This is a genomic window from Xenorhabdus eapokensis (genome assembly GCF_001908105.1).
Window position 1 is genome coordinate 1 of sequence record NZ_MKGQ01000017.1, and the last position, 50113, is coordinate 50113.

At 42.5% G+C, this 50113-nt stretch carries 39 protein-coding genes, 3 tRNA genes, 1 pseudogene and 1 riboswitch; of the genes and pseudogenes, 33 read left to right on the forward strand and 10 right to left on the reverse strand.

The features are described from left to right. Positions 1-75: 75 nt before the first annotated feature. Positions 76-3375, forward strand: coding sequence for a DUF637 domain-containing protein (locus tag Xedl_RS12095; protein WP_244149709.1), 3300 nt, complete (start codon positions 76-78; stop codon positions 3373-3375). Continuing rightward, entirely contained in the window at positions 3372-3704 is a 333-nt protein-coding gene (locus tag Xedl_RS12100) for a hypothetical protein (protein WP_074023996.1), read from the forward strand. The genes Xedl_RS12095 and Xedl_RS12100 overlap by 4 nt, the downstream gene beginning before the upstream one ends. 40 nt (positions 3705-3744) lie before the next feature. On the opposite strand, the pseudogene Xedl_RS12105 reads toward Xedl_RS12100, so the two are convergent. Further along, positions 3745-4206, reverse strand: a pseudogene (locus Xedl_RS12105) (ATP-binding cassette domain-containing protein); the annotation flags it as partial. Positions 4207-4296: 90 nt separating this feature from the next. Between Xedl_RS12105 and Xedl_RS12110 the strand changes: the two are divergent. Together Xedl_RS12110 and Xedl_RS12115 are read left to right on the forward strand one after the other, a co-directional pair. Continuing rightward, entirely contained in the window at positions 4297-4506 is a 210-nt protein-coding gene (locus tag Xedl_RS12110; RefSeq protein WP_279625360.1) for a DNA/RNA non-specific endonuclease, read from the forward strand. Then, positions 4506-4841 carry a hypothetical protein gene (locus Xedl_RS12115; protein ID WP_074023998.1) on the forward strand — a complete coding sequence of 112 codons (336 nt, stop codon included), beginning with the start codon at positions 4506-4508 and terminating at the stop codon, positions 4839-4841. The genes Xedl_RS12110 and Xedl_RS12115 overlap by 1 nt, the downstream gene beginning before the upstream one ends. 100 nt (positions 4842-4941) lie before the next feature. On the opposite strand, the gene thiQ is transcribed toward Xedl_RS12115, so the two are convergent. The 3 genes from thiQ to thiB are packed head-to-tail and all read right to left on the reverse strand — an operon-like array spanning position 4942 to position 8184. Next, positions 4942-5637 carry a thiamine ABC transporter ATP-binding protein ThiQ gene (gene thiQ, locus Xedl_RS12120; protein ID WP_074024000.1) on the reverse strand — a complete coding sequence of 232 codons (696 nt, stop codon included), beginning with the start codon at positions 5635-5637 and terminating at the stop codon, positions 4942-4944. Beyond that, positions 5630-7234 (reverse strand): thiamine/thiamine pyrophosphate ABC transporter permease ThiP, encoded by a 1605-nt coding sequence (thiP, locus tag Xedl_RS12125; protein WP_074024002.1) that lies wholly within the window; start codon positions 7232-7234, stop codon positions 5630-5632. Before thiP ends, thiQ begins: the two co-directional genes overlap by 8 nt. Continuing rightward, a complete protein-coding gene (gene thiB / locus Xedl_RS12130; protein WP_208605049.1) occupies positions 7210-8184 on the reverse strand; it encodes a thiamine ABC transporter substrate binding subunit in 975 nt (324 codons plus the stop codon). The genes thiP and thiB overlap by 25 nt, the downstream gene beginning before the upstream one ends. A gap of 172 nt (positions 8185-8356) precedes the next feature. Then, positions 8357-8461, reverse strand: a riboswitch (TPP riboswitch). A gap of 122 nt (positions 8462-8583) precedes the next feature. Here thiB and rppH point away from each other — a divergent pair. The 17 genes from rppH to recD all read left to right on the forward strand — a co-directional run bounded on the left by rppH (position 8584) and on the right by recD (position 31814). Next, complete coding sequence (gene rppH / locus Xedl_RS12135; protein WP_074024006.1) at positions 8584-9114, forward strand: RNA pyrophosphohydrolase; 531 nt, start codon at positions 8584-8586, stop codon at positions 9112-9114. A 9-nt stretch (positions 9115-9123) separates the two neighbouring features. Beyond that, a complete protein-coding gene (gene ptsP / locus Xedl_RS12140; protein ID WP_074024008.1) occupies positions 9124-11370 on the forward strand; it encodes a phosphoenolpyruvate--protein phosphotransferase in 2247 nt (748 codons plus the stop codon). 120 nt (positions 11371-11490) lie between these two features. After that, a complete protein-coding gene (locus Xedl_RS12145) occupies positions 11491-11769 on the forward strand; it encodes a type II toxin-antitoxin system TacA family antitoxin (protein WP_074020356.1) in 279 nt (92 codons plus the stop codon). Next, complete coding sequence (locus Xedl_RS12150; protein WP_074024010.1) at positions 11769-12296, forward strand: GNAT family N-acetyltransferase; 528 nt, start codon at positions 11769-11771, stop codon at positions 12294-12296. Before Xedl_RS12145 ends, Xedl_RS12150 begins: the two co-directional genes overlap by 1 nt. Positions 12297-12458: 162 nt before the next feature. Further along, entirely contained in the window at positions 12459-13349 is an 891-nt protein-coding gene (gene lgt, locus Xedl_RS12155) for a prolipoprotein diacylglyceryl transferase (RefSeq protein WP_074024012.1), read from the forward strand. Then, positions 13346-14140, forward strand: a complete 795-nt coding sequence (thyA, locus tag Xedl_RS12160; protein WP_074024013.1) for a thymidylate synthase — start codon at positions 13346-13348, stop codon at positions 14138-14140. The genes lgt and thyA overlap by 4 nt, the downstream gene beginning before the upstream one ends. Before the next feature lie 174 nt (positions 14141-14314). Next, positions 14315-15208: an alanyl-tRNA editing protein gene (locus Xedl_RS12165; RefSeq protein ID WP_074024015.1), complete on the forward strand. Its 894-nt coding sequence runs from the start codon at positions 14315-14317 to the stop codon at positions 15206-15208. 2 nt (positions 15209-15210) lie between these two features. Further along, the gene (locus Xedl_RS12170; RefSeq protein ID WP_074024016.1) at positions 15211-15852 is read left to right on the forward strand and encodes a LysE family translocator; all 642 of its coding nucleotides are present in this window, start codon (positions 15211-15213) and stop codon (positions 15850-15852) included. A 112-nt stretch (positions 15853-15964) separates the two neighbouring features. Then, positions 15965-17644: a TauD/TfdA family dioxygenase gene (locus tag Xedl_RS12175; protein WP_074024018.1), complete on the forward strand. Its 1680-nt coding sequence runs from the start codon at positions 15965-15967 to the stop codon at positions 17642-17644. A gap of 306 nt (positions 17645-17950) precedes the next feature. Beyond that, the gene (locus Xedl_RS12180; protein WP_244149710.1) at positions 17951-18457 is read left to right on the forward strand and encodes a prepilin peptidase-dependent protein; all 507 of its coding nucleotides are present in this window, start codon (positions 17951-17953) and stop codon (positions 18455-18457) included. Further along, entirely contained in the window at positions 18454-19065 is a 612-nt protein-coding gene (locus tag Xedl_RS12185) for a prepilin peptidase-dependent protein (protein WP_074024022.1), read from the forward strand. The genes Xedl_RS12180 and Xedl_RS12185 overlap by 4 nt, the downstream gene beginning before the upstream one ends. A gap of 21 nt (positions 19066-19086) precedes the next feature. Next, positions 19087-19545 (forward strand): YgdB family protein, encoded by a 459-nt coding sequence (locus tag Xedl_RS12190; RefSeq protein ID WP_074024024.1) that lies wholly within the window; start codon positions 19087-19089, stop codon positions 19543-19545. Beyond that, entirely contained in the window at positions 19542-19913 is a 372-nt protein-coding gene (locus tag Xedl_RS12195; RefSeq protein WP_074024025.1) for a prepilin-type N-terminal cleavage/methylation domain-containing protein, read from the forward strand. The genes Xedl_RS12190 and Xedl_RS12195 overlap by 4 nt, the downstream gene beginning before the upstream one ends. Next, positions 19906-23334: an exodeoxyribonuclease V subunit gamma gene (gene recC / locus Xedl_RS12200; protein WP_074024027.1), complete on the forward strand. Its 3429-nt coding sequence runs from the start codon at positions 19906-19908 to the stop codon at positions 23332-23334. Before Xedl_RS12195 ends, recC begins: the two co-directional genes overlap by 8 nt. Positions 23335-23353: 19 nt before the next feature. Beyond that, complete coding sequence (gene ptrA / locus Xedl_RS12205; RefSeq protein ID WP_074024029.1) at positions 23354-26239, forward strand: pitrilysin; 2886 nt, start codon at positions 23354-23356, stop codon at positions 26237-26239. Beyond that, entirely contained in the window at positions 26236-29886 is a 3651-nt protein-coding gene (gene recB, locus Xedl_RS12210; protein WP_074024031.1) for an exodeoxyribonuclease V subunit beta, read from the forward strand. The genes ptrA and recB overlap by 4 nt, the downstream gene beginning before the upstream one ends. A gap of 5 nt (positions 29887-29891) precedes the next feature. Next, positions 29892-31814, forward strand: coding sequence for an exodeoxyribonuclease V subunit alpha (gene recD, locus Xedl_RS12215; protein ID WP_208605050.1), 1923 nt, complete (start codon positions 29892-29894; stop codon positions 31812-31814). A 34-nt stretch (positions 31815-31848) separates the two neighbouring features. Here recD and argA read toward each other — a convergent pair whose 3' ends face one another. Then, complete coding sequence (gene argA, locus Xedl_RS12220) at positions 31849-33183, reverse strand: amino-acid N-acetyltransferase (protein ID WP_074024034.1); 1335 nt, start codon at positions 33181-33183, stop codon at positions 31849-31851. Between the two features lie 240 nt (positions 33184-33423). On the opposite strand from argA, the gene amiC reads away from it, so the two are divergent. After that, a complete protein-coding gene (amiC, locus tag Xedl_RS12225) occupies positions 33424-34671 on the forward strand; it encodes an N-acetylmuramoyl-L-alanine amidase AmiC (RefSeq protein WP_074024035.1) in 1248 nt (415 codons plus the stop codon). A 170-nt stretch (positions 34672-34841) separates the two neighbouring features. On the opposite strand, the gene Xedl_RS12230 is transcribed toward amiC, so the two are convergent. The 3 genes from Xedl_RS12230 to Xedl_RS12240 form a co-directional block, all read right to left on the reverse strand. Next, positions 34842-34918, reverse strand: a tRNA-Met gene (locus tag Xedl_RS12230). A gap of 68 nt (positions 34919-34986) precedes the next feature. Further along, positions 34987-35063: transfer RNA gene (locus Xedl_RS12235), tRNA-Met, on the reverse strand. 133 nt (positions 35064-35196) lie between these two features. Continuing rightward, a tRNA-Met gene (locus Xedl_RS12240) sits at positions 35197-35273 on the reverse strand. Between the two features lie 226 nt (positions 35274-35499). On the opposite strand from Xedl_RS12240, the gene mltA reads away from it, so the two are divergent. Beyond that, entirely contained in the window at positions 35500-36597 is a 1098-nt protein-coding gene (mltA, locus tag Xedl_RS12245) for a murein transglycosylase A (RefSeq protein ID WP_074024037.1), read from the forward strand. Between the two features lie 75 nt (positions 36598-36672). Continuing rightward, positions 36673-37485 carry a tRNA cyclic N6-threonylcarbamoyladenosine(37) synthase TcdA gene (gene tcdA / locus Xedl_RS12250; protein ID WP_074024038.1) on the forward strand — a complete coding sequence of 271 codons (813 nt, stop codon included), beginning with the start codon at positions 36673-36675 and terminating at the stop codon, positions 37483-37485. Between the two features lie 22 nt (positions 37486-37507). On the opposite strand, the gene csdE is transcribed toward tcdA, so the two are convergent. Continuing rightward, positions 37508-37966: a cysteine desulfurase sulfur acceptor subunit CsdE gene (gene csdE, locus Xedl_RS12255; RefSeq protein ID WP_074024040.1), complete on the reverse strand. Its 459-nt coding sequence runs from the start codon at positions 37964-37966 to the stop codon at positions 37508-37510. A gap of 61 nt (positions 37967-38027) precedes the next feature. Then, positions 38028-39233 (reverse strand): cysteine desulfurase CsdA, encoded by a 1206-nt coding sequence (csdA, locus tag Xedl_RS12260; RefSeq protein WP_074024090.1) that lies wholly within the window; start codon positions 39231-39233, stop codon positions 38028-38030. Positions 39234-39639: 406 nt separating this feature from the next. Between csdA and Xedl_RS12265 the strand changes: the two genes are divergently transcribed. The 9 genes from Xedl_RS12265 (at position 39640) to Xedl_RS12305 (ending at position 50004) form a co-directional block, all read left to right on the forward strand. Then, entirely contained in the window at positions 39640-40563 is a 924-nt protein-coding gene (locus Xedl_RS12265) for a transcriptional regulator GcvA (protein ID WP_074024041.1), read from the forward strand. Positions 40564-40606: 43 nt separating this feature from the next. Continuing rightward, positions 40607-41002: a DUF423 domain-containing protein gene (locus tag Xedl_RS12270; RefSeq protein ID WP_074024043.1), complete on the forward strand. Its 396-nt coding sequence runs from the start codon at positions 40607-40609 to the stop codon at positions 41000-41002. Beyond that, positions 40995-42092: a 23S rRNA (cytidine(2498)-2'-O)-methyltransferase RlmM gene (rlmM, locus tag Xedl_RS12275; RefSeq protein ID WP_074024044.1), complete on the forward strand. Its 1098-nt coding sequence runs from the start codon at positions 40995-40997 to the stop codon at positions 42090-42092. Before Xedl_RS12270 ends, rlmM begins: the two co-directional genes overlap by 8 nt. 564 nt (positions 42093-42656) lie before the next feature. Next, positions 42657-44090: a serralysin family metalloprotease gene (locus Xedl_RS12280; protein WP_074024046.1), complete on the forward strand. Its 1434-nt coding sequence runs from the start codon at positions 42657-42659 to the stop codon at positions 44088-44090. Positions 44091-44260: 170 nt separating this feature from the next. Continuing rightward, complete coding sequence (locus tag Xedl_RS12285; RefSeq protein ID WP_074024047.1) at positions 44261-44590, forward strand: protease inhibitor Inh/omp19 family protein; 330 nt, start codon at positions 44261-44263, stop codon at positions 44588-44590. Between the two features lie 179 nt (positions 44591-44769). After that, positions 44770-46098, forward strand: coding sequence for a hypothetical protein (locus Xedl_RS12290; RefSeq protein WP_074024049.1), 1329 nt, complete (start codon positions 44770-44772; stop codon positions 46096-46098). Beyond that, positions 46095-46679, forward strand: coding sequence for a tetratricopeptide repeat protein (locus Xedl_RS12295; RefSeq protein ID WP_074024050.1), 585 nt, complete (start codon positions 46095-46097; stop codon positions 46677-46679). Before Xedl_RS12290 ends, Xedl_RS12295 begins: the two co-directional genes overlap by 4 nt. A 175-nt stretch (positions 46680-46854) precedes the next feature. Then, entirely contained in the window at positions 46855-48615 is a 1761-nt protein-coding gene (locus Xedl_RS12300) for a type I secretion system permease/ATPase (RefSeq protein ID WP_074024052.1), read from the forward strand. A 51-nt stretch (positions 48616-48666) separates the two neighbouring features. Then, the gene (locus Xedl_RS12305; RefSeq protein ID WP_074024053.1) at positions 48667-50004 is read left to right on the forward strand and encodes an HlyD family type I secretion periplasmic adaptor subunit; all 1338 of its coding nucleotides are present in this window, start codon (positions 48667-48669) and stop codon (positions 50002-50004) included. Positions 50005-50113: the final 109 nt, after the last annotated feature.

Sequence of the window (50113 nt, forward strand, 5' to 3'; positions counted from 1 at the left end):
CACATTAGGTATTTTTGCCAACTTTAAACAAGGTAAAAAACAACGCGACTGGCTTCAACAAACTCTCGTTATTGGGTGTTAAAGTCGAGCATCGCGTTAAACTATGATGATTCTATCCTAAAAAATAATAAAAGAATGTCGGAGCTATTTAATAAAAATAAGGAATTAAAATCATTTGAAGAAGCATTATCAATTGAAAAGTTAAACACAAAAGGTTCTGTATATCTAAATTCTGCAAATCAATCTCTTAATTTACGAGGGATCAGTATTGAAGCTGGAAAAGATATTACCTTACTTTCCGCAAAAGATATAGATTTAGGCCCTAGGATTATTTCAAAAGACTTTGGGTATAGATATTGGATAGGTTCTCAAGGTATTAGTTGGACAGAGAATAAAGATACTCTTTGGATGTATAACTCTCCTAATTTTGCTGCAATAGATGATGCATATAAAGGTGGTCATAAAAATACTTCCGCAGAAATAACTTCAGCTATAGATCCATTTGAATTTTGGATTTCTACAGAGTTGATTGATAAAATTTCAAGTAAAGTTAAAGCAGGAGGAGAGCTTTTAGTTCAATCAGGAAGAGATCTCAGTGGACAAAGTGCTACATTATCTTCGAATGGTCATACATTATTATTTTCTGGTCGAGATATAACTTTTAATTCATTTCCATATTCGACAGCACCTAATCCTATAGGTTATGACTGGGAACAGAGAGGGTATCAGTTAGGTTCCAACTTGATTGGCAAAAAAAAATTAACTTTAATTGCTAATAATACTTTAACCACTCAAGGAAGTTCTCTTCAATCTAAGGGAGATATAAATATTACTAGTGGTGGAAACATACGTTTTGAATCTAGTCGAAATGGCATTCATAAAATAACCAGAAACAGTAGCTTAACCAATATAACTCATAAAAGCACAGCAATAGATAGTGTTGGTGATTTAAATATTGTAACTAACGGTAGTCTTTTATTTCAAGCTACTAAATTAAACTCTGGGGGTAAATTAAATGTAGCTGCCAAAGGTGGATATTTATATGCTCAAGCTCAAGAAGAAGTTCTTGATGAAACAAATACAAATTCAAAAACTAGTTGGGGTGGATTTGGTAAAACAAAAACTTCTACACAGAATCGCCATGATGTGACAAATAAAGTAACTGAGTTTAAATCTATTGGAGATATCAATTTACTTAGTCGAGATGATAGTACTTACGAAGCAAGTAAAATTGAAACCAATAAAAATGCCAAGTTAACGAGCACCCACGGAAAAGTAAATTTTAAGGCCGTTAAAAATACATCCTTTGAACAAACTATTACCCAATCTAAAGGATTTTTCATTAAGAATGGCAATAGTGGTCATCGTGCAGAAGCATGGGTACTGCCTTCTGTTCACATTGGTGAAAAGTTAACAATTGATGCAGCAAATGGAATCAATGCTGACATTAAAACACAGAAAGGCCAATCCTTACAGGCTGTACTCACTGTTCTTGGTAATACCCCTGAAACAGCGTGGTTAAAAGGATTAAGCCAGCGCCGGGATGTACATTGGAATGAAGTTCAGGATGCTTATAAGAGTTGGAATTATGAGAGCCAGCATTTAAACCCTGCCGTTTCTGCTGTTATCGCTATCGCTGTCGCTGCCGTCACAGCTGGTGCGGGGGTAACTATCGCCGCCGCCAATGCTGCCGCAGGTACAGCTAGTGGCGCAGCTGCCGCAGCTGGAGCTAGTGCTGCAACAGCAGCAACAGTAAGCACTGCTACATATGGCGCAGTTTCTGCTGGTATCGCATCTTTGGCGTCTACTGCGGCGGTCAGCCTTATTAATAACCAAGGCAATGTATCCAAAACTCTCAAAGAGATGGGTAGCAGTCAAACGGTAAAATCAATCGTCACTTCAATGGCAGTCGGTGGTGCGTTGGCCGGGTTTGACAAATTTATGGGCGTGGAAAAAGCGGCTAACGGTGCAACTAAAGCACCTTTATTAAGTAATCAAGAATGGAGCAAAGTTGCTCAACGTGTTGCAGGGCAATCTGTTATTAGCTCGAGTTTAAATACTGCAATCAACGGTGGCAGCTTTAAAGATAATTTCACTACGGCATTGCTTGCAAATGCTGGTAATCAAATTAATGCGGAAGGCGCAAACCTTGTTGGGGATTACGGGGTAGAATTAGGCTTACCCGGTAAAGCTATTAGTCATGCTGCCATATCAGCCCTTTCCGCTCACATTGGTGGTGGAGATGCAAGAGGTGCAGCCGCAGGCGCACTTGCAGCTGAGCTTGGTAAGATGACACTGTATAAGACTTTTGATGACCCCGCACAGATTCTGGCAGGCGGCAAAATTATCGGTGGGATTGCTGGGGCATTTGCTACCAATAGTGCTGAAGGGGTTAACAGTGGCGCAAATGCGAGTGAAATCGTTCTTGAGCATAATTTCTTTCAGCATGAACTGATAGAGCTGGATAAAAAAATCACAGCAGCGAAGAAGAAAGGTGAAGATATCGCACCTATCATTGCAGAAGAGCGCAATAAATTGGCAACAGAGAGAGAATCTCTCAAAAACGAGTGTCAGGCTAAACCAACACTTTGTGCTCATAATCTTCGTTATTATGCTAACGATGCACTAGAACCTGTAGATTCCTTCATCGGTAGGCTTTATTTTGAACCTGAAGTTATTGCATTCACCTTTGATGAATCGGCGAAAGATCATGCCGTCATTGATAAGTATACCAATGGGTTAGGCCAAGCGCTGGAATATGGGCTAGTCGCAGCAAAATCTCTGGGTGGTGAAGACACACGGTTTTCAATAACAGGGAAAAGTATCAGAACTGGGATCCACAATTCACAAGAAAAGCAGCCGGGTTTTTCGCCTACAAAGCCAACAGTTGTTGTTATAAACTCTGGTAAAACAGGTGCTTGGGAAAAGCAATTGAATAAGCCGCAACCAAATACAATTTATCATGTAGACGGAAATAAAACGTTCCAAACTGATTCATTAAGCCGTACCATCATTGCTGAAGGTTCTCTGTCTTTGTCTAAAAACGACCGTAATACTTATCAACAGAGCAAGACAGGGAAAAGTGGCAATCCAGGTGATGAAGGGGGTCATTTATTTGCCAGTATCTTTAATGGGCCAGGTGAGAAAATAAATATTCTCCCAATGAATGGAAATCTGAATAAAAGTGAATGGAAAAAGATGGAGAATTCTTGGGCCAAGGATTTGAAAGACGGTAAGCAAATTGATGTTAAAATTGTACCTGTTTACAAAGGTGAGAGTAAACGCCCTGAAAGCTTTAACGTAACATATTCTATTGATGGTGGTAGACCAATAGTGAAAGATTTTAGCAATGCTCCTGGAAGTGGTGAAAAATGAAGGAATTAGATATGCTTCATAATAAAATTGGCCAATTACTTGTTGATGCAGGGCCGGAAGATGCGCAGAAAATACTAGTACGTGCAACATTATCCCCAGAAGGTGATGCTTGTGAATATGAATACGATTATATAGATAACGAAGGGCATGAAGACTGGTTTCTCCCTGATGCTCACGCCAGTTATGACCTTAGGTTACTATTAGTAGAATTAAGGAAGTATTACGTGGAAAACAATTTGACTAACGCTCGTCCCGCATGGAATGGCTGTTTGCTCATTGTTGACCTTAAAAAGATGAAAATTAATATAGAATTCAAGTACGAAGACTAACCAGAAGATGATCCCAGCCACAAGCGCTGGGATCTTCCCTTTATCTATAAATCCCCAAAACCACCGCCTCAGCAGCTTCTCCTCTCACCAATTTCTCCGTCGCCCCATCGTAATGAATTTTGCCATCCACAATCAGCAAAGAACGTGGCGCGATTTTGGCTGCATCATCAAGATTATGGGACACCATGAGTAAAGTCATTTGCTGTTCGGTGCATATTTGATCCAGTAATTCCAGCATTTCATTGCGTAAAGCTGGATCAAGTGCCGAAAAGGGTTCATCCAGCAATAAAATCGGTTGATGGCGGACTAAACAACGTGCCAATGCTGCCCGTTGACGCTGTTCACCAGAAAGTTGAGCGTGCAGGCGAGACAACCATGCCTCCAATGACACTTGGAAGGCTATTTGTTGGAGGATATTTTTTTGCTCAGTGTTTAAATGGGAAAACAGGTTATTTTTCTGAAACAGCATCGAAACAAGCCGTCTGGAAGGTGAAGTTTTTGTCTGATGACAAAATCGACACTTAACTTCCACCGTTGCCATTTAATTTCTCTCATAAAAAAGAAATATTATTTCTTAAGAACAATACCTTGAATACATGATCCTAATTTAAACCGTGGAGCTTGGAAGAAAATGGAGAATAAGTGGACTGGTGCTTTAAAAAATGGTCATCAAGTTCAGGTAAAGATAGATGTTTCTTACAAAGATAATGGTGCCAGACCAAACCGTTTTTCGGTAACTTATCAGGTAGGCAATGAAAGGCCGGTAATAGAAAGATTTGAGAATGCACCAGGAGGTAAATAATGGTGAGTGATGATGAATTTTATTCAGAAATTGGTCGCATATTGTATGAATCTGCGCCTGATAATGCACAGAAGATTTTATTGGATGTAGAATTATCTCCTGAAAATGATCATGCTAAGTTTTTATATGACTATATTGATGAAGACGGAAGAAAAAAATGGTTTTTACCCTCATCTCCAAAAACAGATGATGATGTTATAGAAAATTTAGTCATGCTGCGTAAATACTATGTAGAAAATAATCTGACCAATGGTTGTCCTGTATGGTATGGGTGCCTGATCACTGTTGACCTTGAAAAGATGAAAATTAATATAGACTTCAAATACGAAGACTAGCCAGAAGATGATCCCAGCACAGGGCTGGGATCTTCCTTTTATCCATAAGACACATTCAGCATTTTTCGGAGGAGAATAGTTGATAATTTATCCGCCAACATCAACCAATCCCCAAAACCACCGCCTCCGCAGCCTCGCCACTCACCAATTTCTCCGTCGCCCCATCGTAATGAATCTTGCCATCCACAATCAGCAAAGATCGTGGCGCGATTTTGGCTGCATCATCAAGATTATGGGACACCATCAATAATGTCATTTGCTGTTCGGTACATATTTTATCCAGTAATTCCAACATTTCATTGCGTAAAGCCGGATCAAGTGCCGAAAAGGGTTCATCCAGCAATAAAATCGGTTGATGGCGGACTAAACAACGTGCCAATGCTGCCCGCTGGCGTTGTCCGCCAGAAAGTTGAGCGGGCAGGCGCGATAAACACTCCTCCAGTGACACTTGAGAGGCAATCTGTTGCAGCATTTGCTTTTGTTCAGCACTTAACCGTAATCCCGGATGCAATCCCAAACCAATATTTTGCTCAATGGTTAAATGGGAAAACAGGTTATTTTCCTGAAACAACATCGAAACAGGCCGTCTGGAAGGTGGCGTGTTTGTATGCTTTTCGCCATCCAGCCAGATAGTACCGTGTTCTGGAAACTGAAACCCCGCGATTAAGCTTAACAATGTACTTTTACCTGCCCCGCTAGGGCCGAGGATCGCAATGCGTTCCCCAGCTTTTACGCTCACATTAAAATGCATGGCAAAGTGTTCATAAGTATAAATGACATTTTCAAGTTTAATCATGGCGTCGGCTCGGTAAGCGTTCAATTACAGTGAATAAAACAAAACACAGCAGGAGCAGCAGAAATGCGGTCACTGCACCATCCTGACTGCGATATGCCCCAATTTGTTGGGAAAGGTAATAAGGCAAAGTGCGGAAATTTTCATTGCCAAATAAGGCGATCACACCAAAATCGCCAATAGATAATACACACGCGAAAGCCAACGCTTGTGCCAATGGAATTTTTAATGCCTTAAGCTCGATCCAATACAGGCGGTGCATTCCCTGAATATTGAGAGAGCGGCATAAGGGATTGTAACGTTCTGCCAGATCACGCATTGGATTTTCCAATACTTTGAGTGCGTAGGGGATCGCCATCAATGCGTTGGTCAGGATAATCAGTCCGTAAGGCGATTGAGGCAGACCAATCGTTGTGTTTAGCAGGAGAAAAAAACCGGTGGCAAGGACGATCCCCGGCATAGCAAGGATCAACAATCCACTGGTTTCCATTGCTTGTCCCCATCGAGAGAAATGACGTAAGCGTAATTCTCGGCTGCTCCATAACAACATCATGGTGAGAATAACACACAGTAAACCTGCGCCCAGTGCAATGATAATGGAGGTTGTAAGGGCTTGCCATAAAGCTGTTTGGCTTAAAACATTAAAAATATCACGGTTCAAGCCATCAACGATGACCGCCAATAAAGGAGGAATTAATAGCAGTAACGCGATGCCAATCAGTAAACCATCAGATAATTTTTGCAGCCATGAATCCTGTGGATTACGCCATTGTTGTTGATGCCCATAACCAACGGAAAGCGCGCCTTTAAGTTTTTGGCTAAGGAGTACCAAACCGAGACAACAAAAAAGTTGTATCAAGGCAAGCAGGGCGGCATGACCAAGATCGTAGTCATAGCTGAGAGCCTGATAAATGGCAAGTTCAATGGTCGTTGCGGCTGGGCCACCGCCAAGAGCAAGAACCGTCGCGAAACTGGCAAAGCACAGCATAAAAATCAGTGCTCCCGTCGGTAAAATTTGGCGGCGCAGGTAAGGCCACTCAATAAAACGAAAATGTTGCCATTCACTCATACCGAGCTGGGCAGCAAGTTGGCGCTGCTCAATGGCAATACTCTCCAGAGATTGCAGTAATAACCGTGTAGCCATTGGCATATTAAAGAAAATATGTGCCAGCAAAATCCCCTGTAGGCCATAAGGTGTGAAACGATATTCAACGCCTATCCATTGGAAAATATTAGCCAGCCAGCCAGTCTGACCATAAACGGTGAGAATACCAAACAGAGCCACCAAAACAGGGAGAATTAAGGTCATGGCACATAAGCGCAGAAATAGGGTTTTGCCGGGAAAACGGCGACGGTAAAGTGCTCGCGCCAGAAAAATGGCGGGTGTTACCGATAAAATGGCAGATAAAAATGCCTGCCAGAAGGTGAATCGAATGACATGCCAGAGATAACTGTCATGCAAGAATTCTTGCCAATGGCTTTCAGGCGCATTGAACCACAGCGTCCCGAATGCTGACAGGGCAACCACAATTAACAGGCCGGAGGCAATAACCCCCGGCAATAACCAACCCGCGATTAACGACTGACAGCGCTTTGCCATGTACGGATCCATTTTGTACGGTGTTTTGCCACATCATCTGCGTTGAATTGCAGCGATTTCTCAGGAACAGGAAGTTGTTTAAAAACGTCAGGTAAAGGGATATCAATGACGGGATACATCCATTGGGTTGTTGGAATGGCTTGCTGAAATGCCGGAGAGAGCATGAAATTCATAAATTTTTGCGCCAGTTCCGGCTGTTTACTTGAGGCCACTTGAGCGGCCACTTCAATCTGCAAATAATGCCCTTCCTTGAAGATAGCAGCAGCGTAGTTATCTTTTTTCTCTGACATAATGTGATAGCCGGGTGATGTGGTATAGCTCAGCACCATATCACCTTCACCTTTCAGAAACAGGCCATAGGCTTCACTCCAGCCTTTAGTGACGGTGAGTGTCTTTTGGGCAACTTTCTGCCACTCCTGAGCGGCTTTGTCGCCATAGAGTTCCTGCATCCAGAGCAGTAGCCCCAAGCCCGGCGTGCTGGTGCGTGGATCTTGATAAATAATCTTCCAATTCTGGTGGTTATTGATTAATTCATCCATACTTTTAGGGGGATGAGGCAGGGTATTTTTGTTGTAAATAAAGGCAAAATAACCGTAATCGTAAGGAATAAACGTCGTGTTGTGCCATGTGATGGGTAATTTCAGTTTTGAGGCATCGACGTGACTTGGTGTGAATAACCCTGTTTGCTGGGCGGCTTGAATCAGGTTGTTATCTAAACCCAGTATAATATCTGCGGGTGTTTTTTTGCCTTCCATTCTCAAGCGGTTCAGCAAAGATACTCCATCTTCCAACGCAACAAGTTTCAGTTCACAGTCACATTCCGCTTCAAAGGCTTTTTTGATGGCAGGCCCTGGACCCCATTCAGAAGCAAATGAATCATAAGTATAAACTGTCAGAGTAGGTTTTGCCTGGTCTGTTTGAGCAAAGACACTGGCAGAAATAGACAGCATACTGATAGCAATAAAGCTGGAAAATAATTTCGTAAACACTTTGCTCTCCTATAGTTGCACATATCAATAATTAAAAATATTGATAGTTATATACATTAATGACTAATGTTTGTTATTAGCAGATAGCAAAGGATCTGAGAAGATGCTAAATGAAAATGACATCTGTTATATCAAGGATTAGCGACTCAAATCCCTACGGCGGTACTAACCGATTCAGGTTCGACGGGTTTGTTCTCAGCAGTACTGTTTGACAACAGCCGCACCCCGTTGAGATGGCGGTATTGTAGAGACTTCGGCTACATCTGCAAAGTCTAATCATAGAGGTTTAGGTTTACCGCTTGAGATGAGTATGAAACAATTAGCTATCTTTTTAAATTTGTTATATCGAGAGGTAGTCTGGTGATCGATGATGATGGCTACCGCCCGAATGTAGGAATTGTAATTTGTAATCGCCAAGGGCAGGTTCTGTGGGCCCGCCGTTATGGGCAGCATTCCTGGCAGTTTCCTCAAGGGGGTATCAATCCAGGGGAATCACCAGAGCAAGCGATGTATCGCGAGTTGTTCGAAGAAGTTGGTTTAAATCGCAAAGATGTACGGGTTCTCGCCTCAACCCGAAGTTGGTTGCGTTACAAATTACCCAAGCGTTTGGTGCGTTGGGATACAAAGCCTGTTTGTATCGGGCAAAAGCAACGTTGGTTTTTATTGCAGTTATTGTGTAATGAAGCGGATATTAATGTGCAGCGCAGTAAGATACCGGAGTTTGATGGTTGGCGTTGGGTCAGTTATTGGTATCCTGTCCGGCAGGTCGTTTCTTTTAAACGAGATGTATATCGCCGCGTGATGAAAGAATTCTCTTCTATTGTGATGTCAACGCCGGAGCCCACTTCATTATTACCTTCACCTTATTTATATCGTCGTAGAAAAAGTTAGGTCATTGCTATGCTCATGCGCTTACGGGAAATTGTCGAACAGGTTGCAATGGCAACTAATTTATCGGAAGCGCTTGAGTTATTGGTTAATGAAACATGTCTGGCAATAAACACGGATGTTTGCTCTATCTATTTGGCGGATCATCAGCGGCAATGTTATTACCTGATGGCGACCAAAGGGCTAAGAAAACCGAAAGGGCGAGCAATTAGTCTCTCCTTTGATGAAGGCGTTGTGGGGCAAGTTGGGCGTTTATCCGAATTAATTAATCTCGCTGATGTCCGTGAGCATCCTAGTTTTAAATATATTCCTCAGGTAAGAGAAGAAAGTCTGCGGGCTTTTTTAGGTGTGCCGATTATTTATCGTCGCCAATTGCAGGGAATATTAGTCGTCCAGCAATATGAGCGACGGTTATTTAATGAAAGTGAAGAATCTTTCATGGTGACATTGGCGATGCAGCTTGCGGCGGTTCTCGCTCAGGCACAAACAAAAGGGGTATTCGGCCAGTATCGTCAGACCCGCATTAAGGCGCTTACCATTTCTAATGGCATTGTTATGGCACAGGGATGGCAAGATCGTTCCCAGCCTTTGTTGGAACAAGTGACTGAAGCATCGACCCTGGATTATCAGGCTGAACGCGCCAGGCTGACTTTTGCCCTTGAAGAAGCAACCGCTGAGTGCCGTCGTATCAGTAAACGCTTTACTGCCAGTTCACAGAAAGAAAGTGCCGCCATTTTCGATCTCTATTCTCATTTATTAAATGATCCTCAACTCAAGCGGGATCTGTTTTATTCCGTCGATAACGGTTTTGTGGCGGAATGGGCGGTTAAAACTGTGATTGAAAAATATGCTGAACAGTTTACCAGCTTGCAAGATCTTTATATGCGCGAGCGGGCATCGGATCTACGGGCACTCGGCCAACGGGTGCTGTTTCATCTGAATGGCTCCTTCACGGGCACAAGGCAGTGGCCGCAGCGCTTTATACTGGTTGCTGATGAACTCAGTGCCAACTTGTTGGCTGAGTTGCCACAAGATCAATTGGTTGGCGTGATTGTGCGCGATGGCGCGACTCACTCCCATTCTGCAATATTGGTTCGTGCGATGGGTATTCCCGCTATCATGGGAGCGGATATCCAGCCTGAGTTGTTACACAACCGGACACTCATTCTTGATGGTTATCGTGGCGAAATTTTTATTGAACCAGAGCCTCTGGTTGCCCAGGAATACCAACAACTTATTGAAGAAGAAAAAGTTATCAGCAAATTAGCTGAATATGAACAGCAGAAACAAGCGCGGCTAAAAAGTGGAGAACGGGTTCTGGTGCAGCTTAACGCAGGCTTGAGTCTGAAACATGAACGGCAGATAGAAGATAATATTGACGGTATTGGGCTGTACCGCACCGAAATCCCGTTTATGCTGCATAGCGGTTTCCCATCAGAAGATGAGCAGAAAAATCGTTACCAAGAGATACTGGAGCTTTTCCCTGATAAGCCAGTCGTATTGAGAACACTGGATATTGGCGCTGATAAACAACTTCCCTATATGCCCATCAATGAAGAAAACCCTTGTCTGGGCTGGCGGGGAATTCGCATCACGCTGGATCAACCGGAAATATTCCTGATTCAGCTACGTGCGATGCTAAAAGCCAATGCACAGACTGGCAATTTAAAAATACTCTTGCCGATGGTAACCAGTATTGAAGAGATTGATGAAGCCCGAAAACTGATTGAGAGAGCGAAAATTGAAGTAGAGCAAACACTAGCCGATACCATCACAATGCCCCAGATTGGTATGATGCTTGAAGTACCTTCTACCCTTTTTTTGCTGCCCCAATTAAAGCAACGGATTGATTTTGTTTCTATTGGTACGAATGATTTAACCCAGTATTTGCTTGCCGTGGATCGCAATAATACACACGTCGCTTCGCTATATGATAATTTACATCCTGCGGTGATTAAGGCCTTGAAACTCGCCTTTGATGAATGTCAGCGCCTTGATCTCCCGATTAGCATATGCGGAGAAATGGCAGGTCTACCAATGGGAACACTCATATTGCTTGGCTTAGGTTATCGTAGCCTGAGCATGAGTGGCCGCAGCGTTCCGCGTACTAAGTATTTATTACGCCACTTGGATGCTAAAGAACTAGAGCATCTTATTAAATTGATTTTGCAAGCTGAAACCAGCCATGAGGTCAAAGCGCTCTCAGCCGAATTTATGGAATCGCATGGCTTGGGTGGCTTGATTCGAGGGGGGATTTAGAAAAGCTATACAAAAAAAGAGCTATTTTCTTCATGTACGTGTATTTAAATTGTACATATTGTGAATCATCAGATTCTTTTGTACTATTTAAATGTGTACAAAAAATAGGAGGACTTAATTATGCCTCAGATTCCAGTAGAAACCAATGACCGTATGTCCTTACGGATTTCTTCAGACGACAAATTGTTGTTGATACGTGCAGCCGCCTTGCAACATACCAATCTAACCGAGTTTGTAGTCCGTAATGTGGTGTCAGTAGCACGAAAGGTCATTGACGAAAATGAGCGATTGGAACTCACCGAGAGAGACAGTTTGCGTGTACTGAACCTTTTGGATAACCCGCCGACACCTAACGATAAGTTAATGGCCGCAGCATTTGCCCTACCAAAGAGGCCATAGTGATGTTACCGATCTGGTATGAAGAGCCTATCAGTAAACATCATGATCGTGCCTCTTTAGACTGTGGTGATTATACGTTGAATCAGTTTTTACATCGCCATGCAAGGCAGAATCACGAGAAGGGTGGGGCAAAAACTTATCTTGCTATTACTGATGATATCAATAAGAAGATACTTGGATATTACACGCTTAGCCCTGCTTCTGTCACTTACGAACGTGTACCTGAAGTGGTTAAGCGTGGTCTGGCACGTCATGAAGTGCCAGTTTTTCGACTTGGCCGCTTGGCAGTGGATGTTTCAGCACAAAATCGAGGGCTTGGGGGACAATTATTACTTGCCGCAGGACGACGCTGTCTTTTGGTTGCTATGCAAGCGGGGGGTGTTGCTCTTCTGATTGATGCTAAGAATCAACAGGTTGCAAAATGGTATGAGAGTTTTGGCGCAGTCCCGTTATTAGATGCTCCTTTATCTCTGTTATTGCCATTCAAAACTATCCATCTTGCGCTGACCACGGCCGGAAAATTGTAAATGTAACGAAAGATCTTAGCGCTTGCTACTTACGGTTTAGTGGTGGGAGCGAGTCACTTGCCTGTGTTATCATCAGCGATTATTTGTCTTAAGCCATTCAAGTCATATAATTTACTCGCACAAGATCATTCATTCACACAACATTATTTTTAGTGGGGAACGATGAGCATTAGCTATCTGGCATTTCCTAATATTGACCCAGTCATATTTTCAATCGGGCCTGTATCCCTCCACTGGTACGGTTTTATGTATCTGGTTGGTTTTGTTTTTGCCATGTGGCTGGCAAATCGCCGTGCGGCAAAGCCGAACAGTGGCTGGAACAAAGCCGAAGTTGAGAACTTACTGTATGCAGGGTTTGTCGGGGTTTTCGTCGGTGGACGCCTCGGTTATGTTCTGTTCTATAACCTCCCAATGTTCCTTGATAACCCGCTTTATCTGTTTAAAGTTTGGGATGGAGGAATGTCTTTCCACGGTGGATTGATAGGGGTTATCTGCGCGATGTGGTGGTTTGCGCGCCGCACCAAGCGCCACTTCTTACAAGTCGCAGATTTTGTTGCTCCATTGGTTCCCTTTGGTTTGGGGATGGGGCGTATTGGTAACTTTATCAACGGAGAATTGTGGGGGCGTGTTACGCTTGATACGCCGTGGGCGATGTTATTCCCAGGCTCCCGCAGTGAAGATATTGCTCTAGCCACAGACAATCCTTCGTTATGGCCTATTCTGGAAAAATATGGTGTCCTGCCCCGCCATCCATCACAGCTATATGAGATGGTGCTTGAAGGCATTGTATTATTTATCATCCTCAATTTATTTATCCGTAAACCGCGCCCGATGGGGAGTGTTTCAGGTTTATTCCTGATTGGTTACGGTGCATTTCGCATAATAGTCGAATTTTTCCGCCAGCCTGACGCCCAGCTTGGGCTGTTTGAAGGGATAAGTATGGGGCAAATGCTTTCTATCCCAATGATTTTATTCGGAATATTTATGATGATATGGGCGTATAAATATCCTGGCAACAAAACCCGCAATAACAAGGTACAAGAGGCAAAATGAAACAGTATCTGGATTTAATGAAAAAAGTTCTGGAAGAGGGCACAGCAAAAGATGACCGTACAGGGACGGGAACACTCTCTATTTTTGGTCATCAGATGCGTTTCAATTTGCAAGAAGGTTTTCCGTTGGTAACAACCAAGCGTTGCCATATTCGTTCCATTATCCATGAATTGCTTTGGTTCTTGAATGGCGACACCAATATCAAATACCTGCATGATAATGGCGTGTCTATCTGGGATGAATGGGCTGATGAAAATGGCGATTTGGGGCCGGTTTATGGTCAACAATGGCGTGCCTGGGGCTCTGCGGATGGTCGTCAAATCGATCAATTAACTCAGGTTATTGAACAGTTGAAAAGTGATCCTGATTCACGTCGGATCATCGTTTCTGCATGGAACGTTGGAGAGTTGGATAAAATGGCGTTGGCGCCATGCCATGCTTTTTTCCAGTTTTACGTAGCGGATGGCAAACTTTCCTGCCAGCTTTACCAGCGCTCTTGTGACGTATTTTTAGGGTTGCCATTCAACATCGCCAGTTATGCCCTGTTGGTGCATATGATGGCTCAACAGTGTGATCTTGAAGTTGGTGATTTTGTCTGGACGGGTGGTGATACTCACCTGTACAGCAACCATTTGGAACAGACCAAACTGCAATTAAGCCGTGAGCCACGCGCGTTACCTAAGTTAGTAATTAAGCGTAAGCCAGAATCATTGTTTGATTATCGATTCGAAGACTTCGAGATTGTGGACTATGATCCACATCCTGGTATTAAAGCTCCAGTTGCAATTTAATTCTCTTTTTCCATCCTCAAATCTGGGGATGGAAAATGTATTTACCCTCATTAATTATTTATTCCATTAATTATATTTGTTTTTGTGCAGTAAATTCATCCTGTAGAGAGCTTGACATTTTTTAATCAATAAGTAGATTAAATGTTTATAACATAAACAGTAGGCGAAATTGACATGTTAAGTAACTCAGTAATTGAATCTTCATTTATGACTGGGCAATTGAATTTGGATGCAATAGTCATCGATATATTAAAATATAATAATGGTTATATTATTATTACGGATAATAGCCCATTTTATCCTGAAAACTATAAATGGGGAGATCAAAAAAGTGATATTGGAATTATAGTCTTTAGTACCCATATATTAAATATTGTCAAAACTTATACCGCGGCTATCATTGACGGACAAGTTTATATTGGTCAGAATATACCTAACAAATTAAATTCAGAAGATAAACTTATTCCAGCACACTATTTAGAGTCACTAAATGGTCTGGAAGAAAAGGTTATCATAGATAAAAGAATTATTATAGGTAAAAAAATTGAGTTATCTGTTGATGCAGAAGCCAGACATAAAATAAGTGCAGCACATAGCATGGCACATTTTATGTCTTTGGCTCTAAATAAGGTGGCTAATAAATATTGGAATAAAAATTATGATACAGATAGTTTAGGCAATTTTAATTTGGATAAAGCATCAATATTTAAATCGTCAATTTCTGAGTTACAATCCGTAGATATATATCGATTTGGTAAATCGATAAAGAAAAAAGGATTTGATAAGGCAGCCTTTTTGCAGGACATTAATCGTGTTAATGAAGAAATTAATCTCACCTTGAAAAACTGGCTTTCAACCGGAAGAGAAATACAGGTTGAATACACATCAAAAAATATTGAAGATTTACGATTATGGAAAAGTACTGTAGAAAATCATCCAGTTATTATCCCTTGTGGTGGGACTCATATAAAAAATACAGAAGAAATAGGGGATGTTAAAGTGGAAATCAGTCCAGGAGAAAGTGATGAATATGTTGTAATCACCACACATTGTCAGTTGAGATCATAAAGATGATTAGCTTTGAATTGATATCCATATTTATTTTATTGGCGTTGCTCTCTTATCTGACACCTGGTCCCGATTGGGCCGTTATCAGTAAAGGCGTATTCAAGAGTAAAAGGGAAGGAATGCTCACTGCATTTGGTGTGCAAGCCGGGTTGTTTTTTCACCTTGTTTTAGGATCATTGGGTGCTACAGTTATTCTGGCGACATCGAAACTAGCTTTTAGTATATTGCAAATCATTGGAGCCTTTTATCTTGTTTATCTGGGAATCTCTGGGGTAAGAGAAATTTATTGCAATAAAAATCAACAACAATCTGTCACAGTTTCACAAGATGTCGTCAAACAGAAAAGAAACCCTTTTTTAATTGGGCTTCTGACCAATGTGTTTAATCCAAAAGTAGCCATATTTTTTATCAGTATTTTGCCTCAATTTATTAATCCATCACTACCCCCGCTAAGACAAGTTATCATACTTGGGATTATTGATATTATCATTGGTATATTTTGGTGGATTATATTTGTTTATGCACTATCTTATATTCAGAATTTATTTTTAAAAGGAAATTTCCAAGTTATCATTGAATCTATCACTAATGCATTTTTATTGTTATTTGGGTTTATTATGTTAGCAAGTGCTATTTTTATGTAAATAATTTATTACTGTAATATGTGATTTTCTGTCCAAATTTATCTATAGAGTCAGGGGCATCAATATGAAATTTATTGATGCTATTCTTCTTTAAAATAAATAAGGTTAGGTAATGAACGATAGAAGTTTGCTTATTGTATATGATAATTCTTTTTATAATAAATTAGGGAGGGGTAATATTTCTATAAACTCATTTTGTAATATAATTGGTTTTTTTGAAAATTACAATTTCGATGTGTGTAATATAGATGATCATATATCAAAAGGAAATTCCATAAGTGATATTGATATTCTGATTACAACTAATGATGTTTCACAAAATAATATAGATGAACAACCTAATATATCTATCATATTCTCTTTGTCTGAAATTTACTCGCATACTGAAAGTAACTCTATGAACAAAGAGATTATTACTAAAAATATAGAATTCAAGCATAAAAAATATGATTATTTAAATCAGCTTGATGGAGAAATGAATATAAGTTACGGAGGAGAATTTTTCCATTTACATGGTAATTATGTAAGACAGTTTTTTGATTATAAAGGATGGCAGAGTTTCATAAATTACGACGATTTTGTTATTGGGTTGAAAAAGAATGAGAACAATAAAAAATTCTATTATCTTGGTTTATTGAATACCTATTCATCATTCTATTTTGCAAAATACGATAATGAGAGGTTTTTAAAAAGAATTATTAAAGATATTATTGACAACGATAAAAAAGAACTCCATTTTAAGTCGGAGAAAAGTTTTTCTAATAATATAAAGGAATATGAAAAATCAGATAATATTCATGATTTATCTAAAATTAAAGGTAACCATATTATTCACATTGATAATGGTGAGTTAATTAAAAAAGGGTTCTATGATGATCCATTGAATAGCCCTTATAATTGTCTGAATAAATTTCTTTCCGAAAGTTTTAAACGAATAACCTATCTTAACCAAGAGATCATAGAAAATTTATACAACTTTAAAAATTATGGTAATGATTATGGTGTATTTTTATTAAAAGGCTTAAATTTTGATGGTATTTTACCTCCCACTCCGTCACATGCGTTGCATTATCCTGATAAAGGAAATTTTTATGGTGAATTGTGGTTAGCCATGATTTCAGAATTTCTCGGTTGTGCCGTTGGGTATTCACAAGAAAAAAATGGCAACATATTCCAAAATTTGGTTCCCAGTATAAAAAAAGAGTTTCTATTATCATCGGAAAGTTCAAAAAAAGAACTTGATTTTCATACAGAAATTGCTTTCCATCCATTAATGTGTGATTACGTTTTACTGTATTGCTTACGTCAAGATCATGAAAAAAATGCTAAAACCTTTACATCAAGTGCTAAGATGATGCTCCGTGACTTGTCTCTAGAAGAAGTTAAAATATTGTCTGAGCCACTCTTTATCACAGGAATAGATTACTCTTATGGTAGCCCTAATGGAGTAAAAGGTAATGGTCCTCTGACTTCAATTCTTTATGGCAATCCTAATGATCCTTATATGATCTATGATTTAGATTTAATGAAAGGGCTTAATACAGAGGCTGAATTAATTCTTGATAAACTTAAAAAAATTGCCAATAAATATAAATATTGGGTTGCCCTTGAAGCAGGGGACTTACTTATCATTGATAATAACCGCTGTGTACATGGTCGTTCAGAGTTTATACCGCGTTATGATGGCTATGATAGGTGGTTATTACGAACTTGTGTGTTAACCAATATTAAACAGGCAAGATCAAATATTCTTGAAGAGCCTAGAATTATTAATACACGATTTATAGTTTAGATTATTTTATAATAAAACCATTTGCACCCAATTTATTTAAATTTATCAAAACTACATTTAGATTAAAAAATATCAATTAATATAAAAGGAACTATTAAAGAGTAGATTTCTACTCTACTCTTTTTTTATGTTATGGTTTTTAAATTTAATTTTGTGAGCTATTACGCAATTAAAATGTAAAAAAGTAACGTGTCTGCTTTTTTTTCAAATCTCTTCGCATAATCAAACAGTAGTACTGTTTATTCTGTTTCTAATAGTAGATATTTCACCTGACCAAAATCTGAACGATAAATAAATCAGGAAATAATGACCTATAAATGCATTAATCAGAAAAACGGATTTACCTTATTAGAATTAATGATAGCAATGCTCATCATTTCGATTAGTTTGTCTTGGGGATTGTACCATTGGGGGAAATATCAAAGCCGCCTGCGGTTGCAATCAGCGGTACATAATGTGTTGTCTTTTATGGAAAGGCAGCAGGCTTTAGCAAATTATTTAAATCAGGATCGTACCTTATGGTTCGTGATGGAGCAGCCTTGGTGTTTGATATCATCTGTCACCAAAATAACTATTTGTGATGAAGGTGATGGGGAACGAATTTATTCTCCGCACGAAGATGTGTTTTTATCATTTTCCACGACTGATCGCATTGATTTTTATGGGATTAGAAATACAGCCATGCCAGCCAGTTTCACGCTGGCAAACTCAGCAGATGAAATTAATGTCATCGTTTCTGGACGTGGGCGAATCAGGACATGCAGCAATACGATTAGCTCGTTGCCCAATTGTGAGGGAATAAAAACTCCATGACTCTGACTATCTTCTGTTGTAAGCAAAAACAAGATGGATTCTCTTTATTGGAAATAATGGTAGCTCTGTTAATCAGTAGCGTCATTTTTGTTGCCATGACAAAAACGTATCCGGTTTTATCAGGCCAGATTCTCGATCTCTATCGTAAATATAGATTGCATTATTTGGTGAACAGAACGGCTTATTTAATGGAGAAAGATATTCGGCGGGCAGGTTATTGTCGGGATAGAGAACAGTGCAAAGGTGAACCATTGGTGATTAACCATAAAAATACCGAAACGGCTAACTCCTGTTTTATTGTTGCTTTTGATCTCAATTTAAATAACCAATGGGAAAAATCGGGTCACATTGAATCTGAATTTTTTGGTTATCGCTTAAATAACCGAGCTCTTGAGTGGGGGAGAGGGGTGAAAGATTGTCAGGAAAATGGCTGGGAAAGGTTATTTGATCCAAAAGAGATGGTTATTGATACCTTTCATCTTGAAAAATCACACGCAAAAGGCGGCGTGATTTTTGTCACTTTGTCTATTGATGCCCATTGGTTGAAATCCCCAGCAATTGTGTACCACCATCAAGCCACAATTCGGCTGCGCAATATCAGAAAATAAAGATATCGAGGGGAAAAACATATGGCAGATAAACAACAAGGAAATATTCTGCTGATATCGATAATGATGCTATTGGCGCTGAGTTTAATGATGTTAAAAGCGCTCCATTACCAACAGGAAAGTGCGATGCTTATGATGACGGATGAACAAAATTACTTGCAGGCTTTTTGGCGAGCCGAATCATCATTGATATGGGGAAAAGCGCAGTCATGGTCACTCAATCAGCAAGAAACAGAGTCTTGGTTTTGTCTGCAACAAGCTGAATTTCATTTGAAAAGTTGCCTCAAACGCTATTCAGACACGCTTTTTTTATTAAAAGGTATTGCTCAATTTGCCTCAGGAGAAAAGCTTGAACTTTATCAATGGATGAAACAGATGAAACCTTTAAATCCAGATACACTTATTCCTGTTGAACTGATCCCTATTGAAAGCGGTTGGTTGGATTTTTGCCCTGTTGTTCAAGCTGAGTTTTGTTTATGAAAACCAGACGACAAGAGGGAATGAGTTTGCCAGAAGTCATGGTTGCGTCTGCCGTATTTGCGATCTCTTTATTGGGTTTAATGCGTTACCATCAAGCACTGTCTGCTAATTTCCACCAATATTGGGGGCAGCTTAAGGCAGTACGATATGTCCATAATCAGTTGGAACAATATGAACGTTTCGCAGGCCAGATTGATTTGCAGAAAACAGAAGAAGAGGCAGCCATACAGCGGGGATGGAAAATAGAAGTTCAACGAGAATTTCGTTCCTGGGGGTGTTATCAGGTAACGATTAAGCTGACAGTACATTACAATAAACCCAGTAAATTAGAACGCTGGTTTTGTGCAAGTGGGAGCATTGATGTTTAGAGTTTATCATTCAAATCAGCTCGATATTCTCAAAGAGCTGATGACGATATTGATCGGGGAAAATCCCCTTTCTGACCCATTTGGCAAAGAAGTGATTTTGGTTCAAAGCCCAGGGATGTCACAGTGGTTGCAGATTCAGTTGGCAGAAAAACTGGGCATTGCGGCGAATATGGAGTTCCCGCTGCCTGCAACGTTTATCTGGCAGATGTTTACCAAAGTGTTGCCTGATATTCCCAAAGACAGTGCTTTTAGTAAGGATGCCATGAAGTGGAAGTTAATGACCTTATTGCCAGATTTGTTGATGGAGCCGGAATTTTCAGCACTCAGGCATTATCTTGATCTGGATATTGATAAACGCAAAATTCACCAGTTAGCTGGCCGAATTGCCGATCTGTTTGACCAATATCTGGTTTATCGCCCCCAATGGTTAGAAAGTTGGGAAAATGGTCAATTAATTGATAGTTTGGGCAGCAACAGCAACCAGTTATGGCAAAAAAGGCTATGGTTTGAACTGACAGCCTATACCCGTCAGTTACAACAACCTTTGTGGCACCGCGCCAATTTATACCAACGATTTATCTCGGCGTTGGAAGAAGGGAATTTTCCATTGAAGGATCTTCCTTCGCGCATTTTTATCTGTGGTGTATCTGTATTGCCCCCTGCTTACCTGCAAGTATTGAAGGCATTAGGTAAACATATTGATATCCATCTTATGTTCACGAATCCATGCCAATATTATTGGGGAGATATTCAGAGTTATGCTTTTCTTGCCAAGCTAACTAGCCGTAAACCAAAACATTATAAAAGCGAACAATTGCTGGAAAGATTTAAGAACCCCGAAGAGGCGCCCTCGCTCTTTAATGCCGAAGGAGAGCAGGATCTAAATAATCCATTGCTGGCATCTTGGGGAAAATTGGGAAGGGATCACCTCTACCTGCTGTCACAATTGGAGCCAGATTCTGATATTCATGCCTTTGTTGAATTAGAGCCTGATTCTATCTTGCACCAAATCCAGCGAGATATTCTTAATCTTGAAGATCACGCCCAGATTGGCTCTACAGAAGATTCTTTCAACAACAGTCTGAGAAAGCGCCCATTTGATGGCGCTGATCGCTCACTGACTTTTCACTCATGCCATAGCCCACAGAGGGAAGTCGAAGTATTGCAGGATCAAATTCTGCATTTATTGGATGATGACCCTTCACTGACACCAAGGGACATCATTGTGATGATGGCAGATATCGATAACTATACCCCCTATATTCAGGCTGTTTTTGGTAATGCCCCTGATGATCGTTATATTCCCTTTGCCATCTCTGACCGTAAAGTTCGTCAGGCACATCCTGTTTTGCAGGCATTTATTACCTTGTTGGATCTACCGCAAAGTCGGTTTACGGCAGAACAGGTGTTAGCATTATTGGAAGTCCCTGCCTTAGCTAACAAATTCGCGATTCAGGAAGAAGGGTTGCGTTTATTGCGTCGTTGGGTAAAAGAATCGGGAATTTGCTGGGGGCTGGATGATGACAATATTGAAGCATTATCGTTGCCTGCTACAGGGCAGAATACCTGGCGCTTTGGCCTGACACGTATGCTATTGGGTTATGCGATGGATAGCCATGCCGGACCGTGGCATGATGTTTTGCCTTATGATGAATCCAGTGGCCTTGCTGCCGAACTGGCAGGGCAATTGGCTGAATTTTTAATGGCACTGAATCACTGGCGCAAAATTTTGAGTGAAGAACAGCGATTGACGGATTGGTTGGTTATATGTCCACAACTGCTGGAAACTTTTTTCGAAGTGGATGATGAAATTGAACTGGTTCTGGCGCTTATCACGCAGCAATGGCAAAAAGTGATTGATGCTGGCCTGAATGCCCATTATGAAGAAAGCATTCCTTTGGTGCTGCTGCGTGATGAGCTGGCGCTTCGGTTTGATGATGAGAAGATCAGCCAGCGCTTCCTCGCCGGCGCCCTCAATTTTTGCACCCTGATGCCTATGCGCTCCATTCCTTTTAAAGTTGTTTGCCTGTTGGGAATGAATGATGGCGTTTATCCACGGGCTATCCCGCCACTTGGGTTTGATCTGATGGCAGAAAAGACGCAGCGAGGGGACAGGAAACGGCGTGACGATGACCGTTATCTCTTTCTGGAGGCGTTAGTTTCGGCTGAACAACGTCTTTATATTAGCTATATCGGTAAATCAATTCGCGATGATACTGAGTGCAATCCATCCGTATTGGTCAACGAATTACTGGATTATATTTGCCAGAGTTTTTGCTTATCCGGCGATGAAATGCTGAATGTTGATGACAGTGCCAAAAATATCAGAAAACATCTGCTGTCACAGCATACCAGAGTGCCTTTTGCGACAGAAAATTTTTTACCTGACCACCACTTACAGAGTTATGCCGCAGAATGGTTGCCAGCCGCGACACAACAGGGCGTTTTAGCAACTGATTTTTGCCAGCCGATTATTTTTGATCGCAGTGAAATAAAAGAAGTTGCATTAGATGAATTGATCCGCTTTTATCGACACCCTGTCCGGGCATTTTTTCAGCGGCGACTGAAGGTACATTTTATCATTGAAGAGAGGGAGTTACCTGAAGAAGAACCTTTTGTACTGGATAACCTGCAACGCTACCAATTTAACCAACTACTGTTAAGCATCCTGATTGAACAGGGGGCACCTGAATCTCTGTTTTACCATCTCCGTGCGTCGGGAGGGTTGCCACATGGCTCCTTTGGTGAAGTGTATTGGATGGAACAACTGGAATCCATGCAGCCTTTGGCCTCCAGGGTACGTGGCGAGAGAATGGCATCCTTTTCCATTGACCTGTATGAGCCATTAGACACGGTGGTGTTGACTGGCAGAATTAATCAGGTACAGCCAGATGGAATTTTACGTTGGCGCCCAGCGAACTTAACGGCCAATGATGGTATCCAATTATGGATTGAACACCTTGCCTATTGTCTTTCAGGTGGAAGTAGTGAAAGCCGCGTGTATGGAACAGGTAAAAGGGGGAAAAAAGAGAAGGAAGATAAAAAGGTGTCAGAATATCGTTTCTTACCGCTAGAACAGGAAGAGGCGAAACAATATTTGAACCAGATGATAGAGGGCTATTTTCAAGGAATGTCTGAACCTCTCCCTTTGTTTTGCCGAAGTGGCTGGGCATGGCTGGTTGATTGTTTTGATAAGGAAACGAGAGAAATCGATTTTAACGAAGAGGTTCAACAAAGTGCTGAAAATAAATTAGTGGAACAGTGGCTGGGAACACATGACAGAAAAGGGGAAAGCGCGGATCACTACGTACAACGCGCTTTCCGGCAAATTGATCAATCACTTTTGGAGCGAATGAAGCGTGAAACTCAGCGCTATTTACTGCCGATGGCACGCTATTCCAGTGGATCATTATTTAAATAATTAGGGAGAATATTAGGTTATGCCTAAATGTCTTATCCGCATCATGACGGTGCTCTTTCTGCTATTTTTTGGGGTTACTGCCTATGCACAATCGTCCTGGCAGCCATTGCCAGATACGATCCACAAAAGTGATCGCGATCCTCGTCAATATAAAGCAATTAAATTGCAAAATGGCATGACAGTTTTGCTGGTTTCTGATGAAAAAGCGATTAAATCATTGGCTGCCGTATCTCTTCCGGTTGGTCATATGGAAAATCCAGATAACCAGCTTGGTCTGGCTCACTATCTTGAGCATATGGTATTGATGGGTTCCAAGCGTTACCCACAATCCGGAGAGTTTGTTGAATTTTTGCAAAAACATGGGGGAAGTCGTAACGCCAGTACCACCGCCAATCGTACAGCATTCTATTTGGAAGTTGAAAATGGCTCCTTAACCGAAGCCGTTGATCGCCTTGCAGATGCGCTTGCTGAACCTCTATTGGAACCAGGCAATGCTGATCGTGAACGCCATGCGGTTGATAATGAAATGACCATTGCTCGTGCGGGGGAAGCGCATCGCTTATGGCAAATCCGTGCCGAGACCATCAATCCGGCTCACCCCAATGCCCGCTTTGCTGGTGGAAATTTAGAAACACTTAAAGATAAACCTGACAGCAAATTGCAGACGGCTCTGGTTGATTTTTACCAACGCTATTACTCCGCTAATCTGATGAAAGGGGTTATGTATGGTAATCAATCCATCGATAAATTGGCTCAGATTGCAGCAGAAACCTTTGGCCGTATTCCTAATCGACATGCTTCGGTGCCTGCCATCTCAGTTCCGGCTATCACAGATAAAGAAAAAGGCACCATTATCCATTATGTGCCGGCAACACCTTACAAAGCGTTGCGACTGGAGTTTAGCATTGCTGACAACAGTGCAGATTTTCTTAGTAAAACAGATGGATATGTCGGGTATTTGATTGGTAATCGCAGCCAAAATACTTTGTCTGACTGGCTGCAAAAGCAGGGATTAATCGAAAGTATCGGCGCTAGTGCAAACCCTAAAATTGATGGTAATTCAGGGACGTTTGATATTTATGTTTCGCTAACGGATAAGGGTCTTGAACATCGTGATCAAGTTATCGCCGCCATCTTTTCTTACATTAACCTGCTAAAACAACAGGGGATTAATAAGAGTTATTTCGATGAAATGGATAAGGTTCTGAATTTGTCTTTCCAATATGCATCAATCGTACGGAATATGAATTACATTGAAGGACTGTCTGATGCCATGCTGGTATTGCCTATATCCCATGTGCTGGATGCGGGTTATGTTGCAGATAAGTTTAATCCAAAAGCGATAGCTAGCCGTCTGGACGAATTAACGCCGGAAAATGCGCGTATCTGGTTTATCAGCCCAACAGAACCGCATAACAAAGAAGCTTACTTTGTGCAGGCTCCATACCAAGTCAATAAAATTACGCCACAACAGTTGGCGGACTGGAAAAAACTCGAACAAAGCGATTTATTTTCTTTGCCTGAGTTGAATCCCTATATTCCTGATGATTTATCCCTGGTAAAAACATCTGGCCGCCAGAAACACCCTAAGGTGATTTTGGAACAGCCAAATGTTCGCTTGCTGTATATGCCGAGCCAAGATTTTGCGGATGAACCTAAAGGCAGTATTGTACTGGAAATGCGTAACCCCAATGGATTGAAAAACATCAAAGGTCAGGTTTCAGACACTTTATTGAGCTATTTGTCTGCACTTACTCTTGATCAACTAGGCTATCAGGCCTCGGTTGGAGGAATGGGCGTTTATACAGGTTACGTTGATGGTTTGAAGATCGGCGTTAATGGTTATACACAACACTTACCCGAGTTGTTAACTTCAGCGATTGATCAATATATTTCGTTTATACCGACTCAAGAAGAACTGGATCAAGCGAAATCATGGTATCGGGAAAAAATGGAAGCCGCCAATAATGGCAAGGCTTTTCAAATGGCGATGCAACCCATTTCCCGTCTCTCTGGTGTCCCTTACTTTGAACAGGCCGAAAAATTGAAAGTACTGGATACTATTACTGTTGATGACATCGTGAAATATCGTCAGAGCATGATCCAACAGGCGGCATTACAGGCTTTGGTCTTCGGTAATTTCACGGAACAGCAGAGTATTGACATCATTCAATCAGCACAGAAGCAGCTCGCTAATCAAGGAACAGTATGGTGGACTGGCAAGCGTCTTGTCATTGATCGTCATTATGCGGCTAATTTCAATGGCACCGCGAATAGCACAGATAATGCTCTGGCTGAAATTTTTATTCCAACAGGGTATGACCGTATCAAGGGATATGTCTATTCCAATTTGCTGAGTAGCATTTTGTCACCGTGGTTCTACGATCAATTGAGAACCACAGAACAGCTTGGTTATGCGGTTTTTGCTTTCAACCAAAATATAGGTGAACAGTGGGGGTTAGGTTTCTTGCTGCAAAGTAACAGTAAACAACCGGATTACCTGCATCAACGCTACCAGCGCTTCTATCAACAGGCTGATAAAAAGCTGAAAGCGATGTCTGATGCTGAGTTTGAACAGTATAAAAAATCACTGCTGACAGAAATGCGTGAGCCGCCACAAACTTTCTATTCAGAAGTGGCTGGCTTTGATGCCGATTTTGGACGCAACAACTTCAAATTTGATACACGTGAAAAAGTCATTGCCGCGATGGAGAAAGCCACTAAGGCACAGATTATTGCGTTTTATGAAAAAGCGGTGCTTAAACGTCAGGGATTGGCGCTGATTTCCCAAATTACCGGGAAAAAAGGTACGGCTCATCAATATGCCGAGCTGAAAGGCTGGCAAACTTATGACTATGTGTCAGATTTCCAGAAACAATTACCGGTTAAGGTGAATGCTCAGTGAGCAAAGAAATACCCTCTCATAAGCTTAACCCGTTAACACTGCCGCTGTATGGTCAGCGGCTAATCGAAGCTTCTGCGGGAACGGGAAAAACTTATACGATAGGCTTGTTGTATCTCCGGCTGTTACTGGGACTGGGCGGCTCTGCCGCCTTTTCCCGTCCGCTGAATGTTGAAGAGATTCTGGTTGTGACTTTTACGCAAGCGGCGACAGATGAATTGCGGGGACGTATCCGTGAAAATATCCACCAGCTCCGTTTGGCTTGTATACGGGAAGAAACAGCGGATAGCGATCCTATCTATCAGCAATTACTGGATGAAATTCCTGACAAGGAAAGTGCAGCCAGTTGGTTATTGGCCGCTGAACGTCAGATGGATGAGGCCGCGATTTATACCATTCACGGCTTTTGTCAGCGTATGCTAGTACACAATGCGTTTGAGTCTGGTGTCCTGTTTGATCAGACCTTAATTCAGGATGAAAATCCGTTACGTAAACAAGGTTGTGCCGATTTTTGGCGGCGTCACTGTTATCCCTTACCCTTGCCAATCGCTGCGGAAGTCAGCCGGATATGGAGTGGACCGGAAGCATTATTAAAAGATATTTCGAGCTATTTACACGGAGATATGCCGTATATCGTCAATGCACCGGATGGGAATGAAACACTGTTTAGCCGCCATCAGAAAATCATTGAGCAGATTGAGGCGATAAAGCACCAGTGGAATGCTGTGGCTTCTGAGTTAGAGGAACTGATTACTCATTCAGGTGTTGATAAACGTAGCTACAGCAAAAAGCATTTACCTAATTGGCTGAATAGTGTTTCTGAATGGGCTAAATCACCAACTAAAGATTACCTCTTGCCCAAAGAGTTGGATAAATTTTGTCAGTCGCGCTTGTTAGAAAAAACCAAAAAAGGGGAGGCTCCGCAGCACGCGCTGTTTGCAGCAATTGATGGTTTATATCAGCACCCGCTGACATTGAAAGATATCATCCTTTCCAAAGCGATAATTGAAGTTCGCCAATCGGTTAACCAGGAGAAACTGATCCGCGGCTATATGGGCTTTGATGATTTGCTGACCCGTTTGGACAGTGCCTTGCAACGCGTGGGCGGAGAGCAGCTTGCAGCAACCCTTCGGCAGCGCTATCCCGTTGCCATGATCGATGAATTTCAGGATACCGATCCACAACAATATCGCATTTTTCAGGCCATATATTGCCATCAATCAGAAAGTGAGCGAGCTGAAAACGAGACGGGCTTGTTGTTTATTGGTGACCCCAAACAAGCGATTTATGCGTTTCGTGGAGCGGATATTTTTACCTACATTCGTGCCCGCTCTCACGTTAAAGCCCATTACACGCTGGAAACAAACTGGCGTTCTTCTGCGTCAATGGTTCAAGTGGTCAATAAACTGTTTTCTCGCCCTGAACACCCATTTTTGTTCGCACAAATCCCTTTTATTAACGTCAATGCGGCAGAGAGAAATCAGAGCCTGAGATTTTCCTTGCATGGTAAGGATCAAGCAGCCTTGCGATTTTGGTTACAGCCTGGTGAAGGTGTTTCCAAAGGGGAATATGAGCAAACCATGGCTCGGCAGTGTGCTGCTCAGATACGGGATTGGTTGCAGGCAGGGCAGGAAGGAAAGGCACTTTTATATCAGGTAAAAAATAAACAAACAGAAGTAAGCCGTCCGGTGATGGCGGCAGATATTACGGTGTTGGTGCGTGATCGCCGAGAAGCAGCGTTAATCCGTAATGAATTGAACGCGCTGAAGATACCCTCGGTTTATCTCTCCAACCGAGAAAGTGTGTTTGATACCCCAGAAGCGAAAGATTTGCTGTGGTTGCTACAGGCCGTATTGGCACCGGAAAAAGCACGTGAATTGCGCAGTGCATTAGCCAGCAGTCTATTTGGCTTAAGTGCACAACAAATTGACCAGTTGAATAACGATGAAAGAGCCTGGGATCGTCTGGTTGATGAATTTGATGGTTATGCCCGTTTATGGCGTACTCGTGGCGTATTACCTATGTTGCGGGCAGTCATGGTGAAATATCGGATAGCAGAAAATCTGCTGGCAGGGGATGACGGTGAACGCCGGCTTACCGATGTTATGCACATTAGTGAGCTGTTGCAGGAGGAATCTCAGCAATTAGATAGCGAACATGCCGTTGCCCGCTGGCTGGCGCAACAGATTTCCCGCCCTAATCCGCAATCAGAAAACCAGCAACTGCGGCTGGAGAGTGATCGGCATCTGGTGCAAATCTGTACCATTCATAAATCTAAGGGGCTGGAATATCCGCTGGTTTGTTTGCCTTTTGTGTGTAGTTACAGGAAGCAGAAGCAGGCTGTTTATCATGATCGCCATAACTTTGAGGCTTACCTGAATATTTCCCATGATGATGGAGCGTTGCAAGAAGCTTTAGAGCTGGCTGATGAAGAACGCTTGGCTGAGGATTTACGCTTGCTCTACGTTGCATTAACACGCTCGGTTTACCACTGTAGCGTTGGGGTAGCACCGCTTATCAAAGGGAATAGAGGGAAAACGGGTGATACTGATTTGCACTTATCTGCCCTTGGGTACTTGCTGCAAAAGGGACAGAAAGGTAATGCAGAACTCTTGGTTAACAGCTTGAATGAGCTTTGTGATGATGGCGTAGAGCTAAAGCACGTGGAAGATACCACTGATTTGCAATGGTGCCCACAAAGTGAAAATACGCTGTCGCTGGAAGCCAGAAAATTACAACGTTCCGTTCGGGATGATTGGCGGGTGACGAGTTATTCGGGGTTACAATATTCCGCTTCTCACGCTATTTCACCTAATTATGCTGGTGCATTGGGGGAATCAGTTGATGTGATTGTGCAATCCATTTCTCCAAAGCTGGATATTGATGCTCGTGGTGAAAAGCAGGGCGAACAATCATTACAGATGACACCGCATACTTTTCCACGTGGGGCATCTGCGGGCACATTCCTGCACAGTATTTTAGAAGATCTGGATTTCAGTAATCCCCCTGATCAGGCAGGGTTGGTGGAAAAATTGGCTGCGTCAGGGTTTGATGAAAATTGGGCACCTGTGTTAGAGCAGTGGATAGAGGATATTCTGGGCGCAGAGTTGAACGGGCAAGGAATGAAACTTGCCAGTGTGCCTCGTCATCTCCAGCAAAGTGAAATGCAGTTTTACCTGCCAGTGGATAAGTTATTGCATTCAAAGGAGATGGATGCAATAACCCGTCGTTATGATCCGCTGTCTGCGCAATGTGCTCCGTTATCCTTTCATCAAGTCAAGGGCATGTTAAAAGGTTTTATTGATTTGGTTTTTTGCTGGCAAGATAAGTTTTACGTAGTGGATTACAAGTCAAACTGGTTAGGTGAGAACAGCCAGTCATATACGCAAGAAGCGATGGCAAGAGCCATGATAGAACATCGTTACGATTTCCAGTATCAGCTTTATACTTTAGCCCTGCACCGTTATTTACGTCATCGGTTAGCTCATTATGATTATCGCCGTCATTTTGGTGGTGTGATTTATCTGTTTTTGCGCGGTATTGATAAAGATAACCCAGGGCATGGTATTTACTCCTACTTGCCTCCCTTTGAATTTATTGACGAACTGGATACGCTTTTCAGTGCTGTTGGTGAGGAGAAAAGCGTATGAATGTCATGATGTCATTCTTGCAACAGGCGATGAGCCAGAAGCTGCTACGCCCTTTGGATGTGCAATTTGCTTATGCGATGATTGAGGATGAAAATCCGCTGCTACTATTGATTACGGCCTTGTTAAGCGCTGAATCAGGCGCAGGGCATGTTTGTTTACCGTTGGAGCGGATTTCGCCAAAGTATTTTTTTGAAGGCAGGCAGCCGGAGTTAGCTGCATCGCTTTGGTCTTTAGCCGGAGAACCTGATCAACAGCAAATTCTGGCTGTTTTGCAGGCATGTCCGGCGGTAAGTCTGGGAGAATCTCCGGCACCGATGATCCTTACTCATCAAGGGGAGGGGGATTACCGCCTATATTTACAACGTATGTGGCAAAGTGAACGGCGGGTGGCGGATTTTTTTGCTGCGGTCGAGTTTACTGCGACTTTGGATCAACCTTCCCATGAGCAAACCTTCTGTGGTCAAACGGCTCTTGATGAAATTCAGTTACGCTGTATTTTGGATGAGCTTTTTGGTGTCACTGGTGAAGGGGAAATTGATTGGCAGAAAGTTGCGGCGGCAGTGGCGGTAACGAGCCGTATTTCAGTGATCTCTGGAGGGCCAGGAACCGGAAAAACCACAACAGTAGCTAAGTTGTTGGCTGCCTTGATCAAGTTGTACGATGGGAAAAAATTAAGTATTCAATTGGCGGCACCAACCGGTAAGGCTGCGGCCAGATTAACGGAATCGCTAAGGGAAGCGGTCAAAAAACTCGATTTGACGCCAGAACAGTGGCATAGCATTCCAGAACAGGCACAAACGATCCACCGTTTACTGGGAGCGCAACCCGATAGCCAGAAACTGCGTTATGGGCGTGATAATCCGCTGTCTCTTGATATTTTGATTATTGATGAAGCGTCAATGGTGGATTTACCGATGATGGCTCATTTGGTTGATGCTTTACCGCCACGGGCGAAAGTCATTTTCCTGGGGGATAAAGACCAGCTTGCATCGGTTGAAGCCGGAGCGGTATTGGGCGATATCTGCCGTTTTGCTGAACAAGGCTATAGTGCCAGGCGGGCTGAGCAATTGGAACGATTGACCGGATGTCCGTTAACATCTTATTCCACTTCATATTCTGATAAAAATGCTTCTGCCGTGCGGGATTGCTTATGTCTGCTGCGCAAAAGTTATCGCTTCAATTCGGCTTCCGGTATTGGGCAATTGGCGTCGGCTGTGAATCAAGGAGATCGCAGGGGGGTCGCTATGGTGCTGAATCAGTCTTTTCCCGATGTTAATTTTTACCCGCTTGCAGCGGATGAAGATTATCAGCGTTTGTTGGCGGAAACCGCTGCTGGTTATTCTCAATATTTAGCAATGGCAAATGAACGGGCGGCGGAAGAAGCCATTTTAGCGGAATTCAATCGCTTTCGATTGTTGTGCGCGTTAAGGGAAGGCCCTTTTGGTGTTACGGGGCTAAACCAACGAATGGAACAATTACTGCACAGAAAAGGCGTTATTACTCTGCCAAAAAATGTGGAGAGCCGTGGTTATGTCGGGCGACCTATCATGATATTGCGTAATGACAGTACCCTTGGCCTGTTTAACGGGGATATCGGGATTATGCTTAAAAATCAGGATAACGAGCTGAAAGCCTATTTTCAGTTGTCTGATGGGAGGATTAAAGACTTTCAGCCGAGTCGGTTACCTCAACATGAAACAGCCTATGTGATGACAGTACATAAATCGCAAGGATCTGAGTTTGAGCATACAGCCTTGGTGTTACCGACTCAATACTCACCGATACTCAGTCGGGAATTAGTATATACCGCATTGACGCGGGCGAGGGATAAATTGACAATTTATGCCAATAAACCCGTTTTGGATAAAGCGGTGGCTACAGCAACACAGCGACGAAGCGGGTTGGCAGATTGGTTCAACCCGCAATAAGAAAGCGATGCAGCTAAAGCTCAGGATTGCATGGCTAGTAATTCTGTAAATCCAGCATCAAGATCTTGGAACAGCGCTGATAGTTATACAGCGCTTGTTTTTCCACGGGCAACATATCTATCCCCGCGGGCTTAAAGCCTTTCTCCTGAAACCAGTGAATACTGCGGGTTGTGAGTACGAAAAGTTTTTCTAATCCTATCTGTTTTGCCTGACTGGAAATAGAATTTAGCAGAATTTCACCTCTGAAAGAGCTTCGGTAATCTGGATGTACAGCAACGCAGGCCATTTCTCCAATTTTTTCATTAGGATAAGGATATAGGGCGGCGCAGGCGATAGTGATATTATCAAGTTCAATCAGGGTGAAGTTATCAATTTCCATTTCCAGTTGTTCACGTGAACGGCGTACCAAAATACCTTGCTGCTCCAATGGGCGGATAAGTTTGAGAATACCACCAATGTCATTAATATTGGCACGACGTATCTGTTCGGAACGTTCCATTACTATTTGAGTGCCGATACCTTCGCGGGAAAATAGTTCCTGCACCAACGAACCATTTTCTTGATAACTGATTAAATGGCTGCGGCGAACGCCACGGCGGCAGGCATTGATAGCTCCCCTTAAAAAACGTACGGTGCCTGAATGATAATCACCCGCGTTTTCCAATTTGTGCAGGTGAGCTTCTCCTTCATTGGGAAACATTTCTGATAAAGTGTTGCCTTCAGCGTCAAGTACGCCCTGAGATGAGCAAAACCCAATTAATTTTTCAGCTTTTAATTTGATCGCCAGTTGTGTTGCAATTTCCTCGGAAGTGAGGTTAAAACTTTCTCCGGTCACAGAAACCGCAACTGGCCCAATGAGCACAATAGCACCACTATCCAGTTGTTGGTTGATCGCTCTCTCATCAATACGGCGGATCCTGCCACTATGGCAATAATCAACTCCGTCATCGATGCCCAAAGGTTGGGCGATAACAAAGTTTCCGCTGACCACACTAATATTAGCGCCTTGTAATGGGGTATTGTTTAATCCCATGGAAAGGCGTGCTGTAATATCTAACTGTAATAAGCCGGCTGCCTGTTTGACCAAATCTAATGTCTTGGCATCGGTTACTCTGATGTGTTTGTGGTAAACCGACTGGCGATTGTGTGTGGCAATATTTTGTTCAATTTGTGGACGGGCACCATAAACAACGATTAAACGAATGCCCAGATTATGCAGTAATCCAATATCGTTGACGATGTTAGAGAAATTCTCATGGGCGATGGCTTCACCTCCCAGCATAATGACAAAGGTTTTGCCTCGATGTGCATTGATATATGGAACCGAGTGACGGAAGACTTCAACCAATTCGGTACTGCGTTCTTTCATGAAACCCTCTCCGATTGAATTTTTATTCGTATTTTTTGTATTTTTATTCTTTTTGAAGGGAAATGGCAAGCGGAAAGATGGATAAAAATAACGTTATTATTTATATTGATATAAATAAGTTAAATAAGCAGAAAATACGTTTTTTGATGACAGAAGTTTGCTAATTAATTAGAGTTCCTGCCTGGCTATTATGTTTGGTAGAGATTACTGCGTTTGGTTGTTTTTGAAGCGGAATAAATAATGAGTTATTCAGACCATAATACTTCACGTCGTCGCTTGCTAAAAGGTGCAGCCGCTGTCTGGTTATTAAGTATCAGTCCAATAGGTTATGCAGCGACTTCAAAAATTATTGCTGTTCGTATTTGGCCTGCATCAAGTTATACCAGAGTGACGCTGGAGTCTAATATTCCACTTAAGTATCGTCAATTTTCGCTTTCAAACCCTAATCGTATTGTTATTGATTTGCAGGGTATCCAGCTTAATCGCATTTTAAGCAGTATGGGGGCACAGGTTCAGCGACGTGATCCTTACTTAAAATTAGTGCGGGCAGGGCAATTTAATCCTAAAACAGTGCGTTTAGTCTTTGAAATCAAGCAGCCTGTTTCCCCGCATATTTTTACATTGCCACCCATTGCGAAGTTTAAGCACCGTCTGGTACTTGATCTGTATCCCAAAAAGGCTGTTGATGTGGCTAATGATCCTTTATTAGCCCTGCTTGAAGAGTACAACAGTGGGAACTTAGAACAACATTTGCCTGCACAGACACGCAAATCCGGCAAGGCAGGCAAAGATAGGCCGATTGTGATTATGCTCGATCCGGGTCATGGGGGTGAAGACTCTGGAGCCATTGGGAAATATAAAACCCGTGAAAAAGATATCGTGTTGCAGATTGCCCGTCGTTTACAGGCACTCATCAAACGTGAGCCAGGCATGAAAGTTTACATGACGCGTAATGAAGATGTGTTTATCCCCTTGACGGTGCGAGTGGCAAAAGCGCGTAAAATGCGGGCTGATCTCTTTGTTTCTATTCATGCGGATGCTTTTACCAATCGCTCTGCCCGCGGTTCATCCGTGTTTGCCCTTTCGACTAAGGGTGCCACCAGCAATACGGCTCGTTTTCTCGCCCAAACTCAGAACGAGGCTGACTTAATTGGTGGCGTCAGCAAAAGTGGCGATAAATATTTGGATCACACCATGCTGGATTTGGTTCAAACTGCGACAATCAATGACAGCTTAAAATTTGGTAACGAAGTGCTCAGACGGATAGGCAAAATCAATAAACTGCATAAAAATAGCGTCGATCAGGCAGGATTTGCGGTGTTGAGAGCCCCGGATATTCCTTCTATTTTGGTAGAAACTGCATTTATCAGTAATCTGGAAGAAGAGCGCAAACTTAAAACAGCGAAATTCCAACAACAAGTGGCGGAATCTATTTTTGCTGGTATTAAAGCGTATTTCAAAAACGGCGCAGAATTGGCACGGCGGTGAAATATCCGCTAAAGCTTATTGCTTATGATGCGATGATGGTTATCGGCTTTATATTCATATTTAAACCGGATTTAAATAGTACTTAAATATTAATTTTAAAATCAGTGGAAATCAGGTAATAGGATAGGAAATAAGAATTGGATAAAAATTGAAAGGAAAGAATAAATATTTGGTTGCGGGGGCCGGATTTGAACCGACGACCTTCGGGTTATGAGCCCGACGAGCTACCAGGCTGCTCCACCCCGCGTCCGTCTGTTTGCAAATCTTGATGATTCATCATGAATGCAAACACTGAATAATGACATCATATAGCGTTGGTTGCGGGGGCCGGATTTGAACCGACGACCTTCGGGTTATGAGCCCGACGAGCTACCAGGCTGCTCCACCCCGCGTCCGTCTATCTGCAAATCTTGATGAGTAACCATGAATGCAAATACTAAATGATGACATTTTTTACTTCTAGATTGTCTTTGCTACCAGAACAAATCGATGCTATCTCATACTGACGATGATAGACAATCGAGTTGGTTGCGGGGGCCGGATTTGAACCGACGACCTTCGGGTTATGAGCCCGACGAGCTACCAAGCTGCTCCACCCCGCGTCTGATGTCGGCACACTATACTCTGGAACGGAGCAGTTGCAAGTTTTTTATTGATATTTACTAAATTTATTTGTTTTTTGATTTAAAAATAGCCTTATTGTTTTGTTTTTGCTCGATGGGTTTGGCTAAAACGGTAAGCTATTTTATCTAACTACATTTCATTATTTATGTGTGTTTGGTATTGTTCGTGCTCCGAGTGAGTGATAGCCAGAGATAAGGCATTAATATGAGAGTTTACGGCAAATATCTTTTATTTGGATTTGTCATTTCGTTATTATCGGGATGCCATTTTCGACCCACTGATCAGGCACAGCAGTATAAGGATGGGCGAATTACCCAAAATCTCCAGTTGGTGAATATTCCTAACGCCGAAGGTTCTCCGGTTAATGCTAAGGATTTTGCGATTCAGGTTAAATATATTAGTGACGCTTCACCTCGTCTTTATGCCAATAACCGTGAATTATTTAATGCCATTGAGCACTGGATGCTGTCTGGTGGTGATACCCGTGACTTAAATAAGTTCGGTTTGCTGGCTTATCAGATGGAAGGTGAAGATAAATACGGCAACGTGAAGTTTACCGGTTATTACACGCCGGTTTTGCAAGCACGGCATACCAGGCAAGGGGAATTTAAATATCCACTGTATCGTATGCCAACTCATTTACGTTCCCGTTTGCCCAGTCGTGCTGAGATATATAGGGGTGCTCTGAGCAAGAAATTTATAATTGGGTACAGTAACTCCCTGATGGATAATTTTATGATGGAAGTACAAGGGAGTGGCTATGTCGATTTTGGTGATGGACATCCATTGACCTTTTTTGGTTATGGCGGAAAAAATGGGCATGCCTATCGTAGTATTGGCAAAGTACTGATCGATCGGGGAGAAGTACCGAGCGAAAAAATGTCGATGAAAGCGATCCGTCAGTGGGGAGAACAGCACAGCGATTCCGAAGTGAAAGAATTGTTAGAGAAAAATCCTTCATTTGTTTTCTTTAAACCTGAATCCTATACCCTTGTGCGGGGAGCCAGTGCGGTGCCCCTTATTGCAAAAGCCTCAGTGGCGTCTGATAAGTCCTTGATCCCTCCTGGAACTGCATTGCTGGCGGAAGTGCCTGTACTGGATGAAAAGGGCAAATTTACCGGTCAATATCGGATGCGTCTGATGGTGGCGCTGGATGTTGGTGGTGCCATCAAAGGAAATCATTTCGATATTTATCACGGTGTTGGGGAGAAAGCGGGGGAAATGGCGGGTTTTTATAATCACTATGGCCGTGTTTGGGTATTGAAGAAAACATCATCTGGTTTTTTGGCGGTAAACCAGTAAGATCCCTCCCAGTTCAAACCATCAATCGATAACCTATCTCAATAGGGATAGGTTTTATGCGGAATTTATTTAGCAATGCAAGTTTCTCTCTCTGATGCTTATCTTCAGCGTTTTGCTGGTACGGCTCGATTATATGGCCAGAAAGCGCTTTCATTATTTGCCCGCTCACATGTCTGTGTTGTGGGTATTGGCGGTGTGGGTTCATGGGCGGCAGAAGCGCTGGCGCGTACCGGTATTGGTGCTATTACGTTGATTGATATGGATGATGTTTGCATCACCAATACCAACCGCCAGTTGCACACCTTGGTACAAAATGTGGGCTTGCCAAAGACGGAAGTCATAGCGGAGCGGATACGAGCGATCAATCCTGAGTGTCAGGTCACTTGCATTGATGATTTTGTCACCCCTGATAATGTGGCTGAATTGATGTCCACGGGGTTTAGCTATGTTATTGATGCCATTGATAGTATACGGCCAAAAGCAGCGTTATTGGCCTATTGTCGCCGCTATAAGATCCCGATTGTGACGACTGGTGGAGCGGGCGGGCAACTTGATCCTACCCAGATTCAGGTGGTGGATTTAGCGAAAACGGTGCAAGATCCATTGGCGGCGAAATTAAAAGAGCGCTTGAAGTCGGATTACCGCGTAGTGAAGAACGGTAAGGGCAAGTTAGGCATTGACTGTGTTTTTTCAACAGAACAGCTAGTTTATCCGCAATCTGACGGCACAGTTTGTGCTGCCAAGAGCACCGCGGAGGGTTCCAAGCGAATGGATTGCGCTTCTGGTTTTGGTGCCGCAACGATGGTTACGGCGACTTTTGGTTTTGTTGCTGTATCCCACGCATTGAAAAAAATGGTGGCGAAAGCTGAGCGGGACAATGCGCTTTAAGCGAACCTAATAAATATAGGTGTTAGGAAATATAGGTGTTCGCTATTTCCTGAATAGTATTTATCAGGGATTTCACACCATTGAGCCTTGAGCCACTGAGTTGTTGTTCAAGGCCGAGTTGTTGAAAGAGCTCAGTCAAAGGCGTTTGCACAACTTGCTCTGGGGTTTTGCCTTCTACGGCGGTCAGCAGGATGGCTAACAATCCTTTGACAATACGGCCTTCACTATCGCCATAAAAATGCAATCGGCCATCGGCAAATTGTTGATATCCCAACCAGACACGATTTTCACAGCCGGATCTTTCGATATTTTGTTGTTTTAGTTCATCTGCCAGAGGAGGCAGCTTTCTGGCGAGACCGATGAGCTGCCGATAACGATCTTCCCACAATTTGCATTGTTGAAAGTTTGCAATAAGTTGCTGTTCTGTAATTTCTGTTCCGAATGGATGCGGAGCCAGGATAGTGTCTGAGAGTTGTGTCATGGGTTATTTATCTTGCAATATATTCATCGATTACTGATAGGGCTGCCATGATAGGAGAATATCAATCATCTAGCAGCGCTAGCGCAAACTTTACGGCACTGATCAATCTATCCGCGTCTTGCTGGTTATTATAAGGCATGAATGAAGCGCGCAGGCAACCGCCGATCCCAAGGGCGTCCAGCAATGGCTGGGCACAGTGTTGGCCTGAACGCAGGGAGATATTTTGTTCTGCAATCAGTGTTGCTAAATCACTGTGGTGTATTCCGACGATATTGAAAGCCAGTAAGCTGGAACCCGCGACACGGTAACTGTTAAATCCCTTTAACGTCCTGAGTTGCTGTTCGGTGTAATTCGTCAGGGCAATCGCATGGGATTCAGCGAGCGGGATATCAATGGTCTTCAACCATTCCAGAGTCGCTGCAAAGCCGACCACGCCAGCAACATTGGGGGTTCCCGCTTCAAAACGATAAGGTACGGCTTCCGGTGTGAAACCATCGAACGAGACTTGAGTCAGCATTTTGCCGCCGCCATGCCATGGTGACATCGCATTCAGCAATTCACTTTTGCCATACAACACACCCAATCCATTTGGGCCATACAGTTTATGGGCAGAGAAGGCATAAAAATCGATATCCAGTTGCTGTACATTGACAGACGTGTGAACGATACCCTGAGCACCATCGACCAGAACACGACAATCGTATTGATGGGCGAGTGCAGTGACTTGAGCCAAATCTACCGCGGCGCCGGTAACGTTAGACATTTGGCTGATAGCCACTAAGCGGCTTTTCTCATTCAAAAGTTCTGCCAGCGTATCGATTTCTGGTTGTCGTCGATTGCTAATCGGCCATTTAACGATTTTGGCGCCGGTTTGTTGCGCCAGAATCAGCCACGGCAACAGGTTAGCGTGGTGTTCCTGTTCACTGACAATGATTTCATCACCCGCGTTCAGACGAGAGCGAAAGTAACTTTGGGCAACCAGATTGATGGACTCAGTGGTTCCTTTTGTCCAGATGATATCTTCAGGTAATGGCGCATTAATCAATTCCGCTACCAGCGAACGAGCTTGTTCATAGCGCGCAGTCATGGCCTGCGCAGTGGCATGTTGGCTGCGGTGTACTGTTGCACTGTGGTTTTGGTAATAGTACTCGGTCGCTTCAATCATACATGCCGGCTTTAATGCCGTGGCTGCACTGTCCAAAAATGTGATGGATTGTTGCAGAGCAGGAAATTGCAGGCGGAATTTTTCTGAGTCAAAGGCTTTCATAAACGGTGCTAATTTAATCGTTGTGTGATAAAGAATGAGTTTTTCTTTAACCAAGAGAAGAGGAATTCTACAGGAGAAAATCGGGAAAAAAAGCACCGCCATTGCGGTGCAATAAAAAATCACTATGGACAGACAGGGTAAATGTACAGGAAGTGAAAAAAAACAGTAGCTTATGCTACAAAGCCTGGTTTCCCAGACAACTTGCAAACACAACATCACAACCACAAAGCCAAAAGCATCACTGTATCGCTACAGAGAGACTTTTCGTTCCGGCTTAGGAAGTGCGCACACTATAGGGATTTGCTGGTATATCATCAATGGACAAATTATAATGCTTCGGATTATAAAAACTAATAATTAAAAGAAAAGAGTTACCGGTATCGTCACTACTATATAAGAAACGAACATGTCTAAACGTTTACCTCCACTCAATGCGTTACGCGTTTTTGATGCCGCCGCCCGTCATTTAAGTTTTACTAAAGCGGCAGAAGAATTATTTGTAACTCAGGCCGCTGTTAGCCATCAAATGAAAAGTCTGGAAGATTTTCTGGGATTAAAGCTCTTTCGTCGTCGTAACCGTTCGCTATTGTTGACGGAAGAGGGGCAAAGTTACTATCTCGATATTAAGGAAATTTTTACTGCCATCAATGACGCCACCCGCAAACTTCAGGCTCGTAGTGCCAAGGGCGCGTTGACGGTGAGTTTATCCCCCAGTTTTGCGATTCAGTGGCTAGTGCCGCGGCTTTCAGGTTTCAATCAGAGTTTTCCGGGGATTGATGTTCGCATTCAGGCAATAGATCGGGAAGAAGATAAACTGACTGATGATGTCGATGTCGCGATTTTTTATGGCCGAGGTAACTGGCCGGGCTTGCGCACCGATCGCCTTTATCCCGAATATCTGCTGCCAGTTTGTTCTCCTGCGTTACTGACGGGAGATCGCCCGTTGAAAACTCCCGCAGATCTCGCCAATCATACTTTGTTACATGATTCATCCCGACGGGATTGGCAAGCTTATGTTCGCCAGCTTGATATGCAGCAGCAGATCAATGTCCAGCAGGGACCAATATTCAGCCATAGTGCGATGGTGATCCAGGCGGCTGTACATGGTCAAGGTGTTGCGCTAGCCAATAATGTTATGGCACAAAATGAAATTGATGCAGGGCGTCTTGTCTGCCCGTTTAATGATGTTTTGGTCAGCAAGAATGCATTTTATTTGGTTTGTCACGATAATCAGGCAGAATTGGGCAAGATTGCGGCTTTCCGCAAATGGATACTCACCCAGGCTGCGATTGAGCAAGAAAGGTTAGGATTTATTACCCAACACACTTAATCGTTATATCCAATAGCTGATAAATAGAAACAGGAGTTGTGTGATGAGCAGTCGAGCCATGCTGATTTTTGTTGGGATCAGTGGTTTTTTCTACGTGGCATTGGGTGCGATGGGAGCACATATGTTAGCACCTATCCTGACACCACGTCAGATGGAATGGATTCATACCGGCCTGCAATATCAAGGTTTACATACACTCGCAATGATGGCTCTGGCCATTTTGTTGATGCGCCAGCCTGTAGCGCCGTTTGGTTGGAGTGGGATTTTTTTCACGGCGGGAATTGTGCTGTTTAGTGGCAGCCTTTATTGTCTGGCCTTTTTACCGTTAAAATTTCTGGTTTATTTAACACCAATCGGTGGGTTCAGTTTTCTCATTGGTTGGTTATGTGTATTAATTGGCGCTCTGCGTCTAAGGAAATCGGCGCTTAGCCATGAATAAAGTTGCTTTATATTGCCGCCCAGGTTTTGAAAAAGAGTGTGCGGCAGAGATTACCGATAAGGCGGGTAAAAAAGAAATTTACGGTTTCGCCCGCGTGAAAGAAAACAGTGGATATGTGCTGTTTGAGTGTTATCAGCCCGATGATGCGGATCGCCTGATCCGTGAAATACCGTTCGGTGAATTGATTTTTGCTCGTCAAATGTTAGTTGTGGGCGAATTGCTGAAAGATTTGCCGCAGGAAGATCGTATTACTCCGATTGTCGGCATGTTGATCGGGGTCATTGAGAAGGCGGGTGAACTGCGTGTTGAGGTGCCGGATACTAATGAAAGCAAGGAGTTGATGAAGTTTTGCCGTAAGTTTACGGTTCCGTTACGTAATGCGATGCGTCAGGAAAAACTTTTGCTGGCAAAGGAAAATTATAGTCGTCCTGTTATCCACGTCTTTTTCATCGCTTCGGGCTGTTGCTATGTCGGGTATTCCTATAGCAATAATAACTCCCGTTTTTATATGGGTATTCCTCGCCTGAAATTCCCCTCTGATGCACCGAGCCGTTCAACGCTGAAACTGGAAGAAGCCTTTCATATATTCATTCCTTATGACGAATGGGAAGAGCGTTTGGGTAGCGGCCTGCATGCCGTGGATCTTGGTGCTTGTCCGGGAGGATGGACTTACCAGCTCGTAAAACGCAGCATGATGGTTCATTCGGTAGATAATGGCCCGATGGCTGATAGCTTGATGGAAACAGGTCAAGTGAAACATCATCGTGTGGATGGCTTTAAGTTTGAGCCGCCAGTGAAAAACATTTATTGGCTGGTTTGTGACATGGTTGAAAAACCTGCCAAAGTGGCCCAATTGATGACGGATTGGCTGGTAAAAAGCTGGTGCCGTGAGGCGATCTTCAATCTTAAGTTGCCGATGAAAAAGCGTTATGAGGAAGTCGCTCATCTATTGCAGAAAATAGAACAGCAATTGCGAGAAAATGGTGTGAATGCGCAGATTCAGGCGAAACACCTGTATCACGATCGTGAAGAGATTACCGTACACGTTCGTCGTATTTGGTCCCTGTATGCAACTGATCGGGATTATTGATACAATCCTTTACCGTTAAATATGCTGCCTTATTGGCAGCAATTATTCTATCTATCTATCTATCTATCTATCTTCTTCTTATTATCCTACTTGTCTGTTGTCATACCACTTGATTCAACGATTTCAGTTACCCTTATCCCAAATACACAATGTGAAATCCAGAAATGTGGAATTAATTTCAAGTTGAATGAAAAATAACCTAACTTTAAATAAGTAGGCAAAAAAATAGCTAAAGAGATAATGCTTTCTTAAGATCAATTTTCAGCAGATAAAAACAACATTATTTATTACTAAATAATGTTGTTTTTTTATTATCAAAAAATTTCATTATAATAATTAATAATTAATAATTAATAATTAATAATTAATTACATAAATTAAATTTGGTCAGTATGTATTCTAAAAAAATATATTAATTATTTTTACACAGACAATAACTAACGCTATTTTATTCTGGAGTTTTATTTCTAAGAGGGCCTTGGAAAGAATTTAAAACTCTTACCTCCGTTATTATCAAAATTTCGGATTTTTAGGATATTTATCTTGTTTTTACAGGAGATTTATATGGCCTCAAAGAAAAAGTATACCTATACGGGATTATCTGATTCCACTTCCGTTCAGGAAGTTAATTCATTTCTTAAAGCCTATGTGCCAAATTACGACACCTCTATTCGAGTTGCTCATGATCCATTAGGAGATAATGCACCTGATAAGCTTTTGCGCGGCCACTATAAGTGGTCCAATAAATATGTTGATTCTTCTGGCACCTTGGAATTATCGTACCATTTTATGGAAGTGACACCGGCTATAATGCCGTTGTTTGAAATTTCTGGCTTCAGTGCTTTTAATCAAGAACAAAAAGAAGCAGCGAAACTTTCTTTACAATCCTGGTCTGATGTTGCCAATATTAAATTTACCGAAGTAAGTAGTGCTAAAAAAGCGAATATCACTTTTGGTTTCTTTGATCATAGTGACAACGATGATTATGCATTTGCAACTTTGCCACAAGGACAAAGAATCGCGTTTACATGGTATGACGCTACAAGCCATACTTTTGTAGACAATGATATTGATGTAAATGGTTATGCTCGTCAGACTTTCACTCACGAAATTGGACATACATTAGGATTAGAACACCCTGCCGATTATGATGCTTCTGATAAAGTGCGTCCAGGCTATATCACTAAAGCAGAATATTTCGAGGATACTCGTGCCTATACGGTCATGAGTTATTTCACTGAAAAATATACAGGCCAAGATTTTAAATATGAATATTCATCGGCACCTCTGTTGAATGATATTTCTGCCATTCAGAAATTGTATGGTGCGAATATGGCAACCCGTACGGGTGATACTATATATGGTTTCAATTCCAATACTGACCGCGACTTCATGACCGCAACCGATGCGAACAGCAAACTGGTGTTCAGTGTCTGGGATGCGGGTGGTGAAGATACTTTTGATTTCTCTGGTTTTACTCAAAATCAGCGTATCAACCTGAATGAAGGCGCTTTCTCTGATGTAGGTGGCTTGAAAGGTAACGTTTCTATTGCCCGTGGTGTTGTTATTGAAAACGCGATTGGCGGCAGTGGCGACGATATTCTGGTCGGTAACAGTGCAGATAACATCCTGAAAGGCGGCGCAGGCAATGACATTATTTATGGCGGTCTGGGCGGTGATCATCTGTGGGGTGGTGAAGGTAACGATACCTTTGTTTACCTGGATGGCAAAGAATCGCTGCAAGATAATCCAGACTGGATCCACGATTTTATTTCTGGTGAAGACAAAATCGATCTGTCTGAATTCAATTTCGGTGGTACTGGCGATATCAAATTTGTGGATTCGTTCTCAGGTAAGGCGGGCGAAGTGCTGTTCACTTATGATGAAGTGACCGAGGTAACTGATTTGGAAATCAGCCTGGGTGGTGATTTGGCGGGCAATGATTTTCTGGTGAAAGTGGTCGGTCAACCGTTAACTGAAGCAGATTTCATCGTCTAATTGCTGTCATCACGTTAATCGAATATTGCCGTATTCCCCTCAGGATACGGCAATATTATGGACATGATGGAAAGGTGGAAATGGTGGATTTCTTGCTTTGTGGCTGTCGGTTTTATAGATCGAAATTGCTCTTATCGATAATTTTCTCTCTTTTTTTGGCAGGAGGATGTATGGCGAGTAGTTTGAGGCTTCCAACCGCAGGTGAGTTGAAAGGATTATGGCAACTCTCCGATGGAAATAAGTTGTGCAATATTGAATTGACTGATACCCGTTTATCTGAGGGTTCGCTTTGGGCTTTGCAAGGTAATGCCTGTGTGACTGAGTTGATTGGGCAGCCTGTTGAAGGGTGGTATCCATCTCCAGATGGCATCACATTGACTGATGATGATGGCAATAGTGTGGCTTTTTTTAGTCATGAATCAGAACAGTGGATTGCTTACTTTGTTGATGGCCGGGAACTGGTCATGACATTCTCCCAATTTTCAGCGTATTGCCAGTGAACGATCAGCCGCTATCACGGTGTTGACCAAAACTATACGTATGGCCTTGCAGTCGTTGATCCTTGGCTTAGGTGGCTGGTTGGCAATTATTAATATTTTTATTGAAAATGATTACTATTATCATTAGCCTTCCATCAGGGTGAGGTGAAATTTCTTTAACTTTCAATAAGGAAACCGTTATGCCAGTTTTTCCATTTCCATTTACGCCATCTGGGCCTATGTCACCTGTAACAACTAAGCCTTGGTCACCGACATCGATACCATCTGGACCTATGTCGCCAATACCCTCTGGACATTCATATGGATTTATTGGCGCCTACGACGTCATGCGTGGAATGTCTCCAGGCACATATCATAACAGAACTGACGCCGACTTATTGCCATACCATGGTGGTATAACAATAAAAATAGCCCCATCAGGGACGAAATATACGAATGAAGCAGGTAAAGTTAGCGAATCTCGTTTTGGACATGCATGGGTTGAATTTCAGGGAGAATCTATCGGATGGGGTCTAGGTGTTGACAAAAGAGTCGGAGGAGTTGATAACCTAACATTTAGAGACTCTACGGCATACGATGCATCAAAGGTTGTCAGTGTCACATATCCATTATATTCAGAGAATGTTGTTGGTAATATAGAGAGATACATTTCTGAATTGAAAAATGGTAATTTTGATAATAACTGGGCGAAATCTTCAGGTTTCAAAAAAAATTATAATCTCCTTACCAATAATTGTATAGATTTTGTAAACTCTATTTTAGCAGTCACAGAGGTAGATAATGATGCACATTATTTAGATTATATTCAACCATTACAAGGATTAACTCCAGATGGGATAATACATCTTTTAGATTTAGATTTAAATCAAGTGAAAGAGATTATTGAACAACACATTAATGAATTTGAAAACAAAGAAACCCCACTTGTTATTGATCTCACTGGTGGTGGTATTACGACTATAGCAGAAAACGGTAACCTCTTTTTTGATCACGATAATAACGGAATTATTGAAAGCTCAGGATGGATAGAGTCAAACAGTGCATTTTTAGTATGGGATAAAAACAGAGATGGGAAAATAAACAATGGAAATGAACTGTTTGGGAATAACTCGATCTTAAAAAATGGCACCAAAGCAGATCATGGATTCGCGGCATTAGCCGATCTCGATGATAATAATGATGGTATTTTTGATCAAAATGATAGCCTGTGGAACTCATTAGAGTTATGGATTGATGCTAATCGTGATGCGATAACTGACAGCGGAGAGTTACATAAATTAAGTGAATCAGGGATTTCTTCTATCAATCTTGTGCATAAGGAAAATGGATTCAAAGATATTAACGGTAACATTCATGGGCTGGAAAGCACCGTGAACTGGGATAATGGAAATGTGACTAAGATAGTTGATGTGTATTTTGCAGTGAATAAAAATAAGACAATTGAATCAGTTACCTCTCACATTGACATAGTAGGAGTAAATGATACTTTTAGCGAGGTTATATTATGATTGGTTTATTTTTTAAAAATAAAAAGAATTTAATTTATTCCATATTATTTTTATCTTTTATGGCGCAGAGTTCAAACATGATCAAGCATAACATTCCATCGGCTATATTTAATTATCCAGATAATTTTTTATCAGCATTACCTATTCCAATGCCTAAAAATGAAAATGAATATTTTGAGTTAGTAAATAAAGCAGACGCTGGAGATCCCGAAGCAAATTGGATGCTTGCCGTAATACAAAACACTGTAGGTAATCATCAGGAGGCCAGTGAAAGATATCATTTATCTATTTCTAGAAATGATAAATATAAGCTAGAGTCTATGGTTAATTTAGGATTTATTCTTGAAGAAGAAAATAAATTCGCTGAAGCCCGCTCTCTTTTTGAACAGGCTGGAGAAAGTGGCTATTTTGAAGGTTACAACGCTATTGGGACTAATTATTTTAATGGAACAGGCGTAAAACAAGATTTTGATAAAGCGAAGGAGTATTATAAGAAAGCAAGTCAAATTGGGTGTAATGAATGTACGTATCTTATTAACAATTGGAATGATGTCGTTAAATTAAAAAAATCAGGAAAATAAATTTCGACATGAAATAAATAGCGTAATTTGATTTCATGAAAATCATCTAAAAATACGGTGGCCAAAGAAGGAGATGATAGCCGCCGTATGATGAATAAACAGCCGAGTTAAAAATTAATTATTGCTGTTTTTGTTGTTAATTATAATTGATTGCTTTTTAAGCAGGAAAAAAAGAATGATAAGTAATCTCAAGCAGCAAGGGAATGAAATCACGGAGGTTATCCGTGCACGCAGCAAGGTCTTCTGGACTATTGGCTTATTTACGGCATTCATCAACTTGCTGATGTTGGTTCCCACGATTTATATGCTGCAAGTCTATGATCGCGTACTGCCATCCAGTAATGAAATAACCTTGCTGATGCTGACGTTGATCACATTGGGGATGTTCGCCATGATGGGCGGGCTGGAATATATCCGCAGTCAGGTCGTGATCCGTATCGGCAGTCAGTTTGATATGTGCCTGAACCAACGGGTTTATACCGCTTCCTATGAATCCAACCTGAAAAATGGTTCCACCGATGCAGGGCAGATGCTTAATGACTTGGCGACTATCCGCCAGTTCCTGACCGGCAATGCCCTGTTTGCCTTTTTTGATGCCCCTTGGTTCCCTGTCTATCTTTGCGTCATCTTCCTGTTCAGCCCGTATTTGGGGTTGTTGGCGCTATTTGGAGCGATCATATTGATTGTACTCGCGGTGTTGAACCAGTGGTTATCTCAAACACCATTGGCAGAAGCCAGTCATCTGTCTTTGCGATCCGCTAACTTAGCCAGTACCAACCTGCGTAATGCCGAAGTGATTGAAGCACTCGGTATGTTACCCGCATTGCGTCATCGTTGGTTTGGCTTACATCAGCGTTTTCTCAATTTTCAGCGTATTGCCAGTGAACGTTCAGCCGCTATCACGGCACTGACCAAAACGATCCGTATGGCCTTGCAGTCGTTGATTCTTGGCTTAGGAGGCTGGTTGGCGATTGAAGGGAATATCACACCAGGCATGATGATTGCGGGTTCCATTTTGATGGGAAGAGCGTTGTCGCCGATTGAACAGTTGATACAAGCCTGGAAAAGCTGGAGTGCTGCCCGCTTGTCTTGGCAACGGCTGGATAAGTTACTGAAAGCGCAACCGGAACGCAAAAATGGCATGTCATTGCCAGCGCCTAAGGGCGCGTTGCTGATGGAAAAAGTATCCGCAATGCCACCGAGTAAAACACAGGCACTCCAGAACTCGCAAAAAAATAACCAATATGTCTTGCAGGATATCAATTTAGCCTTGAATTCCGGTGATGTGTTGGGTGTGATTGGTCCCAGTGCGTCGGGGAAATCGACATTGGCTCGCCTGCTGGTAGGAGTATGGCCGGCGCAAGAAGGCGTTGTACGGCTTGATGATGCTGATATCTACCAATGGAATAAAGATGAGTTAGGGGCATCTATTGGTTATCTGCCGCAGGATATTGAGCTGTTTGGCGGTACGATTGCGGAGAATATTGCACGTTTTAATGACGTTGAACCTGAAAAAGTCATTGAGGCGGCGAAAAAAGCCGGTGTCCATGAGTTGGTGCTTAATCTTGAGCGGGGTTATGACACAGTAATTGGCGCAGGTGGCATAGGGTTATCTGGTGGACAGAAACAACGAATAGGTTTGGCGCGTGCCTTGTATGGCAACCCCTCGCTTGTGGTATTGGATGAGCCTAACTCAAATTTGGATGATATTGGTGAAAAAGCCTTAAGCCATGCAATCGCGCAATTGCGGGAACAAGGTAAGACAGTGATAGTTATCACGCACCGACCTTCATTGCTCTCACAAACAACCAAAATTTTGCTGTTGGTACAGGGGAAAATGAAAATGTTTGGCCCTTCCCAGCAAGTGATGGCGGCGCTATCCCAATCTCAGTCTTTATCACAATCACAGTTAAAAGCGGTCGAACGTGCCTCGTAACATGATTCAGCCCTATTTCAATCCTTGGGATATTTCTATCTGGGAGTAAAGATGTCTTATCAGACTAATGCAAAGGATGCCCAAAACGAGGTGTCGGAATTATTGCCGCTGGATGCAAATCGTTACCTGCGAATAGGTTGGCTGATTATTGGGATCGGCATTCTGGGATTTTTCATCTGGGCGGCATTTGCGCCACTCGATAAAGGCGTGGCTTCTTCTGGTACTGTCGTGGTTGATGGTAACCGTAAAACGATACAGTCTCCGGTTAATGGCATTATCAGTCAAATTCAGGTGAAAGAAGGGGAACAAGTGAAAGCTGGACAGGTTTTGGTTCAGCTCAGCCAGGTACAGGTTAATGCCCAAATTGATTCCCTGAAACAGCAGCTTTACACCACATTGGCAACAGAAGCCCGACTTTTGGCCGAGCAGCAAGGGCAAGATGCCATTGTTTTTCCGCCTATGTTACTGAATCAACAATCGGAGCCATGCATTAACGAGACTCTGGCCTTGCAAAAACAGCTCTTTTTATCACGTCGTGAGATGCTGCGTAGTGATCTGGCGGGAATGCAGCAGGCTGAAGAAGGACTGCATTTTCAAATCAGGGGGCTGCGTGAAGCTCTGGTGAGTAAACAGCAACAGCAAGTTTCGCTCAAAGAACAGGTGACGAATTTGCAGCCCCTGACGGAAGAGGGTTATTTCCCCCGTAACCGTTATCTGGAATTACTGCGTAACCAAAGTGAATTAAGTGGCAGCATTGCGGAAATGACCGGAAAAATGGGCCAGCTTGAAAAACAGCGGCAGGAAACGCAGCAGCGAGTTATCCAGCGTCAGGCGGATTATCAACGTGAAGTGCGCAGCCAGTTGGCCGATGTACAGGTCTTGGCGAATGAGCTAAAAAATAAGCTGAAAACAGCACAATTTGATCGGTCGCATACTTCTATTATTGCTCCGGTGGATGGTTCGGTGGTTGGATTAACCGTGTTTACCCAAGGTGGCGTGGTGGCTGCCGGTGAGAAATTAATGGAAATCCTGCCGACCCAGAGTGTGCTGGAAATTGAGGCGCGTTTGATGGTGAACCTGATTGATAAAGTTACTGTGGAGCAAGATGTTGATTTGATGTTTACCGCGTTTAACCAGAACCGGACGCCAAAAGTCACGGGCAAGGTGATGGTGGTTTCGGCTGACCGTTTGGTGGATGAGCGTACAAGAGAGCCTTATTATCAGATGCGCTTGAAAGTCAGTCCTGAAGGCATGGATAAACTGGCGGGGTTGAATATCAAACCGGGGATGCCGGTTGAGGTATTCGTCAAAACAGGTTCGCGTTCGTTGTTGAGTTATCTGTTCAAGCCATTAATGGACAGGGCGTCTACCTCGCTGATTGAGGAGTAATAGGGATGTTGATATAGCAGAATCATCATAATTTGACATATTCAATATGCTCCGTAAATAGCTCATCAACTGAACATCTTTTTTGCCTCCTGATCGCTTTTGCTCCTCC

Coding starts and splice junctions, on each gene's coding strand:
- Xedl_RS12190 (WP_074024024.1), top strand. CDS start 19,087: ATGGCAGATAAACAACAAGGAAATATTCTGCTGATATCGATAATGATG.
- thiQ (WP_074024000.1), bottom strand. CDS start 5,637: ATGATTAAACTTGAAAATGTCATTTATACTTATGAACACTTTGCCATG.
- Xedl_RS12295 (WP_074024050.1), top strand. CDS start 46,095: ATGATTGGTTTATTTTTTAAAAATAAAAAGAATTTAATTTATTCCATA.
- thiP (WP_074024002.1), bottom strand. CDS start 7,234: ATGGCAAAGCGCTGTCAGTCGTTAATCGCGGGTTGGTTATTGCCGGGG.
- tcdA (WP_074024038.1), top strand. CDS start 36,673: ATGCAAGTTTCTCTCTCTGATGCTTATCTTCAGCGTTTTGCTGGTACG.
- Xedl_RS12270 (WP_074024043.1), top strand. CDS start 40,607: ATGAGCAGTCGAGCCATGCTGATTTTTGTTGGGATCAGTGGTTTTTTC.
- ptrA (WP_074024029.1), top strand. CDS start 23,354: ATGCCTAAATGTCTTATCCGCATCATGACGGTGCTCTTTCTGCTATTT.
- csdA (WP_074024090.1), bottom strand. CDS start 39,233: ATGAAAGCCTTTGACTCAGAAAAATTCCGCCTGCAATTTCCTGCTCTG.
- argA (WP_074024034.1), bottom strand. CDS start 33,183: ATGAAAGAACGCAGTACCGAATTGGTTGAAGTCTTCCGTCACTCGGTT.
- amiC (WP_074024035.1), top strand. CDS start 33,424: ATGAGTTATTCAGACCATAATACTTCACGTCGTCGCTTGCTAAAAGGT.
- recC (WP_074024027.1), top strand. CDS start 19,906: ATGTTTAGAGTTTATCATTCAAATCAGCTCGATATTCTCAAAGAGCTG.
- Xedl_RS12165 (WP_074024015.1), top strand. CDS start 14,315: ATGTTAAGTAACTCAGTAATTGAATCTTCATTTATGACTGGGCAATTG.
- Xedl_RS12185 (WP_074024022.1), top strand. CDS start 18,454: ATGACTCTGACTATCTTCTGTTGTAAGCAAAAACAAGATGGATTCTCT.
- mltA (WP_074024037.1), top strand. CDS start 35,500: ATGAGAGTTTACGGCAAATATCTTTTATTTGGATTTGTCATTTCGTTA.
- Xedl_RS12195 (WP_074024025.1), top strand. CDS start 19,542: ATGAAAACCAGACGACAAGAGGGAATGAGTTTGCCAGAAGTCATGGTT.
- lgt (WP_074024012.1), top strand. CDS start 12,459: ATGAGCATTAGCTATCTGGCATTTCCTAATATTGACCCAGTCATATTT.
- rlmM (WP_074024044.1), top strand. CDS start 40,995: ATGAATAAAGTTGCTTTATATTGCCGCCCAGGTTTTGAAAAAGAGTGT.
- recD (WP_208605050.1), top strand. CDS start 29,892: ATGATGTCATTCTTGCAACAGGCGATGAGCCAGAAGCTGCTACGCCCT.
- Xedl_RS12280 (WP_074024046.1), top strand. CDS start 42,657: ATGGCCTCAAAGAAAAAGTATACCTATACGGGATTATCTGATTCCACT.
- Xedl_RS12175 (WP_074024018.1), top strand. CDS start 15,965: ATGAACGATAGAAGTTTGCTTATTGTATATGATAATTCTTTTTATAAT.
- Xedl_RS12305 (WP_074024053.1), top strand. CDS start 48,667: ATGTCTTATCAGACTAATGCAAAGGATGCCCAAAACGAGGTGTCGGAA.
- Xedl_RS12300 (WP_074024052.1), top strand. CDS start 46,855: ATGATAAGTAATCTCAAGCAGCAAGGGAATGAAATCACGGAGGTTATC.
- Xedl_RS12290 (WP_074024049.1), top strand. CDS start 44,770: ATGCCAGTTTTTCCATTTCCATTTACGCCATCTGGGCCTATGTCACCT.
- Xedl_RS12265 (WP_074024041.1), top strand. CDS start 39,640: ATGTCTAAACGTTTACCTCCACTCAATGCGTTACGCGTTTTTGATGCC.
- Xedl_RS12170 (WP_074024016.1), top strand. CDS start 15,211: ATGATTAGCTTTGAATTGATATCCATATTTATTTTATTGGCGTTGCTC.
- Xedl_RS12145 (WP_074020356.1), top strand. CDS start 11,491: ATGCCTCAGATTCCAGTAGAAACCAATGACCGTATGTCCTTACGGATT.
- Xedl_RS12115 (WP_074023998.1), top strand. CDS start 4,506: ATGGTGAGTGATGATGAATTTTATTCAGAAATTGGTCGCATATTGTAT.
- csdE (WP_074024040.1), bottom strand. CDS start 37,966: ATGACACAACTCTCAGACACTATCCTGGCTCCGCATCCATTCGGAACA.
- ptsP (WP_074024008.1), top strand. CDS start 9,124: ATGCTCATGCGCTTACGGGAAATTGTCGAACAGGTTGCAATGGCAACT.
- thyA (WP_074024013.1), top strand. CDS start 13,346: ATGAAACAGTATCTGGATTTAATGAAAAAAGTTCTGGAAGAGGGCACA.
- Xedl_RS12100 (WP_074023996.1), top strand. CDS start 3,372: ATGAAGGAATTAGATATGCTTCATAATAAAATTGGCCAATTACTTGTT.
- thiB (WP_208605049.1), bottom strand. CDS start 8,184: ATGCTGTCTATTTCTGCCAGTGTCTTTGCTCAAACAGACCAGGCAAAA.
- Xedl_RS12180 (WP_244149710.1), top strand. CDS start 17,951: ATGACCTATAAATGCATTAATCAGAAAAACGGATTTACCTTATTAGAA.
- Xedl_RS12285 (WP_074024047.1), top strand. CDS start 44,261: ATGGCGAGTAGTTTGAGGCTTCCAACCGCAGGTGAGTTGAAAGGATTA.